55 protein-coding genes and 1 tRNA gene (2 of these 56 only partly in view) are annotated in these 54,598 nt (G+C 67.4%); 27 read left to right on the top strand and 29 right to left on the bottom strand.

Going from position 1 to position 54,598, the window contains the following annotated elements:
• The 3 genes in view from FHS79_RS10975 to metZ are tightly spaced (at most 10 nt apart) and all read right to left on the bottom strand, a layout consistent with a single transcriptional unit that may run on beyond the window.
• On the bottom strand, positions 1 to 770 hold the 5' portion of the coding sequence (locus tag FHS79_RS10975; protein ID WP_184199626.1) for a LysR family transcriptional regulator. It extends 37 nt beyond the left edge of the window; only the first 770 of its 807 coding nucleotides appear in the window; its start codon is at positions 768 to 770; its stop codon lies off the left edge, out of view.
• 10 nt (positions 771 to 780) lie between these two features.
• Complete coding sequence (apaG, locus tag FHS79_RS10970; protein ID WP_184199684.1) at positions 781 to 1,179, bottom strand: Co2+/Mg2+ efflux protein ApaG; 399 nt, start codon at positions 1,177 to 1,179, stop codon at positions 781 to 783.
• A gap of 8 nt (positions 1,180 to 1,187) precedes the next feature.
• The gene (metZ, locus tag FHS79_RS10965) at positions 1,188 to 2,396 is read right to left on the bottom strand and encodes an O-succinylhomoserine sulfhydrylase (RefSeq protein WP_184199623.1); all 1,209 of its coding nucleotides are present in this window, start codon (positions 2,394 to 2,396) and stop codon (positions 1,188 to 1,190) included.
• Between the two features lie 141 nt (positions 2,397 to 2,537).
• Between metZ and FHS79_RS10960 the strand changes: the two genes are divergently transcribed.
• The gene (locus tag FHS79_RS10960) at positions 2,538 to 3,212 is read left to right on the top strand and encodes a carbonic anhydrase (RefSeq protein WP_243453440.1); all 675 of its coding nucleotides are present in this window, start codon (positions 2,538 to 2,540) and stop codon (positions 3,210 to 3,212) included.
• A 15-nt stretch (positions 3,213 to 3,227) separates the two neighbouring features.
• On the opposite strand, the gene FHS79_RS10955 is transcribed toward FHS79_RS10960, so the two are convergent.
• The 4 genes from FHS79_RS10955 to FHS79_RS10940 all read right to left on the bottom strand — a co-directional run bounded on the left by FHS79_RS10955 (position 3,228) and on the right by FHS79_RS10940 (position 8,187).
• A complete protein-coding gene (locus FHS79_RS10955) occupies positions 3,228 to 6,302 on the bottom strand; it encodes an efflux RND transporter permease subunit (protein ID WP_184199620.1) in 3,075 nt (1,024 codons plus the stop codon).
• Entirely contained in the window at positions 6,299 to 7,411 is a 1,113-nt protein-coding gene (locus FHS79_RS10950; protein WP_184199617.1) for an efflux RND transporter periplasmic adaptor subunit, read from the bottom strand. Before FHS79_RS10950 ends, FHS79_RS10955 begins: the two co-directional genes overlap by 4 nt.
• Positions 7,412 to 7,537: 126 nt before the next feature.
• On the bottom strand, positions 7,538 to 7,969 hold the full coding sequence (locus FHS79_RS10945; RefSeq protein WP_184199614.1) for a hypothetical protein: 432 nt from the start codon (positions 7,967 to 7,969) through the stop codon (positions 7,538 to 7,540).
• A complete protein-coding gene (locus tag FHS79_RS10940; RefSeq protein ID WP_184199611.1) occupies positions 7,966 to 8,187 on the bottom strand; it encodes a hypothetical protein in 222 nt (73 codons plus the stop codon). Before FHS79_RS10940 ends, FHS79_RS10945 begins: the two co-directional genes overlap by 4 nt.
• A 162-nt stretch (positions 8,188 to 8,349) precedes the next feature.
• Between FHS79_RS10940 and FHS79_RS10935 the strand changes: the two genes are divergently transcribed.
• A complete protein-coding gene (locus FHS79_RS10935) occupies positions 8,350 to 9,030 on the top strand; it encodes a S24 family peptidase (protein WP_184199608.1) in 681 nt (226 codons plus the stop codon).
• Positions 9,031 to 9,035: 5 nt separating this feature from the next.
• Here the strand turns inward: FHS79_RS10935 and FHS79_RS10930 are convergent, their stop codons facing one another.
• On the bottom strand, positions 9,036 to 9,227 hold the full coding sequence (locus tag FHS79_RS10930) for a hypothetical protein (RefSeq protein WP_184199605.1): 192 nt from the start codon (positions 9,225 to 9,227) through the stop codon (positions 9,036 to 9,038).
• 140 nt (positions 9,228 to 9,367) lie between these two features.
• Between FHS79_RS10930 and FHS79_RS10925 the strand changes: the two genes are divergently transcribed.
• The 3 genes from FHS79_RS10925 to FHS79_RS10915 all read left to right on the top strand — a co-directional run bounded on the left by FHS79_RS10925 (position 9,368) and on the right by FHS79_RS10915 (position 16,126).
• Positions 9,368 to 11,449, top strand: a complete 2,082-nt coding sequence (locus FHS79_RS10925) for an autotransporter assembly complex protein TamA (RefSeq protein ID WP_184199602.1) — start codon at positions 9,368 to 9,370, stop codon at positions 11,447 to 11,449.
• On the top strand, positions 11,449 to 15,648 hold the full coding sequence (locus FHS79_RS10920) for a translocation/assembly module TamB domain-containing protein (RefSeq protein WP_184199599.1): 4,200 nt from the start codon (positions 11,449 to 11,451) through the stop codon (positions 15,646 to 15,648). The genes FHS79_RS10925 and FHS79_RS10920 overlap by 1 nt, the downstream gene beginning before the upstream one ends.
• Positions 15,649 to 15,709: 61 nt before the next feature.
• Positions 15,710 to 16,126, top strand: a complete 417-nt coding sequence (locus tag FHS79_RS10915) for a hypothetical protein (protein ID WP_184199596.1) — start codon at positions 15,710 to 15,712, stop codon at positions 16,124 to 16,126.
• Here FHS79_RS10915 and FHS79_RS10910 read toward each other — a convergent pair.
• Positions 16,083 to 16,616, bottom strand: a complete 534-nt coding sequence (locus tag FHS79_RS10910) for a TetR family transcriptional regulator (protein ID WP_184199593.1) — start codon at positions 16,614 to 16,616, stop codon at positions 16,083 to 16,085. The two genes, FHS79_RS10915 and FHS79_RS10910, sit on opposite strands and share 44 nt — an antisense overlap.
• Positions 16,617 to 16,738: 122 nt before the next feature.
• Between FHS79_RS10910 and FHS79_RS10905 the strand changes: the two genes are divergently transcribed.
• A complete protein-coding gene (locus FHS79_RS10905; protein WP_184199590.1) occupies positions 16,739 to 17,227 on the top strand; it encodes a hypothetical protein in 489 nt (162 codons plus the stop codon).
• Here the strand turns inward: FHS79_RS10905 and FHS79_RS10900 are convergent.
• On the bottom strand, positions 17,165 to 18,205 hold the full coding sequence (locus FHS79_RS10900; protein ID WP_184199587.1) for a Leu/Phe/Val dehydrogenase: 1,041 nt from the start codon (positions 18,203 to 18,205) through the stop codon (positions 17,165 to 17,167). The two genes, FHS79_RS10905 and FHS79_RS10900, sit on opposite strands and share 63 nt — an antisense overlap.
• A 149-nt stretch (positions 18,206 to 18,354) precedes the next feature.
• Between FHS79_RS10900 and FHS79_RS10895 the strand changes: the two genes are divergently transcribed.
• Positions 18,355 to 18,431 (top strand) — tRNA-His (locus FHS79_RS10895).
• 8 nt (positions 18,432 to 18,439) lie between these two features.
• Here FHS79_RS10895 and FHS79_RS10890 read toward each other — a convergent pair.
• Together FHS79_RS10890 and FHS79_RS10885 are read right to left on the bottom strand one after the other, a co-directional pair.
• Positions 18,440 to 18,898, bottom strand: coding sequence for a superoxide dismutase family protein (locus FHS79_RS10890; protein WP_184199584.1), 459 nt, complete (start codon positions 18,896 to 18,898; stop codon positions 18,440 to 18,442).
• Positions 18,899 to 18,928: 30 nt separating this feature from the next.
• A complete protein-coding gene (locus FHS79_RS10885; protein WP_243452821.1) occupies positions 18,929 to 19,423 on the bottom strand; it encodes a DUF6456 domain-containing protein in 495 nt (164 codons plus the stop codon).
• Positions 19,424 to 19,511: 88 nt separating this feature from the next.
• Here FHS79_RS10885 and FHS79_RS10880 point away from each other — a divergent pair, with 88 nt between their 5' ends.
• Entirely contained in the window at positions 19,512 to 20,072 is a 561-nt protein-coding gene (locus tag FHS79_RS10880; RefSeq protein WP_184199581.1) for a helix-turn-helix domain-containing protein, read from the top strand.
• A 6-nt stretch (positions 20,073 to 20,078) separates the two neighbouring features.
• Here the strand turns inward: FHS79_RS10880 and FHS79_RS10875 are convergent, their stop codons facing one another.
• Positions 20,079 to 20,486 carry a VOC family protein gene (locus tag FHS79_RS10875; protein ID WP_184199579.1) on the bottom strand — a complete coding sequence of 136 codons (408 nt, stop codon included), beginning with the start codon at positions 20,484 to 20,486 and terminating at the stop codon, positions 20,079 to 20,081.
• Complete coding sequence (locus tag FHS79_RS10870) at positions 20,483 to 20,824, bottom strand: DUF1465 family protein (RefSeq protein WP_184199577.1); 342 nt, start codon at positions 20,822 to 20,824, stop codon at positions 20,483 to 20,485. Before FHS79_RS10870 ends, FHS79_RS10875 begins: the two co-directional genes overlap by 4 nt.
• A 161-nt stretch (positions 20,825 to 20,985) precedes the next feature.
• Between FHS79_RS10870 and FHS79_RS10865 the strand changes: the two genes are divergently transcribed.
• Positions 20,986 to 21,456, top strand: a complete 471-nt coding sequence (locus tag FHS79_RS10865; protein WP_184199575.1) for an Hsp20 family protein — start codon at positions 20,986 to 20,988, stop codon at positions 21,454 to 21,456.
• A 22-nt stretch (positions 21,457 to 21,478) separates the two neighbouring features.
• On the opposite strand, the gene FHS79_RS10860 is transcribed toward FHS79_RS10865, so the two are convergent.
• Together FHS79_RS10860 and FHS79_RS10855 are read right to left on the bottom strand one after the other, a co-directional pair.
• Complete coding sequence (locus FHS79_RS10860; RefSeq protein ID WP_184199573.1) at positions 21,479 to 22,036, bottom strand: tetratricopeptide repeat protein; 558 nt, start codon at positions 22,034 to 22,036, stop codon at positions 21,479 to 21,481.
• A gap of 50 nt (positions 22,037 to 22,086) precedes the next feature.
• Positions 22,087 to 22,284, bottom strand: a complete 198-nt coding sequence (locus FHS79_RS10855; protein ID WP_184199571.1) for a YdcH family protein — start codon at positions 22,282 to 22,284, stop codon at positions 22,087 to 22,089.
• A gap of 189 nt (positions 22,285 to 22,473) precedes the next feature.
• Here FHS79_RS10855 and FHS79_RS10850 point away from each other — a divergent pair, with 189 nt between their 5' ends.
• The gene (locus FHS79_RS10850) at positions 22,474 to 22,632 is read left to right on the top strand and encodes a YdcH family protein (RefSeq protein ID WP_184199569.1); all 159 of its coding nucleotides are present in this window, start codon (positions 22,474 to 22,476) and stop codon (positions 22,630 to 22,632) included.
• 103 nt (positions 22,633 to 22,735) lie between these two features.
• On the opposite strand, the gene dksA is transcribed toward FHS79_RS10850, so the two are convergent.
• Together dksA and phaR are read right to left on the bottom strand one after the other, a co-directional pair.
• Positions 22,736 to 23,179, bottom strand: coding sequence for an RNA polymerase-binding protein DksA (gene dksA / locus FHS79_RS10845; protein ID WP_184199675.1), 444 nt, complete (start codon positions 23,177 to 23,179; stop codon positions 22,736 to 22,738).
• A gap of 170 nt (positions 23,180 to 23,349) precedes the next feature.
• Positions 23,350 to 23,955 (bottom strand): polyhydroxyalkanoate synthesis repressor PhaR, encoded by a 606-nt coding sequence (gene phaR, locus FHS79_RS10840; protein WP_184199567.1) that lies wholly within the window; start codon positions 23,953 to 23,955, stop codon positions 23,350 to 23,352.
• Between the two features lie 61 nt (positions 23,956 to 24,016).
• Here phaR and FHS79_RS10835 point away from each other — a divergent pair, with 61 nt between their 5' ends.
• The 7 genes from FHS79_RS10835 to FHS79_RS19450 all read left to right on the top strand — a co-directional run bounded on the left by FHS79_RS10835 (position 24,017) and on the right by FHS79_RS19450 (position 28,990).
• Entirely contained in the window at positions 24,017 to 25,066 is a 1,050-nt protein-coding gene (locus FHS79_RS10835; protein WP_243452820.1) for an alpha/beta hydrolase, read from the top strand.
• Positions 25,067 to 25,098: 32 nt separating this feature from the next.
• The gene (locus FHS79_RS10830) at positions 25,099 to 26,271 is read left to right on the top strand and encodes an acetyl-CoA C-acetyltransferase (protein ID WP_184199565.1); all 1,173 of its coding nucleotides are present in this window, start codon (positions 25,099 to 25,101) and stop codon (positions 26,269 to 26,271) included.
• Positions 26,272 to 26,286: 15 nt separating this feature from the next.
• A complete protein-coding gene (locus FHS79_RS10825; protein WP_184199564.1) occupies positions 26,287 to 26,817 on the top strand; it encodes a class I SAM-dependent methyltransferase in 531 nt (176 codons plus the stop codon).
• Between the two features lie 67 nt (positions 26,818 to 26,884).
• On the top strand, positions 26,885 to 27,832 hold the full coding sequence (locus FHS79_RS10820; protein WP_184199562.1) for an alpha/beta hydrolase: 948 nt from the start codon (positions 26,885 to 26,887) through the stop codon (positions 27,830 to 27,832).
• Positions 27,829 to 28,320, top strand: coding sequence for an RNA pyrophosphohydrolase (locus FHS79_RS10815; protein WP_184199560.1), 492 nt, complete (start codon positions 27,829 to 27,831; stop codon positions 28,318 to 28,320). Before FHS79_RS10820 ends, FHS79_RS10815 begins: the two co-directional genes overlap by 4 nt.
• Before the next feature lie 135 nt (positions 28,321 to 28,455).
• Entirely contained in the window at positions 28,456 to 28,713 is a 258-nt protein-coding gene (locus FHS79_RS10810) for a ribbon-helix-helix domain-containing protein (RefSeq protein WP_184199558.1), read from the top strand.
• A complete protein-coding gene (locus FHS79_RS19450; protein ID WP_184199557.1) occupies positions 28,700 to 28,990 on the top strand; it encodes a type II toxin-antitoxin system RelE/ParE family toxin in 291 nt (96 codons plus the stop codon). The genes FHS79_RS10810 and FHS79_RS19450 overlap by 14 nt, the downstream gene beginning before the upstream one ends.
• A 91-nt stretch (positions 28,991 to 29,081) precedes the next feature.
• On the opposite strand, the gene FHS79_RS10800 is transcribed toward FHS79_RS19450, so the two are convergent.
• Complete coding sequence (locus tag FHS79_RS10800; protein ID WP_184199555.1) at positions 29,082 to 30,137, bottom strand: ribonucleotide-diphosphate reductase subunit beta; 1,056 nt, start codon at positions 30,135 to 30,137, stop codon at positions 29,082 to 29,084.
• A 188-nt stretch (positions 30,138 to 30,325) separates the two neighbouring features.
• The gene (locus FHS79_RS10795; protein WP_243452823.1) at positions 30,326 to 32,194 is read right to left on the bottom strand and encodes a ribonucleoside-diphosphate reductase subunit alpha; all 1,869 of its coding nucleotides are present in this window, start codon (positions 32,192 to 32,194) and stop codon (positions 30,326 to 30,328) included.
• A 440-nt stretch (positions 32,195 to 32,634) separates the two neighbouring features.
• On the opposite strand from FHS79_RS10795, the gene FHS79_RS10790 reads away from it, so the two are divergent.
• The 4 genes from FHS79_RS10790 (at position 32,635) to FHS79_RS10775 (ending at position 36,620) form a co-directional block, all read left to right on the top strand.
• Entirely contained in the window at positions 32,635 to 34,167 is a 1,533-nt protein-coding gene (locus FHS79_RS10790) for a fumarate hydratase (protein ID WP_184199550.1), read from the top strand.
• 80 nt (positions 34,168 to 34,247) lie between these two features.
• Positions 34,248 to 34,859: a hypothetical protein gene (locus FHS79_RS10785; RefSeq protein WP_184199547.1), complete on the top strand. Its 612-nt coding sequence runs from the start codon at positions 34,248 to 34,250 to the stop codon at positions 34,857 to 34,859.
• A gap of 41 nt (positions 34,860 to 34,900) precedes the next feature.
• The gene (locus FHS79_RS10780) at positions 34,901 to 35,494 is read left to right on the top strand and encodes a pyridoxamine 5'-phosphate oxidase family protein (RefSeq protein WP_243452818.1); all 594 of its coding nucleotides are present in this window, start codon (positions 34,901 to 34,903) and stop codon (positions 35,492 to 35,494) included.
• Positions 35,495 to 35,576: 82 nt separating this feature from the next.
• Positions 35,577 to 36,620, top strand: coding sequence for a sensor histidine kinase (locus FHS79_RS10775; RefSeq protein WP_341534441.1), 1,044 nt, complete (start codon positions 35,577 to 35,579; stop codon positions 36,618 to 36,620).
• 30 nt (positions 36,621 to 36,650) lie between these two features.
• Here the strand turns inward: FHS79_RS10775 and FHS79_RS10770 are convergent, their stop codons facing one another.
• The 3 genes from FHS79_RS10770 to FHS79_RS10760 all read right to left on the bottom strand — a co-directional run bounded on the left by FHS79_RS10770 (position 36,651) and on the right by FHS79_RS10760 (position 40,199).
• Entirely contained in the window at positions 36,651 to 37,049 is a 399-nt protein-coding gene (locus FHS79_RS10770; RefSeq protein ID WP_184199541.1) for a response regulator, read from the bottom strand.
• Between the two features lie 104 nt (positions 37,050 to 37,153).
• Positions 37,154 to 38,833, bottom strand: a complete 1,680-nt coding sequence (gene ettA, locus FHS79_RS10765; RefSeq protein ID WP_184199538.1) for an energy-dependent translational throttle protein EttA — start codon at positions 38,831 to 38,833, stop codon at positions 37,154 to 37,156.
• A gap of 190 nt (positions 38,834 to 39,023) precedes the next feature.
• Complete coding sequence (locus tag FHS79_RS10760) at positions 39,024 to 40,199, bottom strand: CaiB/BaiF CoA transferase family protein (protein ID WP_184199535.1); 1,176 nt, start codon at positions 40,197 to 40,199, stop codon at positions 39,024 to 39,026.
• A gap of 62 nt (positions 40,200 to 40,261) precedes the next feature.
• Between FHS79_RS10760 and FHS79_RS10755 the strand changes: the two genes are divergently transcribed.
• The gene (locus FHS79_RS10755; protein WP_184199532.1) at positions 40,262 to 41,185 is read left to right on the top strand and encodes a hydroxymethylglutaryl-CoA lyase; all 924 of its coding nucleotides are present in this window, start codon (positions 40,262 to 40,264) and stop codon (positions 41,183 to 41,185) included.
• A 45-nt stretch (positions 41,186 to 41,230) separates the two neighbouring features.
• Positions 41,231 to 41,575, top strand: a complete 345-nt coding sequence (locus FHS79_RS10750; protein WP_184199529.1) for a hypothetical protein — start codon at positions 41,231 to 41,233, stop codon at positions 41,573 to 41,575.
• A gap of 18 nt (positions 41,576 to 41,593) precedes the next feature.
• Here the strand turns inward: FHS79_RS10750 and FHS79_RS10745 are convergent, their stop codons facing one another.
• Genes FHS79_RS10745 through FHS79_RS10730 form a run of 4 tightly spaced genes read right to left on the bottom strand, consistent with a single transcriptional unit; the run spans position 41,594 to position 45,660 of the window.
• A complete protein-coding gene (locus tag FHS79_RS10745; protein WP_184199526.1) occupies positions 41,594 to 42,331 on the bottom strand; it encodes a superoxide dismutase in 738 nt (245 codons plus the stop codon).
• Positions 42,328 to 42,987, bottom strand: a complete 660-nt coding sequence (leuD, locus tag FHS79_RS10740) for a 3-isopropylmalate dehydratase small subunit (protein ID WP_184199523.1) — start codon at positions 42,985 to 42,987, stop codon at positions 42,328 to 42,330. The genes FHS79_RS10745 and leuD overlap by 4 nt, the downstream gene beginning before the upstream one ends.
• Positions 42,984 to 44,360, bottom strand: coding sequence for a 3-isopropylmalate dehydratase large subunit (locus tag FHS79_RS10735; protein ID WP_184199520.1), 1,377 nt, complete (start codon positions 44,358 to 44,360; stop codon positions 42,984 to 42,986). The genes leuD and FHS79_RS10735 overlap by 4 nt, the downstream gene beginning before the upstream one ends.
• Before the next feature lie 7 nt (positions 44,361 to 44,367).
• Positions 44,368 to 45,660: an aminotransferase class V-fold PLP-dependent enzyme gene (locus tag FHS79_RS10730; RefSeq protein ID WP_184199517.1), complete on the bottom strand. Its 1,293-nt coding sequence runs from the start codon at positions 45,658 to 45,660 to the stop codon at positions 44,368 to 44,370.
• A gap of 55 nt (positions 45,661 to 45,715) precedes the next feature.
• Here FHS79_RS10730 and FHS79_RS10725 point away from each other — a divergent pair, with 55 nt between their 5' ends.
• A complete protein-coding gene (locus tag FHS79_RS10725; protein WP_184199514.1) occupies positions 45,716 to 49,168 on the top strand; it encodes a pyruvate carboxylase in 3,453 nt (1,150 codons plus the stop codon).
• On the opposite strand, the gene FHS79_RS10720 is transcribed toward FHS79_RS10725, so the two are convergent.
• Positions 49,165 to 49,317, bottom strand: a complete 153-nt coding sequence (locus FHS79_RS10720) for a hypothetical protein (protein ID WP_184199512.1) — start codon at positions 49,315 to 49,317, stop codon at positions 49,165 to 49,167. The genes FHS79_RS10725 and FHS79_RS10720 overlap by 4 nt on opposite strands.
• 27 nt (positions 49,318 to 49,344) lie before the next feature.
• Positions 49,345 to 49,662 (bottom strand): C40 family peptidase, encoded by a 318-nt coding sequence (locus FHS79_RS10715; protein WP_184199510.1) that lies wholly within the window; start codon positions 49,660 to 49,662, stop codon positions 49,345 to 49,347.
• 132 nt (positions 49,663 to 49,794) lie between these two features.
• Here FHS79_RS10715 and FHS79_RS10710 point away from each other — a divergent pair, with 132 nt between their 5' ends.
• The 3 genes from FHS79_RS10710 to FHS79_RS10700 form a co-directional block, all read left to right on the top strand.
• Positions 49,795 to 49,950: a hypothetical protein gene (locus tag FHS79_RS10710; protein ID WP_184199508.1), complete on the top strand. Its 156-nt coding sequence runs from the start codon at positions 49,795 to 49,797 to the stop codon at positions 49,948 to 49,950.
• 10 nt (positions 49,951 to 49,960) lie between these two features.
• Positions 49,961 to 50,554: a cell wall hydrolase gene (locus FHS79_RS10705; protein WP_184199506.1), complete on the top strand. Its 594-nt coding sequence runs from the start codon at positions 49,961 to 49,963 to the stop codon at positions 50,552 to 50,554.
• 84 nt (positions 50,555 to 50,638) lie between these two features.
• A protein-coding gene (locus FHS79_RS10700) for a hypothetical protein (protein ID WP_184199504.1) crosses the window boundary here: on the top strand, positions 50,639 to 54,598 show its 5' portion. 3,465 nt of this gene lie beyond the right edge of the window; only the first 3,960 of its 7,425 coding nucleotides appear in the window; the start codon lies at positions 50,639 to 50,641; its stop codon lies beyond the right edge, outside the window.

The raw sequence follows: 54,598 nt of genomic DNA, 5'->3' as shown, positions 1-54,598 counted from the left end.
AGCGCGCGCACCTTGGCCTGGCGCCATTGTGGGGTGGGGGCGCTCACCCACCAGCGATGGGCGCTGGGCTCGGGCGGCGCCAGCGCCACAAGCTCGCCCGCTGCCAGGTGGCGGGCAGCGATGAGGCTGGGCACAAGGGCGGACCCCAGCCCGGCGAGGGCGGCATCGATGGCCAGCCCGGCATCGGCCATGATCGAGCCATTGGCCTCGGCATCGCAGGGGTGGGCGATGCGCGGGGCCGTCGCCGGCGTGCCGGGGGGTGCCACCAGCACTAGCGTCTCGTCGCCGATCGGGCGGGCATGGACCCCCTCGGCGGTCGGCTCGGCGCCGAAATGGATGGCGAGATCGAGATTGGCCTCGGTGAAATCGGGCTCGTCGTGAATCGTGGCGAGCACGAAGCGGAGTTGCGGCGCGGTCGCGGCATAGACGGCCAGCCGGGCAGCGAGCCATTTGGCAATGAGATCGCGCGGGGCGGCAATGGTGAGCATGTGCGAGGCCTGGCCCTGCTGCATGATCCGCACCGATTCCTCGAATTGCCGAAAGCCTTCGCGAAGCGCAGGCAGCGCGCGCTCGGCCTCGGGGGTCAGCTCCAGCCCGCGTGTCTGGCGGCGGAACAGGATTACGCCCAGCGTTTCTTCGAGCGCGCGGATCTGCTGGCCGACCGCGGCCGGGGTGACCGCCAGCTCATCGGCGGCGCGGGTGAAGCTGAGGTGGCGGGCGGCGGCATCGAAGACGCGAAGCGCGTTGAGGGGCAGATGGGTGCGCTTCATGCGGGGATCGTCATTCCGTGCCGGCGGAGGGACGGACGAGCGCGAAGCCGGGGATGAGGACATCGAAGCCGCCATCCGGCCCGTCCATATGGTAGCGCCCCGCCATGCTGCCACGCGGGGTGGGCAGCGGGCAGCCGGAAACATAGTCGAAGCTGCCGCCGGGCGGGATGACCGGCTGCTCGCCGACAACGCCCTCGCCTTCCACCTCGCTCACCCGGCCCTCGCCATCGGTGATGAACCAGTGGCGGCGCAGCAGTTGCACGATGTCGTTGGAATGGTTTTCCAGCCGCACATGATAGCTCCACACGAAGCGATGGCCATGCGGATCGGACTGTTCGGGCAGGTAGCGCGGCGCCACGCGCACGGTGATGCCGTGCGTGGTGGCGCTGTGCGTGAAGAAGAGGTCCATAACCGTGCTCATAGCCCGATCGCCTTGAGCGCGCGGTCGAGATCGTCGATCAGGTCGTCGGCATCCTCGAGCCCGACCGACAGCCGCAGCATGCCCTCGGTGATGCCCATCTCGGCCTGGATGGCCGCACTCACGCTGGCATGGGTGGTGCTCGCGGGGTGGGTCATCAGCGTCCGGCTGTCGCCGAGGTTGTTCGAGATGTCGATGAGTTCGAGCGCATCGAGCAGGCCGTGCGCGGCTTCGCGGCCGCCATCCAGATGCAGCGCGATGATGGTGCCGCCCTTGCGCATCTGCCGCATGGCGAGCGCATGCTGGGGGTGCGAGGCGAGGCCGGGGTAGAGCAGCCGCGGCACCCGGGCTTCGAGGAAGCTCGCCACCCGCTGCGCGTTCTCGCAGGCGCGCGACACGCGCAGGTCGAGCGTTTCCAAGGACTTCAAGATCAGCCAGGCGTTGAAGGGGGAGAGGTTGGGGCCGGTGTGGCGGGCGAAGGCGAGATAGACGTCGTTCATCCATTGCTCGGAGCCGAGCACCGCGCCGGCGAGCACCCTGCCCTGCCCGTCCATCAGCTTGGTGGCGCTATAGGCCACGATATCGGCGCCGTGCTCGAGCGGCCGCTGCACGATGGGGCTGGCAAAGGCGTTGTCGACCACCACCAGCGCGCCGGCATCGTGCGCGATATCCGCGACGGCGCGCAGGTCGGTGATGTCGAGGCCGGGGTTGCTCGGGGATTCGAGGAAGAACGCCTTGGTGTTGGGGCGCCGTGCCTTGGCCCAGGCTTGCGTGTCGCGCGCATCGACGGTGGTCGTCTCGATGCCGAAGCGCGGCAGGATGCTGTCCACCAGCACGCGGCACGAGCCGAACAGCGCCTTGCCGGCCACCAGATGATCGCCGGCGGAAAGCTGGCAGAGCAGGGCCGCGGTCATCGCTGCCATGCCGCTGGCGGTGGCCCGCGCGGATTCGGCGCCCTCGATCAACGCGAGGCGCTGCTCCATCATCTCCACGGTGGGGTTCTGCAGCCGGCTGTAGGTCATCCCCGGTCGTTCGCCGCGGAAGCGCGCGGCGGCTTCCTCGGCATTGTCGTAGCAATAGCCGCTGGTGAGGAAGAGCGCCTCCGATGTCTCGCCCACTTCGGTGCGCATCGTGCCACCGCGCACCATCTGCGTGGCGGGGCGCCACTTCGAGGTATGGGCGGGGGATTGGCCAGTGGTGCGTTTCATCCGCGATGGGATAGCCGTCCCCGCCAATGCGCGCAATCAGGCCCGGACCCGGCTTTCGTTCAGCTTGGGTTCGGACTCTGCCATGGAAGGTTGTAAAGCATAGTCATCGATTAAATCCCTATTGATTCGAAGGAGTTTGAAGTGTCGAAATTCGCAGCGGGCGTGGTGAAGTTCCAGAAGGAAATTTATCCCAAGAACGTCGATCTGTTCGGGATGCTGAGCAAGGGCCAGAAGCCCGAAGCGTTGTTCATCACCTGTTCCGATTCCCGGATCGAGCTCGGGATGCTGACGCAAACATTGCCGGGCGATCTGTTCGTGGTGCGCAACGCCGGCAACATCGTGCCTCCCCACAGCAATTCGACCGGCGCCACCACGGCTGCGATCGAGTTTGCCGTCGGCGCGCTCAAGGTGCCGCACATCGTGATCTGCGGGCATACCGATTGCGGCGCCGCCAAGGGTGCGATGGATCTCGACAAGCTCGATAACCTCCCCCATGTGCGGGATTGGCTCGGGTATATGCGCGCCGCTGTCGATATCGTCGGCGCCATCGGCCAGGATCTGAACGAGCACGACCGGATGGTCATGCTGCTCGAGCAGAACATCCGCCTGCAGCTCAACCATCTCAAGACGCATCCGACTGTCGCCGTGGCCATCGCCAAGGGCGAGTTGCAGCTGCATGGCTGGGTCTATGATATCGGCGCCGGCGAGGTGCTGGCGCTGAATGCAGAGACCGACGCCTTCGAGCCGGTGAGCGAGCTCTATGCCGACGAGGTCGGCGAGTATCTGAAGGAAACAACCGCGCACGCGCACGGTTGAGCGGCGTTTCCGGCCTCAGGGAATCGCGATGGCACCGTCGATCGGTGCCATCGTCGGGGCCTCGTGGCCGCGCACGATCAGCAGATACATGACCGGCGTGACGATGCGGCTGAGCACCGTCGACGAGACCAGACCGCCGATGATGACCCAGGCCAGCGGGCCGTAGAGCCCCGAGCCCGACAGTGCGAGCGGCAGCAGGCCGCCGATTGCGGTGACGCTGGTGAGCAGCACGGGCAGGAATCGCACTTCGCCGGCGCGCTCGATGGCCGGGCGCAGCGCCATGCCGGCGGCGCGAAGCTGGGTGGTGAAATCGACGAGCAGGATCGAATTCTTGATCTCGATTCCGATCAGCGCCACGAACCCGATGACGGCCGTGTAGCTGATCGAATTGCCGGTGAGGAACAGCGCCACCAGCCCGCCGAAGATGCCGAGCGGGATGACGCCGGCAACCACCGCCACTTCGCGGAAGCGGCCGAATTCGACGACGAGGACGCCGAGGATGCCGAACACCGCCAGCGCGATGATCGGCCCCAGCCCTGAGAAGCTGCGTGACCGCGCCTCCGCCTCGCCGCCGGCGGCGAAGCGATAGCCTTCGGGAAGCTTGACCGTCTCGATCGCCTTGAACACCGCATCGTTCACCGACGCCGTGAGGAATCCGGGGGCGATTTCGGTTGTCAGCGACACCACGCGCTGCTGGCTCTCGCGGCTGATCCGCGGCGGCGCGGAATCGAGCTGCGGGCTGGCGATCTCGCGCAGCGGAATGGCGCCGCCCGCCGCGGGCACATAAACCTGATCGAGGATCGACACCGGCTGGCGTGTGACGAGCGGCAGGCGGACGACGACATCATAGCTGTCCCCCTCATTGTCGCGGAAGCGTCCGGCGGCCTCGCCGGCAAGGCTGAGGCGCAGGATGCGGCGCGGGGCACCCGGCACAACGCCGAGCAAGGCGGCCTTGCCACTGTCCAGCCCGAGATCGAGGCGGGGCTGATCGGTGGCGATGGGATTGTTGACGTCGCGGGTGCCCGGCACCTTGCGCATCAGCGCCTCGGTCTCGGTTGCCAGCCGCTTGAGGACATCGAGATCGGGTCCGAAGATGCGGACCAGGATCGGCGCGTCGATCGGCGGGCCGTTCTGGAAGATTTTCACGGTGTATTGCGCGTCGGGGCTGGTATCGAGCCTGGCGCGCAGCCGCTCGACCAGGGCCGGACCATCATATTGGTCCCACTCTTCCAGCACGACGAACACTTCGCCGAGGTTGGTCCGCTGGTCGAACGAGCGCTGGTTGTAGAAGATCTGCGGGTTGCCGCGCCCGATGTTGGTCATCAGCGTTTGCACCAGCGGCTCGTCCTTGAGCGCTGCTTCCACAAAGCGCGTGGCACGCTCGGTCTGGGTGATGGCGGCACCCTCGGGGGCACGCACGGTGACGAGGAAATAGGGCGCATCGGCGGGCGGGAACAGGCTCGATCCGATGAACGGCACCAGCCCGAAGCCCGAGATGACGATTCCGGTGGCGATGGCCATGGCGCGCCATGGCCGCTCCAGCGACCAGTGGAGGATCGGCGCGTAGAAGGTCTGGATGCCCTTCTGCACTGCCTGCAGGAAGCGGTTGCCATGCTCGGTCTCGGTGCGCGGCAAGATGCGGCTGGCCAGAAAGGGCACGATGGTGAGCGACACCAGCAGCGATGCCGCCACCGTGCCGAGCACCGCCACGGGGAGCGAGCGAGTGAACTTGCCCGCCCCTTCGGGCAGGAACGCCAGCGGCAGGAAGGCGAACAGCAGCACGAAGGTGCAGCCGAGCACCGCCACGGCAATCTCGCGGGTGCCCGAGATCGCCGCCGACATGCGGTCCTCGCCCTCGCGCAGGTGGCGGGCGATGTTCTCGGTGACCACGATCGAATCGTCGACAAGCAGCCCGAGGGCGATGATGAAGCCCGAAATCGCCAGCTGGTTGAGGGTGAAGCCGGTGAAGCTGAGCACCGCCACGCCGATCGCCAGGCTGAGCGGCACCGACACCATGACCACCAGCGAGGCGCGCAGCCCCAGCGGCAGCAGCGTGATGAGCACCAGCAGCAGCGCGATGCCGAAGTCGCGCGCCAGCGTGGCCAGCTTGCGGCCGATGTCGAGCGACTGGTCGAAGCCCAGCTCGAGCGTCACGTCGGGCGGCAATTGTGCGCGGAACGCCTCGGCCGCCGCCACCGCATCGTTGCGGATATCGAGGACGTTGAGATTGTCCTTCTGCTGGAGTGTCACCCACACCGCGCGCTTGCCATTGTAGCGCGCGATGTGCGGCTGCTCCTCATAGCCCCAGCCGACCTGCGCCACATCCCTGACGCGGATCAGGCTGCCATCACGCGCCCGCACCGGCTCGTCGGCAATCTCCCCGACCGACTTGAAGGCGCCGCCGGCCTGCACGTTGAGCCGCTGGTCACCGCTGTGCACGGCGCCAGGCGGTAGATCGGTCGAGCCCTGGCGCAGCGCATCGGTGACGGCGGTGACGGGCAGGCCGAGCTGTGCCATGCGCCCGAGATCGAGCGCCACGGTCACTTCCGGACGCGGAATGCCCCAGACACGCGTCTCGCGCACGCCCGGCACGCGGTTCATCCGCTCGCGAAGATCCTTGCCGAGCTTTTCCAGCCGCCGGTACGAGGCGGTGTCGGAGACGAGGGCGAACTGCAGGATGGCGGCCTCGGTGGTGCGGCTGCGCCGGAATTCGAGCCGCTGCAGCGCCGAGGGCAAGGTGCCGCGGATGGCGTTCACCTCGCGCACCACCTCGTCGTATTTCTTCTCGGGGTTGTCGTCCCAGCTGAACTCGGCGGTGATCACCGACGAGCTGTCGGTGTTGGTGGAGGCCACCTTGACGATGCCATCGACCCCTTGCAGCACATCCTCGATCGGCTTGGCGATGGTGGTTTCCATGTCCGAAGGCTCGGCGCCCGGCACGGTGGCGACGACGATGATGAACGGCGACGGAAAATGCGGATCGACCGAACGCGGGATCGAGAAGAAGCTCGACAGCCCGATCGCCACCAGCAGCGCGAAGACCACGAGCGTGATCTGCCAGCGCGCGATCGCAAAATTGATGATGTTCACGCGGCAACCTTGACGCGCATGCCATCGCGCAGCCGGTCGGGGCCGGAGGTCACCACGTGCTCGCCCTGCTTGAGGCCGCCGGTGATGATGACCGCATTGTCGCGCACGGCACCCACCGCGACCTGCCGCAGCCGCACCCGGCCGGTGGCGGCATCATGGACATAGACAAAGCCTTCATCGGCGCGGACGCTGAAAAGCGCGGTTGCCGGCACGCTGGCAAGATCGCGCTCGGCACTGCCCGCCACGCCCTGCGGCGGCGCCGAGAGCATCAGCCGCGCCTCGCCGATGAGCCCCGAGCGCAGATTGGCCGAGGCCGGCAGGCTGAGCTCGACCCGGAAGGTGCCGGTGGCATCATCGCCGCGCGCGCCGATTTCGGAAACGGTGGCGATGATCGGCGCATCGCCGAGCGCCGGCAGCACCACGGTCGCCGGCTGGCCGAGCCGCAGCCGTGCCACATCGCCATCGGCAACCGGCAGCCGCAGCACCATGCCGCTCGAGGCCTCGCCAACGACAAGGACGGTCTGGCCCGGCTGGACGATCTGACCCGGCTCGAGCGGGCGCCGCAGCACGGTGCCGGACGAGGGCGCACGGATGACGCCAAGGCCTTCGTCGAAGCGCGTCTGGCGAAGGCGCGCCCGCGCTGAATCGAGCGATGCCCGCGCCGTTTCCACGCGCGGTGCGGTGACCCATCCCTTGTCGAAAAGGCCCTGCAGCCGCGCATGATCGGCCTGGGCTCGCACCAGCTCGGCCTGGGCGGTGCTGGTGCTGGCATCGAGGCTGGTGAGATCGAGCCGCGCCAGCACCTGGCCCTGCCGCACCTGCTCGCCTTCGAGCACGGTAATGGCCGCGATCCGTCCTGGTGCATTGAAACCGAGTGCGGTCTCGCGCTTGAGGCGGACGGTGCCGGAAATGCGCAGCTCGTTGGCGCCGAACGCCGGCGCCACCGTGGCAAGGCTGACCGGCAGCACCGCTTCCGCCGGCGCGGGAGCAGGCACGCCATCATCGGAACAGGCCGCCAGGCAGAGGCCTGCTGCCAGCCAAAGCACCGCCCGGCGCCGCTGTAAGGGCGCTGCCCAGCCGATGTCGTGTATGCCCCGTCGATTGATCATGGACGCGCCCGTGGTTTGATCGGCGGGCAATATGAACCGATCAAACCCCAGAGCAAGCAGTTTTTTGAGTGTCACTCAAGATGCGTCAAACTGACATGGATGTTGCGGAAGATTGACGCAGTTGCGTTAATCAATGATGATAAGAGTATTAACGACCAAGGGGTGAGACACGGTGGAGGGACCGGGGATCGCCACGATGGCGGGCTCGTCGATGCGTTCCTGTCCCGCAGGCGCCACCGCGATGTCTGCAACGATGTGGCCGGGAAGGTGAAACTCCCAATCAGGGAGCCGCAAGGCGAGCGCGTCGACCGCTGCAGCAACGGCAGTGGCGGGCCCGACCAATCGCAGATTGAAGCTGTGGGTGAAGCCGACGAAGGTCGCGCTGGCCCAATCGTGACTTCGCAATTCTTCCACGATCAGTATCGGTTTTTCCCTGTCAGTGGAATCGAGACCGGCGGCAGCGGCGATGCCGCGCAGCAGGGCGGCGGCATGGCCTCTGGTGCGGTCTGCCGGCGCGCGCCCAGCCCCGCGGCTGTGGAAAACGTCGAAGCTGTTCATCGGCGGGCATCCATGATGGAGGTCGCGGGAAGGTTCGTCGCTTGCGCGTCGGCAGCCGTGATGAAGCCGGCGACGCGCGTGATCGTGGTGGCACGCGGCTCGCGGCCGCGGCGCAGATCGAACACGAAACGCGGATCGCCTGCCGCAACTCGGCCGAAGCGCGATGGCCGCACCCCGTGCTTTTTCAGATGGCGTTCAACGAGTGTCAACAAGCGCATGGCATCATATCCCTTTCCGACCCGCTTCATGGCAGCGCTCGGCCGGATTACCCCCGATTCGGCGCCGTTAACGATTTATCGCCGGTCATTTCCTACTAGTCTAGGTAAAAAACTATGATACATGTGTCGGCAAGCGGACCAGGAGAGGAGGTTTCGCCCAATATGGACAGCTTGGCCATCCGCAAGCGGCTGGACGCGCTGATCGGTTCGCGTGGTGACGATTATGCGTCGCTGTCGCGCCTGCTCGGCCGCAATCGGACCTATATCCAGCAATTCGTGAAGCGCGGCGTGCCGCGGCGGCTTTCCGAGGCGGACCGGCGTGTGCTGGCAGCGCATTTCGGCATTGCCGAACGGTTGCTTGGTGGCCCGGAAGACGCCGGAAGCCGGGCGGTGCTGCCGCGCCCCGGACTCGTGCAGCGCGCCGAGGATTATGTGCTCATCCCGGAGCTCTCGGTCGGCGCCTCGGCCGGCAATGGCGCCGAAGCCGGCGATGAAGTGCCGCTCTCGGTGCTTGCCTTTCAGGCGCGCTGGGTTCGCTCGATGGCGTCGTCACGCCCCGATGCCCTCAACGTGATTTCCGTGCAAGGCGATTCCATGCTCCCCACGCTGGCCGACGGCGACCAGATCCTGGTCGATACCGCCGACAGCGAACGGCTGCGCGATGGCATCTACGTCCTGCGCACCGATGATGCGCTGCTGGTGAAGCGATTGTCGGTCAACCCCGCCACCCGGCGGCTGACCATCCGGTCCGACAATGATGCCTATCCGAGCTGGGATGATTGCGATCCGGCGGGTGTGCAGGTGATCGGCCGGGTGGTGTGGGTTGGCCGGCGGCTATCCTGAGCGCATCAGCGCCGCTGCATCACCGCCATCACCACCGCCGCCAGCACGCCGACGATGCCGCCGATCACCAGCCCGGCGGAAACCTCGCCCAGCAGCATGCCGATGACGGGGCCGATGATCAGCCCGGCGGCGATCAGGCATCCGCCGCCGGCGGGCGGCGGCGTTGTGGCGGGTGGTGCGGGCTCGGGGGTGGTCATGGCGCCCTCCTGCCATGCCCGCCGCGCCGGCGCCACCGCGATTGACGGGCGCTTGGTCGCAGCCCCCGCTTGCCGCGCACGGCATTGCTTTGCGCATGCAGGCTGTTCCGCTATCAACGCGCGTGCAGTTGACTGATCGCATGTCCCAAGTCTGGCCGGCGGCGGCTGCTTGCCTGTTGCTGGCGGGCGCGCTGCCGGCGACTTGCGCGCAGGCCCAGCCTGCAATGCAGCCGCCCGCAGTGCAGCCAGCAGTTCCCCCCGAAGTGCCCCCCGAAGTGGCCCCCGAAGTTTCCGCCGCCACCGGCGCCGATGAGGACGCTGCCCTTGCTGCGGACCTGCCGCCGCCGGCTGTCGAAACCGACGAGCCGGGCGCCGACGAATTCACGCCGCTCCCCGATGCCGATGGCGTGCCGCTCGACTGGCCCGATCTGGTCGGCGCCGCCGACGACACCTCGGGTGGCGAAGTCGAGGAGGTGCGCTACGAAGTCAGCATCACCGGCCTCGACGGGCTTGGGCTCGATAACCAGTTCCGCGGCCTGTCGGCGCTGTGGACGCGGCGCGGGGACGCAGCCAACCTGGCGCAGATCCGCCGCCGCATTGCCGAGGATCGCACGCTCATCGACCTGCTGCTGCGCTCGGTCGGCCATTTTGGCGGCACGGCTGATGTCGAGATCATCGCGCCCGAAGGCGAGGCGGCGCGCACCCAGGTCAGGATCGTTGTCGATCCCGGACCGCTCTACCGTTTCGAGCGCGTCGACATCAGCCAGGACGCTGCCGGCGCGCCGGACGATCTGGGGCAGCGGCTGATCGGGATCAAGCCCGGCGACCCGGTGGCAGCCGCACCCGTGACCGTGCTGGAGGAGACGCTGGCGACGCGCCTTGCCGACGCCGGCTATCCCTTCCCGCAGGTGCGGCCGCCGGAGATCATCATCGATCATGCCACGCGGCTTGCGACGCTGACGCAGAGCATCGATGCCGGCCCGCGCGGCATGTTTGCCCGCACCCGCATCGAGGGCGATGTGCAGGGCTTCACCGACAAGCACATGCGCGTGCTCTCGCGCTTCGAGCCTGGCCAGCCCTATGATGGCGCGCAGCGCGAGGATCTGCGGCAGGCGCTCGTGCAGACCGGGCTTTTCGGTGCTGTCAGCGTGCGACCGGTGCTGGCCGGCCCGATCCTGCCCGATGGCACCCAGCCGGTCGATGTCGTCGCCACGGTGGAGGCGGCACCGCCGCGCTCGGTGACGGCGGCGGGTGGTTACAACACCGGCCAGGGCATCCGCGTCGAGGGCGGCTGGACGCACCGCAACCTGTTTCCGCCGGAAGGCGCCATCATCGCCCGCACCGTATTGGCCGAGCGCGAGCAGCTGCTGAGCGGCGAATTCCGGCGCCGCAATTTCGGCCAGCGCGACCAGACGCTGTCGGTGCAGGCGTCGGTCTCCACCGAGCAGCAATTCGCCTATCGCGCCCGCTCGGCGCAGCTCGCCGCCGGCCTGGTGCGCGATTCCAACCTCATCTGGCAAAAGCCGATGACGTTCTCGGTCGGCGCGCAGGCCATCGCCACGCGCCAGCTCGACCGCACGCTGAGCATCGAGGGCGTCGATCCCAACATCACCTTCTACATCCTGGCGCTGCCGGCCTCGGTGACGTTCGACAACAGCGACAACCTGCTCGATCCCACCCGCGGCTTCCGCCTGACCGGCCGTGTCAGCCCAGAGCTGACGCTGCGCGACGGCCAGTATTTCAACTATATCAAGGCGCAGGTCGATGGCACCTATTACCAGCCGGTCGGCGACGCGCTGGTGCTCGCGGGGCGGCTGCACATGGGGAGCATCATCGGCGCGTCGCGCGGGCGGGTGGCGCCATCGCGGCGCTTCTATGCCGGCGGCGGCGGCTCGGTGCGCGGCTTCAATTTCCAGGGCGTGGGGCCGATCGACTCCGAGGGCCTGCCGACCGGCGGCAACAGCCTGACCGAAGCCAGCCTCGAAGCGCGCTACCGCTTCAAGGCGCTCGGCAATGATCTGGGCGTGGTGGGCTTTGTCGATGCCGGGCAGGTCTATTCGGGCACGGTGCCCAGCTTCGATTCGCTGCGCATCGGCGCCGGTGTCGGCATCCGCTATTACACCAGCTTCGGCCCGGTCCGCATCGATGTGGCGACGCCGATCACGCGGCGCCCCGGCGATCCCAAGGTGGCCTTCTACGTCTCGATCGGCCAGGCCTTCTGATGGCCGAAGCTTCCACCCCCGCACCGCGCCGCCGCCGCCGCCGCCATCTGTTCCGCGCGCTGGCGGCCATCGGCGTGCTCTTCACCATGGCGGCAGTGGCGGTGTTCGTGCTCGTCGGCACGCAGTTCGGGCGCAACCGGATCGTCAGCTGGCTGCCGCTGCTGCCGTTCGAATCCGGGCTTGGCATCCGCATCGACCGCGTGGATGGCCAGCTCTGGGGCCAGGCGCGGCTGCACGGCCTCAAGCTCTCCGATCCGCAGGGCGTGTTTCTGGAGGCACCGCTGGTCGATCTCGATTGGCGGCCGATGGCCTATCTCCGCGCTAACCGGCTCGACGTGCGCACGCTCACCGCCGCCGATGTCCGGCTGCTGCGGCTGCCGAAGCTGCTGCCGACGCAAAATGAAACGCTGCTGCCGGATTATGACATCCTGATCGGCAATTTCGCGGTCGATCGCCTGCTGCTGGAAGCGCCGGTGGCGGGCCGCCGCCAGCTGTTGCGCGGGCTGGGCAGCGCAGACATCCGCGCCGGCCGCGCGCGCATCAGCCTGGCAATGGACACGCTCGACAGCCTCGGCCGCCCGCTCGCCGACGCTGCCGACCGGTTGCGGCTGACGCTCGACGCCGAGCCGGCGAAGGACCAGCTCGAGCTTGCCGCCGCCATCGATGCACCGCGCGGCGGGGTGATCACCGGCCTCACCGGCCTCGATCGGCCGCTCACGCTGCGGCTGACGGGCGATGGCGGCTGGACGCGCTGGGCCGGCCGGCTGCGCGTGGAGCTCGAAAACAGCAACCTCGCCGATGTTGCGATCACCGGCAACGACGGGCGCTTTTCGGCGCAGGGGGCGGTGATCCCGTCGCTGCTGCTTGGCGGCGTGCTGGGCCGGGCGCTGGGCCCCAAGCTCGTTGTCGATGCCAATGCCGGGCTTGGCAGCACCGGCACGCGCGATCTCTCGCTGCAACTGTCCGGGCCGGCGTTGCGGATCGATCTGCGCGGACGGCTTGCCGCCAGCTCCGAAGTGATCGAGGACGGCCGGATCGCGGTGGCGCTGCTGCGGCCCGAGCTGCTCTATCCGCAGGCCAGCGGCGATGATGTGCGGATGACGGCACGCCTCGCCGGCACGCTCGCCGATCCGCTGATCGACTGGACGCTGACTGCACGCAGCGCCGGCTGGGGTGCAACGATCCTCCGGGGTGTGCGCGGCGCCGGCATCGTTCGTCCGGCGGCACAGGACGATGGCCCCGGCATCGCCTTGCCGCTGACGCTGATGGTGGCGCGGGTCGATGGCGTGGCGGCCACGGCAGCGCCGCTGCTCACCGAACTGCGGGGCGAAGGCGCGCTGCGCTGGTTCGAAGGCAAGCTGACCGGGCAGAGGCTGAAGCTGCGGTCGAGGCGGATCACCGCCACCGCCAGCGTGGCGGTGGAGCCCGCGCGGGCGGCCTGGCGGATCGGCGTCGATGGCCGGCTCCCCGGCTATGCCATCGAGGGCCTGGGCAGCGGCGATGTGGCGGCGGCACTTGTGGTGACGCCCGCCGGCGCCGGCGCCCGCGTGACCGGCACGGCCCGCTTCAACACCACGCGAATGACCAGCGCTGCGCTGCTCAAGGCACTCGGCGGCCTGCCGGTGCTGACCACGGCGATCGACGTGAGCCCCGATCTGGCGCTGCGCATGTCGGGCCTCACCCTGGCTTCACCGGCGCTGAAGCTGGTCGGCGATGCCAGCCTGACCCGTACCGGCGCGCTCACCCTGGCGCTGCAGGGGAATGCCGGTGCCTATGGGCCGCTGACGCTGCGCGCCACCGGCAGCAGCACAGCACCGGCGCTGCAACTCACCCTCGCCCGACCCGGGCTCGGCATCGGCCTTGCCGGGGTGCGGGCCGCCATCAGCCGGGCGGGCAATGACTGGCTGATCGACGCCGATGCCAACAGCAACTTCGGGCCGGTGCAGCTACGCGGGCTGCTCGAAACCGCCGGGCCGCTGGCCTTCACCATCGAGAATGCCAGCATCCTGGGGCTCACTGGCACCGGGCGCGCAGTGGTGACACCTGCCGGCCCGCTTGCCGGGCGCATCATGCTGCGCGGCGACGGCACCAGCGGCACGCTGCTGCTGAGCGACGCCGCCGGCAGCCAGCGCTTCGATCTTGATGCCACCGCAAGCAACGCCAGGCTGCAGCTCGATGTGCCGTTGCAGATCGAGCGCGGCACGCTCAAGGCCGGGGTGCGGCTGGTGGACGGCGGCATCGAGGGCAGCGGCGATTTCGCCTTCACCGGGGTGGAACGCGACGGGGTTCTGCTCGACGCGACCAATGGCAGCTTCCGCTACGCCGCCGGGCGCGGCACCGCCACGCTGCACGCCAATGGCACCCGCACGCTGCCCTTCGCGCTCGACAGCGATGTCCGCTTCGAGGGGGACCGCATCCAGGTCGGCGGCAAGCTGCTGCTCGGCACATTGCCGGTCACCCTCGTCGGGCCGGCGCAGATCGTGCGTGCCGGCAATGACTGGGTGCTGGAGCCGGTGACCCTGATCGCCGGTGCCGGCCGCGCCGAGCTTTCCGGCCGCTGGGGCGCGCAGTCGCGCCTCACCGGGCAATTGCGCGCGATGCCGCTCAGCGTCCTCACGGCGTTCGCGCCGTCGCTCGATTTCGACGGGCTGGTGTCGGGGCGGATCGACCTCAGCCTCGCCGAAGGCGGCACCCCGCGTGGCAGCACCGATCTCACCCTCGCCGGCCTCACCCGCAGCGGTGCCGCCTCCTCCTCGCTGCGCATCAACGTGGGGCTGAAGGCGGAGCTCGGCATCGGCGGCACGGTGGCGCGCGCGATCATCACCCGTGCCGGCCGCACCGAGGGCCGCGCCCAGCTGCGCGTCGGTGCGCTCACCGGCGAGGGCGGGCTGCTGGAACGGCTCTATGCCGCCCCGGTTAGCGGCCAGGTGCGCTTCAACGGACCCGCACAGGCGCTGTGGGGGCTGGGCGGCAACGATGCGATCGATGTGCGCGGGCCGGTGAGCCTGGCGGCATCGCTCTCGGGCGCTGTCGGCGATCCGCAGCTCGCCGGCACCCTGCGCATGGCCGGCGGCCGGGTGGAGGCGACCGTGCTCGGTGCCGTCATCGAGAATGTGGCGCTCGACAGCCGCTTCAACGGCTCGCGGCTCGAGCTCACGCGCTTTTCGGGCACTGCCGGCCGTGGCGGCACCATCACCGGCACCGGCGGCATCGATCTTTCCGCCGAGCGCAGCTTCCCGCTCGATATCCGGCTGCGCGTCAACAATGCCCAGCTTCTCAACCGCGACGATTATGCCGGCACCGGATCGGGCACGCTCAGGATCGCCACCGACGAATATGGCGGCGTCGTCTCGGGCAACCTTACCGTCAACCGCGCCACCTTCCGCATCGGCCGGGCAGCAGTGGCCGATGTGCCGGTGCTCGCCGTCACCGAGCGCAACACCCGCAGCCTAGGCCGGCCGGTGCTCGCCTATGCGCCGCCCACCCGCTGGCTGCTCAACCTCGATGTGAAGGGAGATCGCCAGCTGTTCGTCTCGGGCGTGGGAATCGAATCCGAATGGCGCGCCGACCTGCGCATCCGCGGCGGCGCCTACACGCCCGAGCTGTTCGGCCGGGTGGAGCTGGTGCGCGGGGACTATGATTTCGCCGGCAAGCGCTTCGCCCTCACCCGCGGCGATGTGCGCTTCCAGGGCGGCTACCCGCCCGATCCGGTGATCGACATCGCCGCCGAGAGCAGCACGAGCGGCTTCACTGCCCAGCTGGCGATCGCCGGCACCGCGAACAAGCCTGCCATCCGCTTCAGCTCGGTGCCCGCCCTTCCCGAGGACGAAGTGCTCAGCCGCCTGCTGTTCGGCGAATCGGTCACCAACCTCTCCGCCTTCGAAGCGGTGCAGCTCGCCGGAGCGCTGGCCTCGCTGCGCAGCAATGGTGGCGGCTTCAACCCCATCAATTCGGTGCGCAAGGGCCTGGGCATCGATCGGCTGCGCATCCTGCCGGCCGACCAGCTTACCGGCCGCGGCACCGCGGTGGCGGCCGGGCAATACATCGGCCGAAACGTCTATGTCGAGCTCGCCACCGACGCGCAGGGCTATACCGCCACCAACATCGAAATCTCGATCACCCGCTCGCTGGCGATCCTTTCGCAAGTCGCCACGCTGGGCGGCACCGGCGCCGCCCTGCGCTGGCAACGCGACTATTGAGGTCTGTTGTAGCGACTGCTACAATCACCTCTGCTGCCAGTATTGGCAAAAGGAGCGCGGGATGCAGATCGGGCTTTCATGGCGACAGATCGCGATACTCGCTGGCATCGGCGTCGCCCTCTGGTATGCCGCCGGCCTGCTGCTGCACTGGCTGGCCGCCGCCGGGCTGTTGCAGGGCAGCACGCGCGCGGCCGTCTATGCCCTCACCGTGCCGGGCACCCTGCCCTTCGTGCTGCTCGCCGCCGGGCTGGCGCGATTGGCGCCCGACCAGCGGCTGACGGGCATCGCGATCGTCACCACCACGGCGCTGCTCATCGATGGCGTGGTCGTGGCCTGGTTTCCCGGCGTTTATGGGGATACGGCCGAGAAGGTGCTGGCGGCCAGTGGTGCGGTGCTCTGGGGTGCCGGTGTCGGGCTGGCCCTGGCCGCGCTGCTCACAAGGTCTGCTTCACCTCGTCCGCCAGCCCGAGGCTCTTGAGCAGCACCGCCCCTTCCACCGCGATCAGCAGGCGTGTCGCATCGTTTCGGCGCGTCGGCCGCGGCGTGTCGAGCAGCGCCTCGCACAGCGCCAGAAAGCCGCGTGCAATGCCTTCGCCGGTGGTGCGCGCCATCGCATCGCCGCTGGCGGCACGGCTGGCAAGCTCGAGCCAGAGCCGCATGTAGGGCCAGAGCGCATCGTCGAGCATCATGCTGGTAAGGCGCGCGCGCATCACATCATAAGGCTGCGGCTGAAGCGCCTGCAACTGTGCCAGCAACGCCGTCATGCGCCCGGCTATCGTCTCGAGGACAGCACCGACAAGATCGGCCTTGTCCTTGAAATAATAGAGCAGCATGCGGTCCGACGTGCCCATGGCCTCCGCCAGCGGGCGCAGGCTGGCGCTGGCCAGCCCATGCGCAAGCACATGGTCGGCCAGCCCTTCGAGCAGGGCGGCGCGGCGATCGGAGGCAGGAACAGACACTTCGGACATGCGCGAAACTATGGCTGCGGCACGCCCGAGTCCATCGCCGCCGTGCAATTGCGCTTGCCGCTTCCAGCCGCTTTATTTACACTTTCATACATTCGTCAGTCGCAGGGGTGCGGGGGAGGGCGATGCATTTGCTGTCTGCCATCGGCCTTGCCTATCAGCTGCTCTGCTTCGCGATGCTCGCCGCCGGCTCGCGAGCGGCGTGGCAGTGCGGCGCGCACGAGGCGCGCTCCGCCGCGGTGATGCTGGTCGTTGCCACGGCTGCCACCTGGGCCAGCAACCGCCACCAATATGCAGCACCCGAGCTGGCGATGATGGTTGTCGACAGCCTGCTGTTCGCCGGGTTGGCCGTGTTGGCGCTGCGCAGCCACCACTTCTGGCCGCTCTGGGCAGCGGCCTTCCAGCTCGTCACCGTGCTGGTCCATGTCGCCATGCTCGGCCAGGACGATGCGGGCGGCCCGAGCAGCGCATGGGCCTATGCCATCGGCCTCAACTTCTGGTCGCTGCCGGTGCTCACCGCATTCCTGCTCGGCATGCGGCAGGCTGGCAGCTCAGTCGCGGCCGATCAGGCGGCGCGCCATGGAATCGGCTACAACATCGGTGGAGCGGCCTGACCGTGCGGCTTCGGCAAACACCGCCGCCAGCCGGCCTTCGATCGCGGCGATATCGGCATTGACTGTCGCCGGGTCCCCCCGGCCGAGATATTCCGCCACCACATTGATGATGCCGCCGGCATTGATCACATAATCGGGCGCATAAAGGATGCCGCGCGCCGCCAGCCGGGCGCCGTCCCCGGGCGTGGCGAGCTGGTTGTTCGCCGCCCCCGCCACGATCGCCACATCGAGCGCTGCAATGCTCGCATCATCGAGGATTGCGCCGGCCGCACATGGGCTGAACACATCCGCCGAGGTCGTCATGATCGCGTCCGCCGCCACCGCAGTGCCGCCGAGCCGCGCCGCCAGCGCGGCGGCGCGCAGCGGGTCGGCATCCGCCAGCGTCAGCCGCGCACCCGCTGCCGCCAGCCGTTCGGCGAGCGCGGTGCCTACGCTGCCGCAGCCCTGCAGCGCCACATGCACGCCGGTGAAGCTCACCCGCGCCAGGCGGTGCGCAAGTGCCGCGCGCATGCCCAGGAAAATGCCCATCGCCGTCATCGGCCCCGGATTGCCGCCGACTTCGCCCGCAGCCACCGGCAGCCCCGCCACATGCCTGGTGCGCCGGGCGAGCACCACCATGTCATGCTCGCTCATGCCCATGTCCTCGGCGGTCACGTAGCGGCCGCCGAGCGCGTCCACCGCATCGGCGAGGGCGAGGAGAAAGGCTTCCGATTTCACCGTGTCGGGCCGCTGCAGCACCACCGCCTTGCCGCCGCCCATCGGCAGCCCGGCCATGGCGTTCTTGTAGCTCATCCCTCGCGACAGCCGCAGCACATCGGTGAGCGCCGCATCGGCACTCGCATAGGGCTGGAAGCGCGTGCCACCCGCCGCCGGGCCGAGGTGCGTCGAGTGCAGCGCGATGATCGCCGCAAGGCCGGTGCCGGCATCATGGACGAAGGTGACAGCCTCATGGGCATCGAAATCGGGCATGTCGAACATTGTTGCGCGTGAACCTTGGTTAGTTGCGCCCGGAGGCAATTTTATGAGTCGCTAGCGCAAGCCAGGGCCTGAGAAAAGCCCCCCGGCACGCGCGCGCCTTGCGGCTTGCGCGCGGCGGCACTCTGGCTTATTGCCCCTGCTTCGCTGTGGCGGTCGTAGCTCAATTGGTTAGAGCGCCGGTTTGTGGTACCGGAGGTTGCGGGTTCAATCCCCGTCGATCGCCCCATCTTTCTGTTATCGCGCACGAAACGCCGCACAACCGATCGGTTGGCCCGCCACCCGCACGATCAGCGCCATCCCGTCAGCATCGAGCCTTGCATCCGCCGCGCCGCGCAGCCGGGGTGCAGGCAGATCGGCAAAAAGATCGGCACGCCCGTCCGACTCGGCCTCGATCGGCGGCAGCACGCCGGGCAATTCCGCTCCCGCATCGGCAAAACCATCGCCCGAGCAGCGCGCCACGGCATGGATCGTCACCGGGTGCCGCCCCGCCGGCAGACCCTTGGCGCGGATGAAGATCCGGTCCACCGAGGCCACTTCGGTCAGCACCGCTTCACCGATCGTGGCACCGTTGGTCGCCACCAGCGGCGTCGTCAGCACCAGCCGCGGGGCCTCGCCGCCCACCTTGCCGAGCGAGGTGGCGCGATCGGCGGCGCAGCCCGAAAGAACGAGCAGAAGGGGCAGCAAGGCACGCATCGGCAACTCCGCAGACTTCAGCCGCAAATGTCAGGCGATGCCGTAATGCGCCACCAGCCGGTCGAGCGCCAGTGCCAGCACCAGCTTGCCGGCACGGCTCGGCCAGCCCATCGCGCGCTCCGCCGTTTCCAGTCCCTCCCCCAGGCACACCACCCGCCACAGCACGTCGGAAAGCCCCGGCCCGGCGGCGGCCACCGCCGCATCGAAGCGCTGGCGAGCACTGATCTGCGCCATCGTCGGATCGGGTGCGGCGAAATTGCTGCTCCCCGGCGCCGCATCCCAGCGCATCGTCACCCGCGGCGCCTGGCCGGCGCGCATGAAGTCCGCCCGAAGCCGCTCCCCCGCCTCGAACTGTGCGGCAGACACATGCCCCCGCCGCACCAGCCAGGCGAGCGGGGACTCGGCGAGGTTGACCGTCACCCGCTGGCGGTCGACCGCATCCGCCGGGCTCAGCAACCGCGTGCCGAGCAGCCGGTTGGCGGCCTCGGGGGCGATGTCGCGTTGAACGGCAGCACGTTTCACCATGGCAATTCTCCTCTTGTGGCCGAATCACCATTGCCACGAAGGTTCATCTGTAGGACAGTTATAACCACAGAGGTTACAGGAGGCGAGAATGCTCACCCGGATCCGCGAAGTTCGCAAAGCACGCGGGCTCACCCTCGCCGATGTCGGCGCGCGCTGCGATCCGCCCACCACCGCCCAGACCATCGGCCGGCTGGAAACCGGCACCCGCACCGTCTCGGTCGGCTGGCTCAACCGCATCGCCGCGGCCCTGGGCGTGGAAGCCTCGGAACTCGTCACCCTGCCCGACCGGGTGGACCTCGACGTCGTCGCCATCATCGGCGCCGAAGGTGCGGCCGCCCCCACCCGCACCATGACCCTCACCCCGCCCGCCCCCGGCAGTGCCATGCTCGGCCTCATCGTCGAACTCGCACAGGGAGACTATCGCGCCGGGGACCAGCTCTGGGCCGAACGCCTCGCCAAACCCGCCTTCACCATGGCGCTCAACCGCGACGTCCTCGTCCCCCGGCCCGTCGGCCGCTTCGCCTTCGGTCGGCTGGTGGCCACCGAAGCCGGCCGCATCCAGCTCCTCCCCACCGCCCCGGGTGCCCGCCAGATGGTGCTCGACCCGCCGTGGATCGCCGTGGTGCGGCAGTTGCTGCGGAGCTTTTGAGCGCGATTATTTCGCGAACAGCTCCCCCTCGTTTCGCATTGCCTTGAACTCCAGCGCATTCCCGGCAGGGTCGAACAGGAAAAACGTCCCCTGCTCGCCGGGCTTGCCGGCCCAGCGGACATGCGGCTCCAGCTCGAACGCGATGCCGGCGGCGGTTATGCGGGCGCCCAGCGCTTCCCAATCGGCCCAGGGCAGCACCGCGCCGAAATGGGGAACCGGCACCTGGTCGCCATCGACCGGATTGCGGTGGATGGCGGAGGGCGGCGCCAGATGGACGACGAGCTGGTGGCCGAAGAAGTTGAAATCGATCCAGCGCTCCGAGCTGCGACCTTCGGCACAGCCGAACACCTCGCCGTAGAAGTGCCGCGCGGCGGCAAGATCGGTGACGGGAATGGCGAGGTGGAAAGCGGTCATGCGAGGTCCTTCAAGGCAATATCGAGGCGGCGCGAGGCCTGGGCGATCAGTTCCCCCGGCGTGCCGGCGAGCGGGTGATCGGGCGGGAATGGCGGTTCGGTGGTGTCGCGCAGCAATGGCGCGGTGTCACTGGCATGGCCGGGGTGGAGCGCCCAGGCGATGACCCTCATCAGCCGCGCAGTGATGGCGAGGCTTTCGGTGGCGATGCGCGCGCGCGCGGCGACCGGCTGGGCCGCAGCCCAGGGCTTGCCAGGCCCATCGAACCAACCGCGCGCGGAATCGGCGAGCATCACCGCCTCGCGGTAGAGCGCATCGAGCCGTGCGGGATCAGAAGTCATGGCCAACCTTTGCCCGCGCGCCGGCGCTTGCCAAGCCCCCTCTTGAAATGGCCCGCGAACTTCCCAATTCTGCCGTGTCGCCATCGCCAACCGGGATGGCGGCGCTCCCCGGCCCTCATGGGCGGGGCCAGCCAACTCGCTTAGTGAAAGGACTTGGAAACATGCGTACTTTCGACATTTCACCGCTGCTGCGCTCTTCGATCGGCTTCGAGAACCTCAACCGGCTGGTGGACTTTGCCAGCCGTGTCGATGGCGCCGACAGCGCCTACCCGCCCTACAACATCGAAAAGGTAGGCGACGGGGAATATCGCATCCAGATGGCAGTCGCCGGCTTCGGCCAGGACGAGCTGGAGCTGGTGGTGCAGGAAAACACGCTGGTCGTCACCGGCCGCGCCAATGCCGAGACCGAGACGGGCGAGCGGCTCTTCCTGCATCGCGGCATTGCCAAGCGCGCCTTCGAGCGCCGCTTCCAGCTCGCCGAGACCATCAAGGTGACCGGTGCGGACTATGAGCATGGCCTGCTCAACATCACGCTGGTGCGCGAAATTCCCGAGCACAAGAAGCCCCGCCGCGTCGAGATCGGCACGTCGCCGGTGGCCGATGGCCGCGCGACGCTGATGGCCGCGGAATAACCCGCACCTTTCGGCCGGCGTCTCAGACGCCGGCCGATTTCACGCGCACCGTCTTGAAACGCGAAAGCTGCTCGCCGGGAGACGCCCAATCCGGCGCCAACGCAGCAGCGCGGCCGAAATCCTCATAGGCATCGCGCACCCGGCCGATGCCTTCGAACGCGAAGGCGCGGCTGTAATAGGCCACCGCCGGGTTCGCCGGCCCGAGTTCGAGCCCCTTTGTGATCGCGTCTGCCGCCTCCCCATCGCGGCCGGCACGCAGGAAGGCGATGCCCTTGTTGACCCAGGCTTCCGCCGACGCCGGATCGAGCCCCAGCGCGGCGTCATAATCGGCAATGGCGGCCTCGGTGCGCCGCGCATGCATGTGCAGGATGCCGCGGTTGACGTAAGTGGCAACCCGGTCCCGCGTCGGCAGCGCCTCTTCCTGCAGCGCGAGATCGCACAGCCGCAGGCCATCCCGGCCGGTGTTGCGCGCCGCAGCAGCATCGAAGCAGCCGCGTGCACGGCTGGTGCCGATGAGCGTTGACGCCGCAGCCGGCGCCGCGATGAGGATAAGGGCAAGCCCGAACAACACTGTCTTCATGGCGCCGACTTTATCATGCCGGCGAGGGGGCGCAAAGCGTGGCGGGAGACTCAGGCGATGATGTCGGGAATCAGCATGTCCTCGAGCATGGTGATCTCGTCGCGCAGCCGCAGCTTGCGCTTCTTGAAGCGCTGCAGCTGGATCATGTCCACCGTCGGCAGGGTACGCAGCGCCTCGATGGCAGTGTCGAGATCGCGATGATCGCGCTTCAGGAGCTCGATCCTTGCCCTGATTTCGGCTTCGTCCAAGATCAGCCTCCCGCTGTGCAGAATGAGACTTAACCGTCCGTTGCGGTGCTGGCAACGCAGCCGGAACAGGGTTGGCATGGCTGGCAATTCATGTTCCACTCCAAAATCCGCGCTGCAATTGAGTCGGCGCACATTGCCTGGCCGCCCGGCGCCGCATGCGTCGGGCCGCCCCGCAACAGGAGACCGCGGATGCCCAACAGCCATGTCGAAAGCCTGAACGCCCGCCACGCCCGGCTGGAAGCGAAACTGGCGGTGGAAAGCCGCCGCCCGCTTCCCGACGCCGTTGCCTTGACGAAGCTCAAGCGCGAAAAACTGCGGCTGAAGGAGGAACTCGTCCGCAGCGCCTAGCGTGTGCCTCGGAGTTTTGGTCGCCGATTCTGGTTGAAAACACGCGCGAACCAAGAGCTGTACCCGCATCCTGATGTCATCAGGATGCAGGTTCAGCACCTCACTATTCGTCGCGGGTAATCTTCTCGTCGCGCTCGTGTCGCTCCTGCGCTTCGAGTGTCATCGTGGCGATCGGCCGCGCTTCGAGGCGCTGCAGCGAGATCGGCTCGCCGCTCACTTCGCAATAGCCATAATCCCCGGTCTCGATGCGGCGAAGCGCTGCGTCGATCTTCGAGATCACCTTGCGCTGCCGGTCGCGCGTGCGCAGTTCGATGCCCCAGTCGGTCTCGGAGCTGGCGCGATCGTTGATGTCCGGCTCGCGCAGCGGCTCGGCCTTGAGCGTTTCCAGCGTGGTTGAGGCCTCGCGAAGGATCGCTTCCTTCCACTCGATCAGCTTGCGGCGAAAATACGCCAGCTGGCGCGGATTCATGAACTCCTCGTCGGACGAGGGGCGGTAATCATGCGGCAGATGCGATGCAGCAACCGCCGGGTTTCCGGTGTTCTCCATGTCGATTGTAGCGGACGATTCCATAACGCTCCTCCCGATCGAGCGCGTGCAGGCTAGACCGCAGAGCGCTCCGCCGATCCATCCTGATCATGAACCGGCCCCCGCCGCGGCTCATAGCGGCGCGCGGGGTCATGGGCAAGCCGCGCGTATCGGGCAATGCGGCGGAGCGATCAGTCCCGCGTCAATCCGTCCAGCCGCGCTTGCAGTGCCGCGAGCTCGGCCTTCACCCGCACGATCTCGGTTTCCGATGCGCCACCCGGCTGTGTCTCGGGATGGGGCTCGGGGTGCGGCTCGGGTTCGGGTGTTGCAGCGCGCTGCTTGGCGCCGGTCAACATCGCGGTAGCGGCTTCGAAGAGCGCCATATTCTGCCGCGCCAGATGCTCGAAGGGCTTGAGGGCGGCATCGCGAAACTTGTTCTGGTTTTCCGCAAAGGCCTCCATCGAGGCTTCGAGATAATGCGGCACCATCGATTGCATCGAATCGCCGTACATCGAGATGAGCTGGCGCAGGAAGTTGACCGGCAGCATCGTCTGCCCGCCAGATTCCTCTTCCATCACGATCTGGGTGAGCACCGAGCGGGTGATATCCTCGCCGCTGCGGGCATCGAAAACCTGGAAGTGCCGGCCCTCGCGCGTCATCTGCGCGATATGCTCCAGCGTGATGTAGCTCGAAGTTTCGGTATTGTAGAGCCGCCGATTGGCGTACTTCTTGATGATGACAGGATCATTCTCGGCACCTTGCGGTCCGGAATCCTTGGGTGGAGGGGCTTTGGCCATTGATAATCCTGACAGCAGCGACCCCGCCACGCTAGCACAGCCGCATATTGCGCCGCAACGCATGCAGCATGGGGCGCAGCATGGGGAGACGCGAGCGCGCGGGCCGCACCCGCTACCGCATTTCCTGAAACTGCTCACCCAACATTGCGCTGGAGACCGGGCGCTGCTCAGCCGCGCGCTCGCCGGGCTGGCACGCTATCAAGCGCTTCCGCCCGCCGTGGCACGCGAAGCACGGCCGGTCGTGGCGCAGGTCGGCAATGTCATGCTGCGGGATTTCGGCGGCCCCGCCGGCGGGCGACCGGTGCTGGTGGTGCCCTCGCTCATCAACCCGCCCACGGTGCTCGATCTGGCGCCGGGCAATTCGTTGCTGGCTTCGCTGGCGGCCTCCGGGTTGCGGCCGCTGCTGGTCGATTGGGGCAATGCGCCCGAGCCGCTGGGGCTTGCGGCGCTGGTCGAGGCGCGGCTGGCGCCGCTGCTGGCGGAGATCGGCGCGCCGGTGCCCGTCATCGGCTATTGCCTCGGCGGCACGCTGGCAATCGGCCTTGCCGCCATGGGCGGAGTCAGCCGGCTGGCGCTGCTCGCCACGCCCTGGCACTTCACCGGCTATGGGGATGCCGCGCGCGCCGGGCTGCACGACTGGTGGACGGCCACCGAGCCGCTCGCCAGCCGCCTCGGCGGCGTGCCGATGGACCTGCTGCAACCCGCCTTCTGGACGCTCGACGAGCCCGGGCTGGTCGCCAAATATGCAGGCCTTGCCGAAGCGGACGACGCTGCACTCAGCGCCTTCGCGGTTCTGGAAGACTGGTCGAACACCGGCCCGCCGCTGGCGCTCGAAGCGGCGCGCGAGATGGCGGGCTTCTATGCCGATGATGCGCCGGGCCAGGGCCGCTGGCTGGTCGGCGGCCAGGCGGTGGCGCCCGGGCAGCTCGGCATGCCGATCCTCGATGTGCTCGCCATCCGCGATCGTATCGTGCCCCCCGCGGCTGCCCTGTCGCAAGCCGGCATCGGCGAGCGGCTGGAGATTTCCGCCGGCCATGTCGGCATGATCGTCGGCCGCAATGCCAGGGCCCAGCTCTGGCGGCCACTGGCGCGCTGGCTGGCGGAGGGTTAGGGTCCGGCCGACCGACTCAACCGGAGCACATGATGACTGGAACCGTGATCACCGCCGCCCGCCGCACCCCGGTGGGCAGCTTCCTGGGCAGCCTTGCCAGCGTGCCGGCGCACCAGCTCGGCCGGGTCGCCATCCTCGCCGCCCTCGCCGATGCCGGCGTCAGCGCCGATGAGGTGGACGAAGTGATTCTCGGCCAGGTGCTCACCGCCGGCCAGGGCCAGAACCCGGCGCGGCAAGCCGCCATGGCTGCCGGCATTGCCAAGGAAACCCCGGCATGGGGGGTCAACCAGGTCTGCGGCTCGGGGCTGCGCGCTGTTGGGCTGGCTTCGCAGGCCATCCAGGCCGGCGATGCCAGGATCATCGTGGCGGGCGGGCAGGAGAGCATGAGCCTTTCGCAGCACGCGCAAGCCTTGCGCGGCGGCACCAAGATGGGCGCGCTCGAGCTCGTCGATACCATGATCAAGGACGGGCTGTGGGATGCCTTCAACGGCTATCACATGGGAATCACCGCCGAAAATCTCGCCAGCCAGTATCAGATCAGCCGCGAGGCGCAGGATGCCTTTGCCGTCTCCAGCCAGAACAAGGCGAGTGCGGCGCGCGCCGAGGGCCGCTTCGACGGCCAGATCGCCAGCGTGACGATCAGCGGCCGCAAGGGCGACACGATCGTCGATCGCGACGAGTTCATCCGCGACGGCGTGACGACCGATGCGATCTCCGGGCTCAAGCCGGCCTTCAAGAAGGATGGCACCGTCACCGCCGCCAACGCCTCGGGGCTCAACGATGGCGCTGCAGCGCTCGTGATCATGAGCGAGGCCGAAGCCAACCGCCGCGGGGCCACCGTGCTGGCGCGCATCGCCAGCTTCGCCAGCGCCGGCGTGGACCCTTCGATCATGGGCATCGGCCCGGTGCCCGCCAGCCGCAAGGCGCTCGAGCGCGCCGGCTGGAGCATCGCCGATCTCGATCTGATCGAGGCCAATGAGGCCTTTGCCGCCCAGGCGCTCGCCGTGGGCCAGGAGCTGGGCTTCGATCCGGACAAGCTCAACGTCAACGGCGGTGCCATCTCGATCGGCCACCCCATCGGCGCCTCGGGGGCTCGCATCCTCACCACGCTGCTCCACGAGATGGTGCGGCGCGACGTGAAGAAGGGCCTCGCCACGCTGTGCATCGGCGGCGGCATGGGGATTGCGCTCACCGTCGAGCGTTGAGCCATGGCGCCGGGCGTGAGTGTTGCAGCCGCGGCGGCTGCGGGCCCGCTCGACCGGCTGTTCGCCGGCGGGTTGCACGGCAGGCTGCTGGTGCTCGGCCGCCCGCCCGAACGGGTGTTGCTGCAACTCGAAGGCTGGGAGCGGGTGGCGTGCGTCGCCACCCTCGATGCCGATATCCGCCCCGGCACCGTGCGCGCCGATCCCCATCATCTGCCCTTCACCGAGGCGATGTTCGACAAGGCGCTGCTCTCCGCCCCGCTGGTGCAGCCGCGGCTGATGCTGCGTGAGCTGTGGCGCGTGCTGGCGCCTGCCGGGCTGGCGGTGGTCGTCGTCAAGGCGCGCCGGCTCTGGGAAGGCAAGGAGGCCGGCTGGCGCCGCGAGCCACTGGCGCTGCGGCTCGACGAGGCGATGTTCGAAGTGCTCGATTGGCAGGTCGAGCAGCTCCCCGAACGCCACCATGTCGTGCTGCTGGCAAAGCTGGATGGCGTGCGGCCGGTGCTGGTGGGCGAGGCCGAACCTGCATTCGTCGCCGCCCCCGCCACCTGATGCTTTCGCCGGCTGACAGCCCTGCTCGCGCCCGCCTAAGCTCCCCGCTTCACCGGAGACCTCACGCATGACAACGCCTTTCGTCCGCCCCGATGTGCAGATGCTGCTCGGAATGCTCGCCAGCCAGCCCGGCCCGCCGATGCACGAGCTCGATGCCGCGACCGCGCGCGACATGTACAACGCTATGGCGCAGATGGCCGATTCACCGCGCGGCGAGCTGGCCGAGGTGAAGGAGCTGACCATCGCAGGGGACGCCGGCGCCATTCCCGCCCGCCTCTACCGCCCCACCGACGCCACCCACCCCGCCCCCGTCCTCCTGTTCTTCCACGGCGGCGGCTGGGTGATCGGCAACCTCGACACCCATGACAGCGCCTGCGCCGCCATCGCCCGCGGTCTCGGCCTCAGCGTGGTCTCGGTCGATTATCGGCTGGCGCCCGAGCATCGCTTCCCCGCCGCGGTCGATGATTGCCTCGCTGCCGCGCGCTGGCTCGCCACGTCGCCGGCCGAGATCGGCCATCCCGTGTCAGGTCTGATCCCCGCCGGAGACAGTGCCGGCGGCAACCTCGCCGCCATCACCAGCCAGCAGCTCGCAGGCCAGCTGCCGGTCTCGATTGTGGCGCAATGGCTCATCTATCCCGGCACCGACATGCAGGCGAGCAGCGGCTCGATGGAGGATTTCGCCGATGGCTATCTTCTCACCCGCGAGACGATGGACTGGTTCATGAACCATTATTTCGAGGGCGGCGACGACCGCACCGATCCCCGCGCCTCGCCGCTGGCGGCGGAATCGCTCAAGGGCCAGCCCCCCACCCTCGTCTTCACCTGCAGCCTCGATCCGCTGCGCGACCAGGGCCGCGCCTATGCCGCCCGCCTCATCGAAGCCGGCGTCCCCACCATTTTCCGCGAAGCCGAAGGCCAGATCCACGGCTCGCTCACGCTGCGCGCGGGCATCCCCAGCGCCCAGGCCGATCTCGATGGCAACCTTGCGGCACTCAGGCTACTTCTGACGGCATGATCACCACCCTCCCCCGCACCCACCCCTCCGGCCTGCCCTATCGCCCCGGCGTCGGCGCGCTGCTGCTCAACAGCGCCGGCCGCGTCTTCGTCGGCCAGCGCCTCGATGCCAAGCTCGAAGCCTGGCAGATGCCCCAGGGCGGCATCGACGACGGCGAAGACCCCGCAACCGCGATGATCCGCGAACTCGAAGAGGAAACCGGCGTCATCCCCGCCCTCGCCCGCATCACCCGCGAAACGCCCGACTGGCACCATTACGACCTCCCCGACGAGATGGTCGGCACCATCTGGCGCGGCCGCTACTGCGGCCAACGCCAGAAATGGTTCACCATGGAGTTCTTGGGGCAAGACGCCGACGTCAACATCGCCACCCCCCACCCAGAATTCAAAGCCTGGCGCTGGGCCGAGCCGGGCGAGCTCGTGGACCTCGCCGTGCCGTTCAAGCGCGAGCTTTACACCGATGTGCTGGCGGCGCTGGGGGTGAAGTAAGGGGCCTCCGGCGGCTGGGGCCTTGGCCCCAGACCCCATTTTGAAGATTCTGCAGATTTCGGCTGATATGTTCAGGCCTTGAGGGCGCCGCGCCCCATCATGTATTGAGACATTTGCAGTGGTAGACTATCTTCGGTGGAGGAGAGCGCCATGCCAAAGCTGCCCGTCACACTCGCTGAACCCGCGCGCGCCTGGATCGATTCCCAGGTCGCTGCCGGCGCAGCGCCCGATGCCGACAGCTATCTCGCCGCCCTGATCGAGCGAGATCGGCAGCAGGCATCAAAGCGCCAAGCGTTTGACACCGCCATCGACGAAGGCCTCGCCAGCGGCTTTGTTGAAATCAGCATCGACGACGTCTTCATTGATATCCGGAGACGCCATGCTGCGGCTTGAGTTCAGTCGCAAAGCCATGGCCGATCTCGATAACATCTACAGACAAAGCATTCTCGACTTCGATCATGTCCAAGCGGATCTCTATGCCGGCGTTCTCGATGCAGCCCTTCGTTTGATCCTGGATCACCCCATGGCGGGCGCGGTGGTGACAGGTCGCTTCGATGGCCTCCGTCGGCGGAATGCCGGCGTCCATGCCATTTTCTACGCCGCCGACGCCGAGTGCCTTCGTGTCATTCGCATTCTCCACCAACGCATGCTGCCAGACCTGCATCTGTAATGCCCGAGCCAGCATACGTCGGGTCTCGCCAATCGGCGACGCCCCTCGCAGGTAACGCAAGAAAGCGCGGCCGCGGAATAGTCGAACCCCACTACTCCGCAGCAACCCCCAGCAAACCACCCTGCCGGTCGTCCACCTCGTTCGCCGCACCGCCTTCGCTCACGCCCTTGGCGTCCTTGCGCGCGTCGAAGGCGTTCCACACTTCGCCCCAATTGCCGCGCGTCGCGGCCTTGGAATATTCGGTGGCGCGCGCTTCGAAGAAGTTGGCATGCTCCACGCCGTTGAGCAGCGGGGTCAGCCAGGGCAGCGGGTGCTCGTCGACCATGTAGATCGGCTTCATGCCGAGCTGCTTCAGCCGCCAGTCGGCGATGTAGCGCACATACTTCTTGATGTCCTTCGGCGTCATCCCCGGCACCGGGCCCATCTCGAAGGCGAGATCGACAAAGGCATCTTCCAGCCGCACCGTCTTCTGGCACACATCGGCAATGTCATCGCGCAAGTTCGCTGTCAGCACGCCGGTTTCGGCGCAGAAGGCGTGGAACAGCTTGATGATGCCTTCGCAATGCAGGCTCTCGTCGCGCACCGACCAGCTGACGATCTGCCCCATGCCCTTCATCTTGTTGAAGCGCGGGAAGTTCATCAGCATCGCGAAGCTGGCGAACAGCTGCAGCCCCTCGGTGAAGCCGCCGAACATCGCCAGCGTGCGCGCGATATCGGCATCGCTGTCGACGCCGAAGGTGCTCATGAAATCATGCTTGTCGCGCATTTCCTTGTAGTTGAGGAAGGCGCTGTATTCGCTCTCGGGCATGCCGATCGTGTCGAGCAGATGGCTGTAGGCGGCGATATGGATCGTCTCCATGTTGGAGAAGCTCGTCAGCATCATCTTCACTTCGGTCGGCTTGAACACCCGGCCGTATTTGTCGTGGTAGCAATCCTGCACCTCGACATCGGCCTGGGTGAAGAAGCGGAAGATCTGCGTCAGCAGCCCGCGCTCATGATCGGTCAGCTTCTGCGCCCAGTCGCGGCAATCCTCGCCCAGCGGCACTTCCTCGGGCATCCAGTGGATCTGCTGCTGGCGCTTCCAGAAATCATACGCCCAGGGGTATTCGAACGGCTTGTAGCTCTTGGAGGCTTTGAGGAGAGACATGGTCTGTGTTCCTTTGAAATCTGTGGCGTGTCAGCAGTTGGGGGCCAGATGGGAGGGGGCCAGTTGGGAGGGGGTCGGGGCGCTAAGTCGTGGAAGTCAGCGCCCCGGCCCCCTCACCGGCCCGGACCACCTGAAAACACTGGTTCTCATCGGCCCGAGTGCCGGAGGGTCACCCCTCCGGTGATGCCCTACTGACAGGCAAGGCATTCGTCATAATCCCGGCGCTCGACCGACATGATCGGCCGCTCGCTCGTGTTGTCGGCTTCCACGCCACCGGCAAAACCGGCGCGCTGGATGCTCATCGAGCGCAGATAATAGAGCGATTTGATGCCCAGCTCCCATGCGCGATAATGCAGCATCAGCAGATCCCACTTCTCGGCATCGGCCGGGATGAACAGGTTCAACGACTGCGCCTGGTCGATGAACGGCGTGCGGTCCCCGGCCAGCTCGAGCAGCCAGCGCTGGTCGATCTCGAACGCCGTGCGAAACACCGCCTTCTCCTCGGTGTCGAGGAAATCCAGATGCTGCACCGATCCGCCATTTTCGAGGATCGAGTTCCACACCGCATCCGAGTTCTTGGATTTGGCGATGAGAAGCTTCTCCAGATACGGATTGCGGATCGAGAAGCTGCCCGACAGCGTCTTGTGGGTGTAGATGTTCGCCGGGATCGGCTCGACACACGCCGAGGTGCCGCCGGCGATGATCGAGATGCTCGCGGTGGGTGCGATCGCCATCTTGCAGCTGAAGCGCTCCATCACCCCCATGTCGGCGGCATCGGGGCACGGCCCGCGCTCGGCCGCAAGCGCCATCGACGCCTGATCGACCTGCGACCGGATGTGCTTGAAGATCTTCATGTTCCAGCTCTTCGCCATCGCCCCCTCGAAGGCGATGCCGCGCGCCTGGTAGAAGCTGTGCAGCCCCATCACCCCCAGCCCCACCGAACGCTCGCGCGACGCGGCATAGCGGGCGCGCGCCATCTCGGGCTCGGCGCGGTCGATGTAATCCTGCAGCACATTGTCGAGGAAGCGCATGCAATCCTCGATGAACAGCGGCTCGCCGTGCCACTGGTCCCAGGTCTCGATGTTGAGCGAGGAGAGGCAGCACACCGCAGTGCGATCATTGCCGAGATGGTCCGGCCCCGTCGGCAGCGTGATCTCCGAACACAGGTTGGACGTCGAAACCTTCAGTCCCAGGTCGCGCTGGTGCTTGGGCATGGTGCGGTTCACTTCATCGACGAAGATGATGTACGGCTCGCCCGTCGCCAGCCGCGTCTCGACGAGCTTGGTGAACAGGCTGCGCGCATCGACTTCGGCGCGCTTCTCGCCGGTCTTGGGGCTGACGAGATCGAAGCTGGTGCCATCGCGCACCGCTTCCATGAAGGCATCGGTCACCAGCACGCCATGGTGCAGGTTCAAGGCCTTGCGGTTGAAATCGCCCGATGGCTTGCGGATTTCGAGAAACTCCTCGATCTCGGGGTGCGATACATCGAGATACACCGCCGCCGAGCCGCGCCGCAGCGAGCCCTGGCTGATCGCCAGCGTCAGGCTGTCCATCACCCGCACGAAGGGAATGATCCCGCTGGTCTTGCCGTTGAGGCCGACCGGCTCGCCGATGCCGCGCACCCGGCCCCAGTAAGTGCCGATGCCGCCGCCACGCGAGGCGAGCCACACATTCTCGTTCCAGGTGTTGACGATGCCCTCAAGACTGTCGCTCACCGAATTGAGATAGCAGGAGATCGGCAACCCGCGCCCGGTGCCGCCATTGGAGAGCACCGGCGTGGCGGGCATGAACCACAGCTTCGAGATATAGTCATACAGCCGCTGGGCGTGCGGCGCGTCATCGGCATAGGCCGACGCCACCCGGGCGAACAGGTCCTGATAGCCCTCGCCCGGCAGCAGGTAGCGATCGTCGAGCGTGTCCTTGCCGAACGCCGTCAGCAGCGCATCGCGTGACGCGTCCACCGTCACCGGGAACTTCCACGGCATCACTTCATTGCTGGCGCGCACCACCGCCGGCGCCAGATTGGGAGTGGACGATGCAGCGATCGGCGGCTCCATCACGAGCGTATCATCTTCATGTGTCATGGTGCGGTCCTGAAATTCGTTCACTTGGCTTCTGTCCCCATATGATAGGCGGAGAACAAAACAGGGTCACGTGACAAATCGCCCGGAGCTGCCTTATCCCCGCTATCCACATGCAACCGCTGCCTGTGGATGCTTTTTCGCCCCGAGGGCCCACCACATGTCGTGGGCTGGCCCTCTTCAACAACTAGGGATTGTGCCTCAACCACCCCAGAACGCAAGCCTCATCAGCGCCACATCGGAGGAATCATTCGAACGCATGTGTATGCAACCGCTTGGATTCAGGACTTCACATGCCCGTTCAAAAAAACGTCATGCGGGATCGGCACCGGCGGAAAATGCAAGCTGGCAAGTGACCGCTCGCTCCGGTGCCGCACCCCCGCTATTGTGCCGCCAAAGCTGCGAAGAGGGGCCCCATGACCGCCGACACCATCATCACCCAGGAAGACGTCATCGAGTCGGTGGCCGATGCGCTCCAGTTTATCAGCTACTTCCACCCGATGGATTACATCCATGCGCTCGGGCGCGCCTATGAGGCCGAGCAGGGTGGGGCCGCCAAGGATGCCATCGCGCAGATCCTCACCAACAGCCGCATGTGCGCCGAAGGCCATCGGCCGATCTGCCAGGACACCGGAATCGTCGTCGCCTTCGTGAAGATCGGGATGAACGTCCGCTTCCAAGCCACTCTCACTGTTGAACAAATGATCAACGAGGGCGTGCGTCGCGCCTGGCTCCACCCTGAAAACAAGCTGCGCCCCTCGATCCTCGCCGATCCCGCCTTCACCCGCGTCAACACGCGCGACAACACCCCCGCCGTCACCCATATCAGCCTGGTGCCGGGCAACACTGTCGAGATCACCGTGGCGGCCAAGGGCGGCGGCTCGGAAAACAAGTCCAAGTTCGCCATGCTCAACCCCAGCGATTCGATCCGCGACTGGGTGGTGAACACCGTGCCGCTGATGGGGGCTGGCTGGTGCCCGCCGGGCATGCTGGGCATCGGCATCGGTGGCACGGCCGAAAAGGCGATGCTCATGGCCAAGGAAGCGCTGATGGAGCCGATCGACATGGCCGAACTGAAGGCGCGCGGTCCCCGTGATGCCGTCGAGGAACTCCGCATCGAGCTTCACGATGCCGTCAACGATCTCGGCATCGGCGCCCAGGGCCTGGGGGGGCTGTCGACGATCCTCGATGTGAAGATCTTCACCGCCCCCACCCATGCCGCCTCCAAGCCGATCGCGATGATCCCCAATTGCGCCGCCACCCGCCATGCGCATTTCGTGCTCGATGGTTCTGGTCCTGCCTATCTCGATCCGCCGTCGCTCGCCGAATGGCCCAAGGTCGACTGGAAACCGAGCCCGCAGGCAATCCCGGTCGATCTGGACAGCCTCACCCCCGAAATCGTGCGCGCCTGGAAGCCCGGCGACAGGCTGCTGTTGAATGGCAAGATGCTCACCGGCCGCGACGCCGCGCACAAGCGCCTGACCGACATGATCGCACGCGGCGAGCCGCTGCCGGTCGATTTCACCAACCGAGTCATCTATTATGTCGGCCCCGTCGATCCGGTGGCAGGGGAAGTCGTCGGTCCCGCCGGCCCCACCACCGCCACCCGCATGGACAAGTTCACCGAGACGATGCTCGCCCAAACCGGCCTCATCGCCATGATCGGCAAGGCCGAGCGTGGCCCCGCCGGCATCGAGGCGATCGCCCGTCACAAGGCTGCCTACCTCATGGCGGTCGGCGGTGCCGCCTATCTCGTGGCCAAGGCGATCAAGGCGTCGAAGGTGCTGGCCTTCGAGGATCTCGGCATGGAGGCGATCTACGAGTTCACGGTCAAGGACATGCCCGTCACCGTCGCAGTCGATTCTGCCGGCACCAGCGTCCACAAGACCGGACCGGCCGAATGGCGCGAGAAGATCGCCGCCACGCGTGCCCTGGAAGCCACAGTCTAAGACAAACCTGCCATCGAGCATTGCCAGCCTGTCCCGGCCAAGCCTATGATTCAATGAGGGATCAAAGGGGTAGAGTGTTCATGGCAAGTCAGCATCCGACCATCGGCGCAGCGCTGGCTGCCGCATCGCTGCTGGCGCTTGCCGGCTGCTCGTCCAGCCCCAAGCAGGTGGCAAGCGTTGCCGCTCCCACTTTCCCGACGGTCCAGCAGCAGGAGGAGGTGAAGGCCGAGCCGCCGCCCCCTGCCCTCGCCGAAGCCGGCAGCGCGCGCGATGTCTGGATGCTCCGCTCGGCGCTCAACGTCGCGGCGCTGGGCTGCCAGCGCAGCGGCGATCGCAACATCGGCCCGCGTTACAACGCCATGCTCAAGCAGCACGACACGCTCTTCACCCAGGCCTATGTCGCCGAAACCGCGCGCTACCGCACCGCGCATGGCGCCCGCTGGCAGACGGTGCAGGACCGGGAGGCGACCCAGCTCTACAACCGCTACGCCAGCCACCCCGATCTCGCCCGCTATTGTGCCGAGGCCGATACCATCAGCGCCGATGCGCTGCGCGTGACGACTGAAGACTTTGCCCGCTTCGCCGCCGCCGCCCTGCCCCGCCTCGAAGCCCCGGCCTTTGTTCCCAAGCCGGCGCCGGTCGTCGCCGCAGCCGCCGCGGCGAAACAGCCCGTGGCACGGAAGAAGGCCTGAGCCGCCTTGCCCGCGCCATCGCGGCGCGGCACTAGAGGCGCATGGACGAACAGCAGACCGAAATCCTGGCCCAGCTCTGGCAATTGCTGGTGCGCGGCGGTGCCGATCGCCGCAGCCCGATGCACACCCCGGTGGTCGCCAGTGTCGATGCCGATGGCCTGCCGCAGGCGCGGGTGATGGTGCTGCGCAAGGCCGATCCCGCCACCGCGAGCCTGCGCTTCCACACCGATGCCCGCAGCCCCAAGGTCACCGAGCTCGATGGCCGGCCGGTCGCCGTGCTCGCCTATCACCCGGGCGAAAACATCCAGCTCCGCCTCGGCGGCACCGCCCGCATCGAAACCGATACCGAAGATGCCGATGCCGTCTGGCACCAGTCCACCCTGTTCGCGCGGCGCTGCTATCTGGCGCTGCAGCCGCCCGGCACACGGCTCCTCGCCCCGGCCTCGGGCCTGCCCGCCGAGATCGAGGGCCAGCAGCCGACCGCCGACCAGATCGCCCCGGCCCGTCCCAGTTTCGCCCTGCTCAAGGTTGCGGTCACCAGCATCGACTGGCTGCACCTTGCCAACAGCGGCCACCGCCGCGCGCGCTTCGCGCAGAGCCCGCAAGGCTGGGCCGCCGAATGGCTGGCGCCCTGATTCTGCATCTTTACGACGCCCCCGACCCATGCAAAAGGGGGGCGCGCGGGGCCCTGTAGCGCGGCCAGAAAGCACCAGACACATGGAAGATGCAAAGGACGATCCCCTGTCCACCCTCGGCATGATCGCCGGCCGGCACGCCCTCACGGACAGCGACGCTCATTTCAAGACCCTCGCCAATGCCCTGCCGCACATGGTCTGGTCGACGTTGCCCGATGGCTTCCACGATTATTACAACGCCAGGTGGTATGAGTTTACCGGCGTGCCATCCGGCTCGACCGATGGCGACTCCTGGGCCGGCATGTTCCACCCGGACGATCAGCCGCGCGCCTGGGAACGCTGGCAGGAGTGCCTCGCGACCGGCGAGCCCTATGAGATCGAGTATCGGCTGCGCCACCACAGCGGCGAGTATCGCTGGGCGCTCGGCCGCGCGCTGCCGGTGCGCAACTACGAGGGCGAGATCGTCCGCTGGATCGGGACCTGCACCGATATCCATGATGCCAAGGAGCAAGCCGAGCGCAACGAGATCCTCAGCCGCGAGCTGAGCCACCGCATCAAGAACATCTTCGCCGTCATCGGTGGCCTCATCGGCCTGTCGGCCCGCGCCGACCCGGGACAGGAGGCCTTCGGCAGCACACTGCAGCAGCGGATCGCGGCGCTGGGCCGCGCGCATGAATTCGTCCGCCCCCACAGCGACGAATCCGCCCCGCAGGTTCCGACCGGCACGCTGCGCGGCATCCTGCACGAAATCCTGTCACCCTATCCCGCCGTGGAACAGGGCCGTCTCACCATCAACGGCCATGACGCCGAGGTCGATGATCGCGGTGCCACGCCGCTGGCACTGCTCGTCCATGAGCTGGCGACCAACGCCATGAAGTACGGCGCCCTGTCACATCCCGAGGGCCGTGTGGACATTTCCATCCATGTCGAACAAGGCATGCTCGTGCTCGGCTGGACCGAGCGCAATGGCCCGCCGATCGCTGGTCCGCCGGAACGACTCGGCTTCGGCACCCGCCTCAGCGAACTCAGCATTGTCCGTCAGTTGGGCGGGACGCTCGATCGCAGCTGGCATCCCGATGGCCTGCAGGTCGTCGTTACGGTGAATCTCCAGCGCCTCGTGCGCTAAGGCATCATCCGACAAGTCATCCTGCGCCGCTCAGTTGAACACGCGCATCAGCGCCGGCGGCGTCACGCGGCGACCACTGCGCGCGCCCAGCGCATATTCGACCGCAGCCTCGACAAGCTTCTCGTCAGCGGGCTTGGTGATCACGCCTATGGCACCGGCCACCCGCCCTTCCAGCAGCGCCGGGTTGGCAGTGACGAACAGCACGGCAACACCCTGCGCACTCAGCTGCGCGCCGATTTCCGGCCCGGTGAAGCCATCGCGCAGATTGAGGTCGACAAGCGCCAGATCGATCGGCGCGCCAAGATAGCCCCGTGCCGTCTCCAGATCAGGCACGATGCCGACGCACTCATAGCCGAGATCGGTCAGCGTCCATTCGAGGTCGACGGCAACGAGCATCTCGTCTTCGACTATGAGGATCTTGGCAGTCATGGGTCCAACCAGAAATTGCAGTTCACGTTCCAATGCGCCGCAACACCGGTGGTTCCATCCTGGCGGTGCGACAAAATGTCGGGAAATTTGAAACGTCGGTGACGCTAGCGTGTCAGCTTCTTGTAGCTCAACGCGTGCGGCCGGTCCGCGGCATCACCTAGCCGACGCCGCTTGTCCTCCTCATAAGCTTCGAAATTGCCTTCGAACCACTCGACATGGCTGTCTCCCTCGAACGCCAGGATGTGCGTCGCCAACCGGTCGAGAAAGAAGCGATCATGGCTGATGACCACGGCACAGCCGGCGAAGCTCTCCAGCGCCTCTTCGAGCGCTCGCAGTGTTTCCACATCGAGATCGTTGGTCGGCTCATCGAGCAGCAGCACATTGCCGCCCTTCACGAGCATCTTCGCCATGTGCACGCGGTTGCGCTCACCGCCCGATAGCTGCCCCACCTTCTTCTGCTGGTCGGCGCCCTTGAAGTTGAAGGCACCGACATAGGCGCGCGTCAGCACCTCGTTCTTGCCGAAGTAGAATTTCTCGTTGCCGCCCGAAATCTCTTCCCAGACGTTCTTGTTCGGCGCCAGCGCATCGCGGCTCTGGTCGACATACGCGAGCTTCACCGTGTCACCCACACGGATGCTGCCCTCGTCGGGCTGCTCCTGGCCGGTGATGATGCGGAACAGCGTCGTCTTGCCCGCCCCGTTCGGCCCGATGATGCCGACGATCCCGCCCGGCGGCAGGCTGAAGGTCAAATTCTCGAACAGCAGCTTGTCACCATAGGATTTGGTCAACCCCTGCGCTTCGATCACGGTGTTGCCGAGCCGCTCGGGGATCTGGATGAGGATCTGTGCGCTGCCCAGCCGGCGGTTGGCCTGCTTCTCCACCAGCTCATCGAACGCCTTGATACGCGCCTTGCTCTTGGTTTGCCGCGCCTTGGCGCTTGAGCGGATCCACTGCAGTTCCTGGGTGATCGCCTTCTGCCGGCTCTCGTCCTCGCGGTCCTCCTGCGCCAGCCGCTTCGACTTGGCTTCGAGCCAATCCGAATAATTGCCCTCGAACGGGATGGCGCGGCCGCGGTCGAGCTCGAGCACCCACTTCACCACATTGTCGAGGAAGTAGCGATCATGGGTGACGAGGATTGCCATCCCCTTGTATTCCTTCAGATGGTTCTCCAACCACGATACGCTTTCGGCATCGAGATGGTTGGTCGGCTCATCGAGCAGCAGGATATCGGGCTTTTCCAGCAGCAGCTTGCACAGCGCCACGCGGCGCTTCTCACCACCCGAAAGGCTCTCCACCCCCGATTCCCCCGGCGGGCAGCGCAGCGCGTCCATGGCGATCTCGAGCTGGTTGTCGAGCGTCCAGCCATCGACCGCGTCGATCTTCTCCTGCAGGTCGCCCATTTCCTCCATCAGCTTGTCGAAATCGGTGTCGTCCTGCGGGTCCGCCATCTCTGCCGAAATCGCGTTGAAGCGGGTCATCATGTCCGCCACCGGGCGCACCCCGTCCATCACATTGCCGCGCACGTCCTTGGTCGGGTCGAGCTGCGGCTCCTGCGGCAGATACCCCACCGTGATTCCCTCGGCCGCCCAGGCCTCGCCGATGAACTCCTTGTCGAGCCCGGCGATCACCTTCATCAGCGTCGACTTGCCGGCGCCATTGGGCCCGATGATGGCGATCTTGGCGCCGGGCAGGAAGCTGAGCGTGATGTCCTTGAACGCCGGCTTGGAGGCGCCGGGGTAGGTCTTGGAAAGACCCTTCATCACATAGGCATATTGATAGGCCACTGGGGGGCTCCGATACGAAAGACAGGCTGCGCGTGCGGCTTTAGCAGCGCCGGCGACGGCTTTCAAATGGCGAGCGCGTGATCGGGTAAAGACTGGTCTGACTTCTGCCCCTGCAGACCCTTTTTCCGGCACGATTTCGCCCGCACCGATGCAGGGAGCTTGAAAGACCAGTCCTGCCGGCATTTGGCCCTCAGCCCACCGCCCCCGCCTGCAGCAGCGCCGCGATCTCCGCCTCGCCCAACCCCAGCCCCGCCAGCACCGCGCGGGTGTCCGCCCCCGGCTTCGGCAGCGTCGCGGGGCCACCGGTGCGCGCGCCATCGACGGCGATCGGCAGCACCGGAAGCATCGTGCTGCGGCCGTCCGCCAGCACCACCGGTGCGAGCCCGCCGCCCGCCAACAGATGCGGATCGTCGAAAAGCTCCTCCGGCTTGCCGATCGGCGCAAACGGCAGCCCCGAGCCGTCGAGCCGCGCCATCAGCTCGGCCTTGCTGAAGCGCTTGAGCTCGGCCTGAATGCGCGGCAGCAGCGTCGGCCGTGCCGCCACCCGTGCATTGTTGGCGCGCAGGCCCGCGTCGGCCCAGAGATCGTCGAGCCCGAATAGCGCGCAGAATTTCGCCCAGAGCGCATCGGTGACGACGCCGACGAAAAGCTGTTCGCCGTCGGCAGTCTCGAACACATCATAGATCGCCCAGGCCGAAACGCGCGCCGGCATCGGGGCGGCGGGCACGCCGGTCACGGCCATCTGCGCCATATGCTGGCCCATCAGATAGGCGGTCGTCTCGAACAGCCCCGCCTGGATCGTAGCGCCCTCACCCGTCCGGTGCCGGCGTTCGAGCGCTGCGATCACTCCGATGGCGCCGAACATGCCGCCGGTCACATCGATCACGCTGGCGCCGGCGCGAAGCGGCCGCCCCGGCGGCCCGGTCATGTACGCCAGCCCGCCCATCATCTGCGCCACCTCGTCGAGGGCAGTGCGGTTCTCATAAGGGCCGGGCAGAAAGCCCTTTTCGCTGCAGTATATCAGCCGCGGATTTTCAGCCCGCAGGCTCCCGGCGCCAAGCCCCAGCCGGTCCATGGCACCGGGCCGGAAATTCTCGATCACCACATCGGCCGAGACCGCAAGTCGCCGCGCAACACCCAGGCCATCGGGTGATTTCAGGTCGATGCAGATGCTCGCCTTGCCGCGGTTGTACATCGGGAAATAGCCCGCCCCCGAGCCCATGAGCCGCCGCGTGGCATCGCCGCCGATCGCCTCGACCTTCACCACCTCGGCACCCAGTTCGGCGAGGATCGCCCCCACCGTCGGCCCCATCACCATATGCGTGAACTCGGCGACCCTGATCCCCGCCAGCAATGCCTCACCCATCCCCGGTCCTTCCCAAAGCCTGTTGCCTCCGGCATATGTCCGGACAAATCGAGGAGCAAGCCATGCCCGCCATTCTCGTCTCGGAAGTCGGCCCGCGCGATGGACTCCAGTCGATCGACCCCATTCTCCCCCTGTCGGTCAAAACCGCCTGGATCGATGCGCTGGTGGCGGCCGGCGTCCGCGAGATCGAGGTCGGCAGCTTCGTGCCCGCAAAGCTGCTGCCGCAACTGGCGGATACCGCCGCCGTCGTCGCGCACGCCCTCAAGCATTCCGGCCTCACCGTGGCGGTGCTGGTGCCCAACGCACGTGGGGCGGAAGCCGCCCTCGCTGCAGGCGCCCACAAGCTCACCCTGCCGCTTTCGGCCTCGGAAACCCACAGCCTCAGGAATTTGCGCCGCACCCATGCCCAGGTGCTCGAAGACGCCGCAGCGATCGCCACCCTTTGCAAATCAGCCGCTTACGACGTGCATTTCGAAGGCAGCGTCAGCACCGCCTTCGGCTGCACCCTCGAAGGCGTGGTCACCGAGCGAAAAGTCGTCGAGCTCGCCGAAGCCCTGATGGCCGCGGGCGTCGACGAAGTCGGGCTTTCGGACACCACCGGCTACGCCAACCCCGCGCAGGTCAAGTCGGTCGTCCGCGCCGTCCATGCCGCGATCGGAACGCAGCATCTCACCGGCCTTCACCTCCACAACACCCGCGGCCTCGGGCTGGCGAATGTGCTCGCCGGGCTCGACGTCGGCATCACCACCTTCGATGCCTCGCTGGCCGGCCTCGGCGGCTGCCCCTTCGCACCCGGCGCTTCGGGCAACATCGTCACCGAAGACCTGGTGTTCATGCTCGAAGCCATGGGCCTCGATACCGGCATCGACCTGCCCAGGCTGCTCGACGTGCGCAAGATCCTCGCAGCGGCATTGCCCGACGAACCGCTCTATGGCTTCACCCCCGACGCCGGCCTGCCGCTCGGCTTCGCAGTTGCGCGCGGCTGATCGACCTGTCACTGTAGCAGTCGCTACAATGACAGGAGACGCCCGATGACGCTGTTTCGCCTGTTCCTGATCGGTTTCCTCGCCGTGCTCGTCGCCTATACCGCCATGGTCATCGGCAACCACGGGCTGAACCTTCTGCCTGTCTTCTTCGGGGACATGGCAAGCCTCGCCTGGCCAGGCCAGTTCAATCTCGATTTCTTCGGCTATCTGCTGCTGTCGGCGATTTGGGTCGCATGGCGCCACCATTTCACCCCCGCCGGCCTCGGCCTGGCGGCGCTCGCCTCGGTCGGCGGCATGCTCTTTCTGAGCATTTATCTGTTGATCGTCAGCGCCCAGGCAAGGGGCGATATCCGCGCCATCCTGCTCGGCGCCCGGCGGGCACGGCCATAGCCGCGCCCGCCAAAGCCATCAGGCCGAGAAGTTGCGCCCGGCAAAGCCCCAGTCGAGGTGATCCTTCACCACCGCCTGCACATGGTCCGGCCGGCGGTTCTGCCAATCGACATAATAGGCATGTTCCCAAACATCGACGGTGAGCAACGGCTTCATGCCCTTGGTGAACGGCACATCGGCATTGCTCGTGCTCATCACCTTGAGCTTGCCGCCGTCGGAGACAAGCCAGCCCCAGCCCGAGCCGAACTGCGCGATCGTCGTCTTGGCAAGTTCCGCCTTGAGGGCATCGACCGACCCGAAATCACGGTTGATCGCTTCCAGAAGGCGCCCACCCGGCGCCGTCTTCTCGGGCGTCAGGCTGTTCCAGTAGAAATTATGGTTCCAGGCCTGGCCTGCATTGTTGAACAACGACTTGCGCGCATCGTCATCGGCGGTGGCGAGGATGATCTCCTCGAGGCTTGCATCGGCAAGCGGCGTATCTTTCACCAACCCGGCGAGCGTGTTGAAATAGCCGGCATGATGCTTGCCGTAATGCAACTCGATCGTCTTCGCCGAGATCACCGGCTCGAGCGCGCTGTCCTTCCACGGCAACGGCGGCTGCTTCAGCCCCGATCGCCCGATGCTCGCGGCCTGCAACGGCGCTGCATTTGCCGAGCCGCTCATGACCGCCGCTCCTGCCACGACGGCGCCGGCCCCGAGACCAGTCTTGAGAAAGTTGCGGCGCGCTTCATCGGCGGCCTCCACACGGTCGTTCATGGTATTCTCCCTTTGGAATCAATGGCGTCGTCATAACAGGCCGATCCTTCATCTGTCCCCTGTGCCAGATAGACCCAGGGGCGTTGCTGGCGATCAAACGCCTGGAAGGCCCGGATTGCATCGGCCTGCACCAGCGTGAGATCGATGGCATCGAGCCCGCCAAGCAACATCGCCTTGGCTTCCCCATCAATCGAAAAACCGAACGAAAGTTCCCCCGCTACGAGCGTCTGCGCCGGCAGATCGACCGTCACAGCCCCCACCCCCGCCAGCGCCTGCACCGCCGCGCGCGGCAGCACGCACGGCAGCAGCCCGCCGCGCACCGCATTGCCGGCAAAGATCGGCGAGAAGCTGGGGGCGATCACGCAGCGAATGCCCCATTCCACCAGCGCCCACACCGCATGCTCGCGGCTCGATCCGCAGCCGAAATTGTCCCCCGCCAGCAAGATCGCGGCCTGCGCAAAGTCGGGCCGGTTGAGCACGAACCCCGGATCGGGCTCGCGCCCCTCCCGGTATCGCCGCCCCGCAAACAGCCCGTCCGCCAGCCCGGTCTTGCCGGTCGATTTCATCTCGCGTGAAGGGATGATGATGTCGGTATCGATATTGTCCTCGATCATCGGCGCCGCCACGCCGGTGAGCGTCACGAAGGGCGTGCTCATGCGTCCTCCGGCAACGCGATCACCCCGGCAATCGCACTCGCCGCCACCACCGCCGGGCTGGCGATATGCGTCCGCGTTCCCTTCCCCTGCCGGCTCTCGAAATTGCGATTGGTCGAGGAGATCACCCGCTCCCCCGCCCCGAAACTCTCGCCGCCGGCAAAGAAGCACATCGAGCAGCCACTTTCCCGCCACTCGAACCCGGCATCGGTGAAAACCCGGTCGAGCCCCTCGGCCTCCGCCGCGCGCTTCACCGCACTCGATCCCGGCACCACCAGCGCCCGCACCCCCGCCGCCACCCGCAGCCCGCGCACCACCTCCGCCGCGGCGCGCAAGTCGCTCAGCCGCGCATTGGTGCAACTGCCGATGAAGGCGCCGTCGATCTTCAGCCCCAGCAGCCCCTGCCCCGCCACCAGCCCCATATACGCAAGCGCCTTCTCCGCACTCCCCGGCACCACCTCGCCCGCCGGCGCCGATTGCGCCGGCGACGTGCCCCAGCTGATCATTGGCCGGATCGCCCCCGCATCCATCACGATCTCGCGGTCGAACACGGCGTCCGCATCGCTCACCAGCCCGCGCCACGCCGCCACCGCGCGCTCCCAATCGGCACCGTTCGGCGCAAATCGCCGGCCCTTCAGCCAGTCGAGTGTCACATCATCGGGCGCAATCACCGCGCTGAACGCCGCAAACTCGGTTGCCATGTTGCACAGCGTCATCCGCGCTTCCATGCCGAGCGCCGTCACCGCCCCCCCGGCAAATTCGATCGCGAACCCCTGGCCGCCGGCCGCCCCATGCGCCGCGATCAGCGCCAGCGCCATGTCCTTCGCCGTCACCCCGGCCGCCAGCACCCCCTCGAAGCGCACCCGCATGCTCTGCGGCTTCGACACCCGCAGCGTGCTCGTCGCCAGCGCGTGCTCCGCCTCGGTCGAGCCGATCCCCCAGGCCAGCGCCCCCACCGCCCCTTGCGTGCACGTATGGCTGTCGGGCGCAACCAGCGTCAGCCCCGGCAGCACGATCCCCAGCTCCGGCGACACGACATGCATGATCCCCTGGTCCGGGTCCCCCACATCGAACACCCTTATCCCCGCCGCCTTCGCCGCTGCGCGCGTTTCAGTGATGAACGCCTGCCCCCCCGGCACCAGCGTCGCATCCCGCCCCGCTTGTCCCCGCCCCGGCCGCGTGTCGACAATATGGTCCATCGCCACAAACGCCCGGCCGGCGTCCCACACCGACCTTCCCGCCGCCGCAAGGCTCCCCAACGCGGCCGCCCCGGTGCGCTCGTGCAAGAACACCCGGTCGATATGCACGATGCTCGCCCCGCCGGCGGTCACCGCAATCTCGTGGCTCCCCCACAGCTTGTCGAACAGCGACGGCATCAGCGCCTCATCTTGCCATTTCCCCCGCCAGCGTCCGCAGCGCCGGCGCCAGCGCGTCCACCTCGGCGATTGTGCTGAACAAGGACGGCGTGATCCGCACACACGCCCCGTCCGCCAGCCCGGCGCGGTGCACCGACATGATGTTGAACCGCTCGAGCAGCGCATCGGTGATCGCGATATTGTCCGCCGTCGACGTCCGCCCCTTGATCCGGAAGCTCGTCGAAGCACCGTGCAGCCGCGGGTCATCGGGCAGCAGCACCTCCACGCCATCCACGCCACGAACCGGCTTCACCCAGCGGTTGCGCAGATATTGCAGCCGCTTGAGCTTGGTCGGCACGGTGATCCGCGCCTGGAAGTCGAACGCCGCCGGCACCGTCAGCAGCGGTGCAAAATCGAAAGTGCCAAGGTGCAGCCGCGATTGCGCATCGCTGTCATCGGCCTCGGGCTCATCGCGCGCCGGCGCAATCTCCGGAATCGCACTCGCCCGGATCCACAGGGCCGCCACGCCCAGCGGCGCCCCCACCCATTTGTGGAAATTAAGCCCCACGAAATCCGCCCCGAAATCGGGCAGCTTGAAGTCGACATGCGCAAAGCTCTGGGCGGCATCGACGATCACCTGCACGCCCCGCGCCCGCGCAAAGGCGGTGATCGCCGCCACCGGCAGCACCAGCCCGTTGCGGTGGACCATGTGCGTCAGCAGCAGCAGTTTCAGCTTCGGGGTGCGCGCAATCGCATCGGTATAAAAGGCAATCAGCCCATCATGCGTCAGGTCGCGCGGTGCGGCGAGCTTCACTGCCTCCGCCCGCCGCTCGCGCGCCAGGCTCACCATCGCCCCTTGCGCCGATTCATAATCGAGGTCCGAATACATCACCCGGTCCCCCGCCCCCACATCGCGGAACTGGCCGATAAGCGCCGAAAGCGCCTCGGCGGCATTGCGTGCCACGCCGATCTCGCTTGGGCGCACCCCCAGCTCCACCGCCATCCGCTCACGCGCCGCCGCCCGGTCCTTCTGCATCGCGCGCCGCGCATAGACGCTGTTCTCGGCGTTCAGCCGGTCGAGCATCGCGCGGTGCACCTCGATCACCGGCGTCGCCATGCTCCCCCAATAGCCGTTCTCGAGCTGGATCACCTTGCGGCTGACCGGATACAGCGCCGCCAGCCGCGCCCAGCCGGCCTCGTCATCGGCCGCCAGCCCCACAAAGCTCGTCTGCGCCGCCGCCCGCGTCGCCGCACCCGCCACCGCCATGCCCGCTGCACCTGTCGCCACACTCGTCAAAGCCATACGCCGCGTCACTTCCATCGTCCCGCCCCCAATAGCTCTGGTCGGGCGCGAGTTTCCGCGCCACAGTCCCACCATGCTGACCACCCGCCCCATCCGCAAGCTGCTCGTCGCCAACCGGTCGGAGATCGCCATCCGCGTCTTCCGCGCCGCCACCGAGCTCGGCATCCGCACCGTCGCCATCTTCGCCGCGGAGGACAAGCTGGGCCTTCACCGCTTCAAGGCCGACGAAGCCTATCAGCTCCCGCCCTCAACCGGCCCCATCGCCGCCTATCTCGCCATCCCCGCGATCATCGACATCGCCTGCAAGGCGGGTGTCGATGCCATCCACCCCGGCTATGGCTTCCTCTCCGAAAGCCCCGATTTCGCCGAGGCCTGTGCTGCGGCCGGCATCATCTTCATCGGCCCCGAGCCGGAAACGATGCGCGCCCTCGGCGACAAGGTCTCCGCCCGACAGCTCGCCATCGCCGCCGATGTCCCCGTCATTCCCGCCTCCGATCCGCTGCCCCTGGAGCCCAACGCCATCAAGGCCATCGCCGCCGGCATCGGCTATCCGCTCATGCTCAAGGCCAGCTGGGGCGGCGGCGGCCGCGGCATGCGCCCCATCGAGTCCGAAGACGAGCTGATCGACGCCGTGAGTGCGGGCAGGCGCGAATCCAAGGCCGCCTTCGGCCGCGACGAAGTCTATCTCGAGCGCCTCATCCGCAAGGCCCGCCATGTCGAGGTGCAGCTGCTCGGGGACGCCCATGGCAACCTTGTCCATCTCTTCGAGCGCGATTGTTCGATCCAGCGCCGCAACCAGAAGGTCATCGAGCGCGCTCCCGCGCCTTATGTGTCGGACGATCTGCGCCGGCAACTCTGCGACGCCGCCCTCAAGATCGGCAATGCCACCAGCTACCGGGGGGCGGGCACCGTCGAATTCCTGCTCGATGAAACGACAGGCAGCTTCCACTTCATCGAGGTCAACCCGCGCATCCAGGTCGAGCACACCGTCACCGAGGAAGTCACCGGCCTCGATATCATCAAGGCGCAGATCCGGATCGCCGAAGGCGGCCGGCTGGGCCATCTCGACGAAACCGGCATCCCCGCACAGGAACACATCCGCCTCAACGGCAACGCGCTGCAATGCCGGATCACCACCGAAGACCCCGAGAACAACTTCATCCCCGATTATGGCCGCATCACTGCCTATCGCGGTGCCTTCGGCCACGGCGTGCGCATCGATGGCGGCACCGCCTATTCGGGCGCCGTCGTCACCCGCCACTACGACCCGTTGCTCGAAAAGATCACCTGCTGGGCCCCCACCTCGGACGAGGTGATCGCCCGCATGGTGCGATCCTTGCGCGAATATCGCATCCGCGGCGTCGCCACCAACCTCGCCTTTCTCGAAAACCTGCTCACCCACCCCGATTTCGCCGCCAACCGCTACACGACGAAGTTCATCGACCAGCACCCCGAGCTGATGGCGACCAACACACGGCAGGACCGCGCCACGAAACTGCTGCGCTACTTGGCCGACGTCACCGTCAACGGCCACCCCGACGTCAAGGACCGCCCCCGCCCCGCCGCCGATGCACGGCGGCCGAACCTGCTCGCTACCGGCCCCATCCCCGATGGCAGCCGCCAGCGGTTGGAGCGCGAGGGCGCCGCCGGGCTGATGGCGTGGCTCCGCACCCAGCCCAACGTCCAGCTCACCGACACCAGCCTGCGCGATGCGCACCAGTCGCTTCTCGCCACGCGGATGCGCACCCACGACATGCTGGCCCCCGCCGCCTTCGCCGCCAGCCATCTGGGCGGGCTGTGGAGCCTCGAATGCTGGGGCGGCGCCACCTTCGATGTGGCAATGCGCTTCCTCGCTGAAGACCCATGGGAGCGCCTCCACGCCATCCGCGCCCGCGCCCCCAACCTCCTCACCCAGATGCTGCTGCGCGGCGCCAATGGCGTGGGCTACACCAACTATCCCGACAATGTCGTGCAGGCGTTCATCAAGCAGGCCGCCACCGGCGTCGACATCTTCCGCATCTTCGATTGCCTCAACTGGGTGGAGAACATGCGCGTCGCCATCGATGCCGTGGTCGAAACCGGCAAGGTGGCGCAGGGTGCGCTCTGCTACACCGGGGACATCCTCGATCCCGCCCGCGCCAAATACAGCCTCGATTATTACGTCCGGCTGGCGAAGGAGCTCGAAGCCGCCGGCTGCCACATGCTCGCGATCAAGGACATGGCGGGGCTGTTGAAGCCCCCCGCCGCCCGCGTCCTCATCCGCGCGCTCCGCGAAGCCACCGATCTTCCCATTGCGCTGCACACCCATGACACCTCGGGTGCCGCCGCCGCCACGCTCATCGCCGCGATCGAGGAAGGCATCGATGTCGTCGATGCCGCGATCGACGCCATGTCGGGCACCACCTCGCAGCCGTGCCTCGGTGCCATCGTCCAGGCCGTCGCCAACACTCCCATGGCCACCGGCCTTGATGCCGCCGCCATCCGAGCCTTGAGCGTCCATATGGAGGCCGTGCGCGGGCAATATCTGGCCTTCGAGAGCGACCTTCGCTCGGGCGCGTCCGAAGTCTATCTCCACGAAATGCCCGGCGGCCAGTTCACCAACCTGAAGGAGCAGGCCCGCAGCCTCGGGCTCGAAACCCGCTGGCACGAAGTCGCCACCGCCTATGCCCAGGCCAATGCGCTGTTCGGCGATATCGTCAAGGTCACCCCCTCCTCCAAGGTGGTCGGCGACATGGCGCTGATGATGGTGACGCAGGACCTCACCCCCGAAGCGGTGCTCGATCCGGCTCGCGATATCGCCTTTCCGGCTTCGGTGGTGGAGATGCTGCGCGGCGATCTCGGCCAGCCCCCCGGCGGCTGGCCTGCAGCGCTGCAGAAGCGCGTGCTCGGCGATGTGAAGCCCATCACCGTGCGCCCCGCCAGCCTGCTCGCGCCGGTCGATCTTGCCGCCGAGCGCGCCGAAGTCGAAAGCCGCCTTGGCCAGCCGCTGTCGGACGAGGGCTTCGCCAGCCACCTCATGTACGCCAAGGTTTTTGCCGCCTTCGTCGAATCCGAGCGCCAGTTCGGCCCGGTGAGCACCCTGCCCACGCCCGCCTATTTCTACGGCCTCGCCCCCGGCGAAGAGCTTGCCGTCGAGATCGAGCAAGGCAAGACGCTCGTCATCCGCCTGCAGGCGATCGGCGACATCGAGGAGGATGGCCGCGTGCGGCTGTTCTTCGAACTGAACGGCCAGCCGCGGATCATCGTCGTGGCCAACAGGCGGGCGTCCGCCGGGCTCGACCAGCGCCGCGTCGCCGATCCCGCCAACGAGAGCCACATCGCTGCTCCCATGCCCGGCGTCGTCGCCATGCTCGCTGTCCAGCCCGGGCAGAAGGTGGCGGCCGGCGATTTGCTGCTCACCCTCGAAGCCATGAAGATGGAGACCAGCATCACCGCCCCCCGCGCCGGCACCATCACCGAGCTCGCCGTGCGCGCCGCCCAGGCCGTCGACGCCAAGGACCTGCTGCTGATCCTCGGGCCGGCCTAGGCCTCGTTCACCGAGAGCGCGCCCCGCCGCGCCACCTGCACCGCACCCCCCAGCGGCGCCGGCGCGGTCACCGGCCAGCGCGCCGCCACCAGCCTCTCCTTGCCCAGCCACGCCAGCGACACCCGGTCCCCCTGGTTGCCGCCCAGCACCCGAAACGCGCCATCATCCTCCCCGGCCTAAAAGCCGACATGCCCCGACCAGCCGCTGCGCGAGCCCCGCCAGAACACCAGCACAGCACCCGGCTGCGGGTCGCATTCCACCCCGAATCGGCTCCAGCGTCGCGCCACCAGCGGCGCTGCCGGCAGCTTCTCCTCCGGCAGCGCCACCCGCAGGCAATGCGCCACGAACAGGCCGCACCAAGGCGTCGAGTCGCCGCCATACGCCAGCCCCAGTGCGCGCGCCCAACCCATGATCGCCGCCGCATTGCCCACCCCGGGCACCTCGCGCACCCCCAGCGCCGCGCGCGCTTCCACCATCCACGCCACTTCGCCCATGCCACCGCTCCCATCCCGAATGAGCGGCGATATAACCGATATGGTTATCTGTAGGACAGCGATATAATTTGGATGGTTCCCAGTTCCGTCATTCACCTTGCCGCACGCCAGCCACCATTCATCGTTTCGTCGTTGAACAGCAGCGCCGGGAGGTTCATCGCGCCGTCATCACCGGGTGAGTTGGTGGGATTTGCAGAGCGCGAAACCCCATTGGCACACCAAGTCGTCGCCGTCGCACCGATCGTCTGTTCCGCGTTTCCCGATCGTCTGCCCCGGCTGCGCCCCTGAAGAATGATGAATGACCCTGATTGCCCGTTCCGCCGCTGCTGCCGCCATCCTGGTCACGAGCGCCGCCGCCATGCTGTCGCTGTCGCAGACCGCGATGGCTGAGCCGAGCGCCATCCTGCCCACGCAGCTGCCGGAACTGACCGCCGAGATCCCGTCGGTGACCCTCGAAGACCCCCGGACGATCCCCGAAACAACGCCAGAAACACCCCCTCCGGCTCCCACGGAAACCGCCGCCGTCGACGCCACCGAGCTCGAATGCATGACCAAGGTGGTGCACCGTGAAGCCGGCAACCAGCCCCGCGCCGGCATGCTGGCAGTCGCCCATGTCGTGCTCAACCGCATCCGTTCGGGCCGCTTCCCCTCCAAGGTCTGCGACGTCGCCAACCAACCCGGCCAGTTCTTCAAGCTCGCTACCTACAATCCCCGCCGCGACACCCCGATGTGGACCAAGGCCCAGGACGTCGCCCGCGCAGCCCTCACCGGCGAAGCCGAAGACACCAGCAAGGGTGCCATGTTCTTCCATGCCACTTACGTCCGTCCGGACAGCTTCTTCCGCACCCGCGAGCGCCTCGTCCAGCTGCAGGATCATATCTTCTACCGCTGACCTGTCGGCGAACATTAAGGTTTCGATAACCCGTCCCATGTTAGCGTCCGAGTCGCAGTGTTCGGAGGCTCTTGGGGGGGCAGGATGCCAGCGCGGGGGCTTTCGATTGTCGATCTGCTGGGGCTTCCCCCCGGCTCGACAGCCCTCATCCCGCCTGACCTGCGCGCCGAACTCGCCCGCCTTGCCATCGTCGATCTGGTCACCACCACCAGCGCAGATGCTTTCATCTATTCGGGCACCGTCAAATCGCTCGGCGAAACCCTGTTCCGCTCGTCGCTCGATTGGCCGATCACGCTGCCGTTGCTCAATCTCGGCGTGCCCTTCCAGCTGGTGCGCAAGCGCCTCGCCTTGGCCGATGGCACCGATCTCGAGCCCGCCGCCGATGGTTTCCAGCTCGATCTGACCCTCGACCGGGTTTCGATCGAGGTGCCCGGCCTGCGCCCCGCCATCCTCGTCCCCTCCGCGGGCGTCACCGCAGCGCATCTGGTGGCACCCATCGAAGGCCAGCCCCTGTTCGAAAAGCCGGTGCGCATCATCGGCTCGGCCACGTTGAGGATCAGCAGTGCGCCGGGCGGCGGTGCGCCCAGCCTGCGCTTCGTGGCCCCGCCCGATCCGCTCGATCCCGACGCCCCCACCGGGGCCGTCGCCACCCTCGGCTTCGAGCCCCCGCACTTCTTCTTCGGCGGCAGCGATTTCGGCATGACCGTCGACCGCCTGCTCTACGATGACAGCGAGACATTCACCCCCGCCGAAATCGAGGCGCGTGGACAGGGCCCCGAGTGGCGCGGCATCGCAATTCGCGAGGCCACGCTGTTCATGCCGCGCAATGCCCCGCTGCTCGGCGATGTCAGCACCGGTGTCCGCGATGTCCTGCTCGGCAGCCCGCTCGGCCTGCAGGGGGAGGTGCGCGTCGACTTCGGCATCACCCCGGTCGCACCCTCTGCCATCAACATCACGCAGCACGATGTGCGCACCGCCGGCACCGATGTCTTCAACGATCGTCCCCTCAGCCAGCTCACGCAGATCGGAGACGCGAAGAAGCGCGTCCATGAAGTCAGCCTGGTCGCCGATGGCACCGATGAGGTGGAAGTCTCGATCACCGGCATCCTCAACCCGCCCCCACAGGGTGACCCGCGGACCTTCAGCTTTCGCTGGAAACTCCCCGACGGCAGCAGCGTGGAAGGGCTGCAATCGGGCCGGTTTCGCGTCAAGCCGCAAGACCAGGTCGAGATGACCGGCCTCGAGACGCTCGACGGCGAAACGCTCGAATCGCCCCCCGTCTTCATCCGCTTCAAGGCCGCCGGGCTGCAGGCCACCCCCAGGATCGACCTCGATTTCGGCGGCCGCATCCACCAGGATGTCGTCAGCCTCTCGGGCGATGCCGCAGCGCTCGCCGGTGCCCGCTTCTTCGTCCACATGGACCCGGTCAACCCGCCGGCGGAATGGCGCTGGCTCTATGGCCCCTGGCTCGATGCCGAGCCGCACACCAGCACCGACACCCGCCCCGATTTCCGCGGCCCGCCCGGCATCAGAATCCTCGCCCTGCGCGGCTTCCAGGACAAGACACCGCTGCCGAACCGCCAGGTCGAGATCGAGATCATCCCGGGCGCCCCGGCGCTCATCGGCTGCCTCACCGGCGTCTTCGATGCCAATGGCCCGGTGGGGGTGCGCAGCGTCGAGGCCAGCTACAAGCTGGCGGCGTTTCACAGCACGGGCGACAAGCGGCCGGCAGATGCACCGGCAACCCTCAACGGCACCACCCTGGCGGTGCCCTCGGAAACGCTCGCCGCAGTGCTCATCGGCGCCGGGGACATCAGCGCGCAGCCCGTCACCCGCCATGTGCAGGTGCTGATGGGCTTCAACGAGACCGAGCCCACCCACTTCATCGCCGATGGATCGCGCGACAACAGCCTTGCCGTGCCCTTTTCCACCCAGTTGCTCCACCGCTGGCGGGACCGGTTCAACCGCGGCCAGCACCGCAACATCGCCTTCCTCGTCGTCGGCCGCACCTGCGACCTCGGTGACGAAAGCCTGAACGCCAACCTGTCGGGGCGCCGCGCCCTCAAGGGCTGGGAGCTTCTCGGCGGCGATCTCGCCTTCAGCATCTCGCGCGGTGAACGCTTCCAATGGGGTGAGCCGCATATCGGGCTCAAGATGCAGGGCCACCTCAACGGCCAGCATGAGGCGGACTCCCCGATCATCCCGTCGGACATGAAGGCAAGCCGGGTGCCATCCCCCGACACCGACACGGCAACGGCGCCCGACCATGATGGCTGGCTCTTCAAGATCCGCAACAACGGCGGCTTCAGCAGCCGGGACCCCGAAGCGCACAACCGCCCGCGCTACCGCCGCGTCGATATCCACGCCATCGACTGGGGCCCCCATGCGGAGCCAAACCCCGGCGGCACCATCGCCGCCGGCACGGGCTTTCGCCGCGTCCTCGTCCCCGGTGCCCTGCCCGCCGATCTCGCCCTGCCCGCCTCGACCCGCAGCTCGACCCCCTACCGCGTCCGTCTCGTCATCCGCTGGGACAGTCCAAGCGTCGCCGAGCTTGCCGATGCCATCCCCACCCAGGCGGAGATCACCATCGCCTGGCCCGCCGCCGCCCAGAATGTCCCCGGCACCGGCGGCCAGGTCACCCCCGAGCCGCGCGCCACCCATGGCCCCAAGATCTTCACCTTCATCGGCGGCTGGACCTATGATCCCCGCTCGACCGCCACCCAGTTCAGCCTCTCGATCAGCGCCAGCGGCACCCCCGATGGCCTCGCCGACCTGAAGGGCGACGACGCAGCGATGAACGCCGCCGCCATGGCGCTCGGCCTCGGCCCGGCCCTGCTCGCCGGCATCCAGAGCACCGATGTCGCCGAAGGTGGGGTCCGCGCCGGCGCGCTCGTCGGCGCCATCGCCTTTGCCGCCGTCTATGGGCGCGATGGCAAGGTGGTGCTCAATGGCATCAAGATCGAAACCCGCCAGCAGGCCATCTCCACACTCGAAGGTGCGGGCTTCAGGGTGGTGTTCGATTACACCGTGTCGATCGGCTTCGAATTCTCCGCCTTCGGCATCACCATCACCGCCGAAAGCCCGATCAGCATCCGCTACCGCAACGTCGGCTTTGCCGTCGACAGCAGCAAGTCCGGCTTCGATGCCGTGTCGATCGTCTACGACAACGCCAGCTTCGATATCGCCGATCCCGGTCAATGGGTCATCAATGGCCCGCTTGGCGAGCTCATCCGGGTGGCCGGCAGCCGCGCCGGCTCGGGCAGCACCTGGATCGAGCTCGACCTCGTCTTCGCGCTCGATCTCGGCGTGGTCAAGATCACCGGCTGCACGCTGCGCGCCACCATGAGCGAAGGCGGCCTCGGCCTCGAGTTCCGCGGCTTTTCGGCGGCCATCGATGTGCCCGGCGTCATCGCCGGCAGCGGCAGCGTGTCGCTCGGCGCCGGCGGCGAGATCCGGGCCGGGGTCGAGGCCGATCTCATCCCCATCGGCGCCGCCGCCATGGCCAGTCTCGCCTTCGATCCGCCAAAAAACTTCTTCGCGCTGGAAGTCGGCGTCATGCTCCCCGTCGGCATCCCGCTCGCCCAGTCGGGGCTCGCCATCTACGGTTTCATCGGCCGCTTCGTCACCAACGGCAAGCGCGATTTCACGAGCCCGACCCTTGCAGCAGTCGCAGCCGACCCTGTCCTGCGCGAGCTCGGCTGGTACGAGCTGCCGGGGCAGGACAAGTACACGGCGGAGGCGGGCCAATGGGCGCTCGGCCTCGGCGTCAGCGTCGGCACGATGCCCGACACCGGCTTCACCTTCAACGCGCTCGGCATGCTGTCGATCGGCTTCCCCGATCCCGATGTCGTTCTCAGCGTCGATGTCAGCCTGTTCCAGCGGCCCAAGCTGCCTGCCGCACAAAAGCCCGCCGCCGCCACCAGCCTCAGGATCCTGGGCATGATCGCCATCAGCCCACGTGCCGTGGTGGTGGCGGTCAAGGGCGAATACCTCGTCCCCAAGGTGCTGCGCCTCGCCGTGCCTTTCGGCGCCTATTTCCCGCTG

It is taken from the genome of Polymorphobacter multimanifer, from assembly GCF_014205635.1.
In the GTDB taxonomy this organism is placed as follows: Bacteria; Pseudomonadota; Alphaproteobacteria; order Sphingomonadales; family Sphingomonadaceae; genus Sandarakinorhabdus; species Sandarakinorhabdus multimanifer.
The sequence above is the reverse complement of the archived record's forward strand: the minus strand, read 5'-3'. Positions and strand labels throughout refer to the sequence as shown.

Bases quoted from the DNA above. Each gene is read 5' to 3' on its own strand.
- FHS79_RS10715 (WP_184199510.1), bottom strand. From the start codon at position 49,662: ATGGGCGAAGTGGCGTGGATGGTGGAAGCGCGCGCGGCGCTGGGGGTG.
- FHS79_RS10800 (WP_184199555.1), bottom strand. From the start codon at position 30,137: ATGTCTCTCCTCAAAGCCTCCAAGAGCTACAAGCCGTTCGAATACCCC.
- FHS79_RS10875 (WP_184199579.1), bottom strand. From the start codon at position 20,486: ATGACCGCTTTCCACCTCGCCATTCCCGTCACCGATCTTGCCGCCGCG.
- FHS79_RS10885 (WP_243452821.1), bottom strand. From the start codon at position 19,423: ATGGTGAAACGTGCTGCCGTTCAACGCGACATCGCCCCCGAGGCCGCC.
- FHS79_RS10910 (WP_184199593.1), bottom strand. From the start codon at position 16,616: ATGTCCGAAGTGTCTGTTCCTGCCTCCGATCGCCGCGCCGCCCTGCTC.
- FHS79_RS10835 (WP_243452820.1), top strand. From the start codon at position 24,017: ATGCAGCATGGGGCGCAGCATGGGGAGACGCGAGCGCGCGGGCCGCAC.
- apaG (WP_184199684.1), bottom strand. From the start codon at position 1,179: ATGGACCTCTTCTTCACGCACAGCGCCACCACGCACGGCATCACCGTG.
- FHS79_RS10750 (WP_184199529.1), top strand. From the start codon at position 41,231: ATGACGCTGTTTCGCCTGTTCCTGATCGGTTTCCTCGCCGTGCTCGTC.
- leuD (WP_184199523.1), bottom strand. From the start codon at position 42,987: ATGAGCACGCCCTTCGTGACGCTCACCGGCGTGGCGGCGCCGATGATC.
- FHS79_RS10880 (WP_184199581.1), top strand. From the start codon at position 19,512: ATGCTCACCCGGATCCGCGAAGTTCGCAAAGCACGCGGGCTCACCCTC.
- FHS79_RS10945 (WP_184199614.1), bottom strand. From the start codon at position 7,969: ATGAACAGCTTCGACGTTTTCCACAGCCGCGGGGCTGGGCGCGCGCCG.
- FHS79_RS10815 (WP_184199560.1), top strand. From the start codon at position 27,829: ATGATCACCACCCTCCCCCGCACCCACCCCTCCGGCCTGCCCTATCGC.
- FHS79_RS10770 (WP_184199541.1), bottom strand. From the start codon at position 37,049: ATGACTGCCAAGATCCTCATAGTCGAAGACGAGATGCTCGTTGCCGTC.
- FHS79_RS10900 (WP_184199587.1), bottom strand. From the start codon at position 18,205: ATGTTCGACATGCCCGATTTCGATGCCCATGAGGCTGTCACCTTCGTC.
- FHS79_RS10940 (WP_184199611.1), bottom strand. From the start codon at position 8,187: ATGCGCTTGTTGACACTCGTTGAACGCCATCTGAAAAAGCACGGGGTG.
- FHS79_RS10865 (WP_184199575.1), top strand. From the start codon at position 20,986: ATGCGTACTTTCGACATTTCACCGCTGCTGCGCTCTTCGATCGGCTTC.
- FHS79_RS10790 (WP_184199550.1), top strand. From the start codon at position 32,635: ATGACCGCCGACACCATCATCACCCAGGAAGACGTCATCGAGTCGGTG.
- FHS79_RS10905 (WP_184199590.1), top strand. From the start codon at position 16,739: ATGCATTTGCTGTCTGCCATCGGCCTTGCCTATCAGCTGCTCTGCTTC.
- FHS79_RS10870 (WP_184199577.1), bottom strand. From the start codon at position 20,824: ATGACTTCTGATCCCGCACGGCTCGATGCGCTCTACCGCGAGGCGGTG.
- FHS79_RS10725 (WP_184199514.1), top strand. From the start codon at position 45,716: ATGCTGACCACCCGCCCCATCCGCAAGCTGCTCGTCGCCAACCGGTCG.
- FHS79_RS10915 (WP_184199596.1), top strand. From the start codon at position 15,710: ATGCAGATCGGGCTTTCATGGCGACAGATCGCGATACTCGCTGGCATC.
- FHS79_RS10830 (WP_184199565.1), top strand. From the start codon at position 25,099: ATGACTGGAACCGTGATCACCGCCGCCCGCCGCACCCCGGTGGGCAGC.
- FHS79_RS10925 (WP_184199602.1), top strand. From the start codon at position 9,368: ATGTCCCAAGTCTGGCCGGCGGCGGCTGCTTGCCTGTTGCTGGCGGGC.
- FHS79_RS10795 (WP_243452823.1), bottom strand. From the start codon at position 32,194: ATGGAGCCGCCGATCGCTGCATCGTCCACTCCCAATCTGGCGCCGGCG.
- FHS79_RS10735 (WP_184199520.1), bottom strand. From the start codon at position 44,360: ATGCCGTCGCTGTTCGACAAGCTGTGGGGGAGCCACGAGATTGCGGTG.
- FHS79_RS10820 (WP_184199562.1), top strand. From the start codon at position 26,885: ATGACAACGCCTTTCGTCCGCCCCGATGTGCAGATGCTGCTCGGAATG.
- FHS79_RS10745 (WP_184199526.1), bottom strand. From the start codon at position 42,331: ATGAACGACCGTGTGGAGGCCGCCGATGAAGCGCGCCGCAACTTTCTC.
- FHS79_RS10890 (WP_184199584.1), bottom strand. From the start codon at position 18,898: ATGCGTGCCTTGCTGCCCCTTCTGCTCGTTCTTTCGGGCTGCGCCGCC.
- FHS79_RS10860 (WP_184199573.1), bottom strand. From the start codon at position 22,036: ATGAAGACAGTGTTGTTCGGGCTTGCCCTTATCCTCATCGCGGCGCCG.
- FHS79_RS10730 (WP_184199517.1), bottom strand. From the start codon at position 45,660: ATGGAAGTGACGCGGCGTATGGCTTTGACGAGTGTGGCGACAGGTGCA.
- metZ (WP_184199623.1), bottom strand. From the start codon at position 2,396: ATGAAACGCACCACTGGCCAATCCCCCGCCCATACCTCGAAGTGGCGC.
- FHS79_RS10850 (WP_184199569.1), top strand. From the start codon at position 22,474: ATGCCCAACAGCCATGTCGAAAGCCTGAACGCCCGCCACGCCCGGCTG.
- FHS79_RS10705 (WP_184199506.1), top strand. From the start codon at position 49,961: ATGACCCTGATTGCCCGTTCCGCCGCTGCTGCCGCCATCCTGGTCACG.
- FHS79_RS10775 (WP_341534441.1), top strand. From the start codon at position 35,577: ATGGAAGATGCAAAGGACGATCCCCTGTCCACCCTCGGCATGATCGCC.
- FHS79_RS10760 (WP_184199535.1), bottom strand. From the start codon at position 40,199: ATGGGTGAGGCATTGCTGGCGGGGATCAGGGTCGCCGAGTTCACGCAT.
- phaR (WP_184199567.1), bottom strand. From the start codon at position 23,955: ATGGCCAAAGCCCCTCCACCCAAGGATTCCGGACCGCAAGGTGCCGAG.
- FHS79_RS10780 (WP_243452818.1), top strand. From the start codon at position 34,901: ATGGACGAACAGCAGACCGAAATCCTGGCCCAGCTCTGGCAATTGCTG.
- dksA (WP_184199675.1), bottom strand. From the start codon at position 23,179: ATGGAGAACACCGGAAACCCGGCGGTTGCTGCATCGCATCTGCCGCAT.
- FHS79_RS10755 (WP_184199532.1), top strand. From the start codon at position 40,262: ATGCCCGCCATTCTCGTCTCGGAAGTCGGCCCGCGCGATGGACTCCAG.
- FHS79_RS10920 (WP_184199599.1), top strand. From the start codon at position 11,449: ATGGCCGAAGCTTCCACCCCCGCACCGCGCCGCCGCCGCCGCCGCCAT.
- FHS79_RS10930 (WP_184199605.1), bottom strand. From the start codon at position 9,227: ATGACCACCCCCGAGCCCGCACCACCCGCCACAACGCCGCCGCCCGCC.
- FHS79_RS10935 (WP_184199608.1), top strand. From the start codon at position 8,350: ATGGACAGCTTGGCCATCCGCAAGCGGCTGGACGCGCTGATCGGTTCG.
- FHS79_RS10785 (WP_184199547.1), top strand. From the start codon at position 34,248: ATGGCAAGTCAGCATCCGACCATCGGCGCAGCGCTGGCTGCCGCATCG.
- FHS79_RS10950 (WP_184199617.1), bottom strand. From the start codon at position 7,411: ATGATCAATCGACGGGGCATACACGACATCGGCTGGGCAGCGCCCTTA.
- FHS79_RS19450 (WP_184199557.1), top strand. From the start codon at position 28,700: ATGCTGCGGCTTGAGTTCAGTCGCAAAGCCATGGCCGATCTCGATAAC.